This window comes from Dysosmobacter segnis (assembly GCF_014297285.1).
GTDB lineage: Bacteria > Bacillota > Clostridia > Oscillospirales > Oscillospiraceae > Oscillibacter > Oscillibacter segnis.
This window is the reverse complement of sequence record NZ_JACOQI010000004.1, coordinates 114,833-171,576: the sequence shown is the minus strand read 5'-3', so window position 1 is coordinate 171,576 and position 56,744 is coordinate 114,833. Positions and strand designations below refer to the sequence as shown.

55 protein-coding genes, 1 riboswitch and 1 other annotated feature (2 of these 57 running past the window's edge) are annotated in these 56,744 nt (G+C 57.7%); of the genes, 18 read left to right on the top strand and 37 right to left on the bottom strand.

The genetic code is table 11. The features are described from left to right. From lepA to H8Z83_RS06395, 12 genes are all read right to left on the bottom strand, one after another. On the bottom strand, positions 1-58 hold the beginning of the coding sequence (gene lepA / locus H8Z83_RS06450) for a translation elongation factor 4 (protein ID WP_187014312.1). The gene continues 1,748 nt to the left of window position 1, outside the view; the window shows 58 of its 1,806 coding nt (coding positions 1-58); the start codon lies at positions 56-58; the stop codon falls past the left edge of the window. A gap of 62 nt (positions 59-120) precedes the next feature. After that, positions 121-1,209, bottom strand: a complete 1,089-nt coding sequence (locus tag H8Z83_RS06445; protein WP_187014311.1) for a hypothetical protein — start codon at positions 1,207-1,209, stop codon at positions 121-123. A gap of 17 nt (positions 1,210-1,226) precedes the next feature. Continuing rightward, the gene (locus tag H8Z83_RS06440) at positions 1,227-2,633 is read right to left on the bottom strand and encodes an MBOAT family O-acyltransferase (RefSeq protein ID WP_187014310.1); all 1,407 of its coding nucleotides are present in this window, start codon (positions 2,631-2,633) and stop codon (positions 1,227-1,229) included. Then, positions 2,630-3,316, bottom strand: coding sequence for a helix-turn-helix domain-containing protein (locus tag H8Z83_RS06435; protein WP_187014309.1), 687 nt, complete (start codon positions 3,314-3,316; stop codon positions 2,630-2,632). Before H8Z83_RS06435 ends, H8Z83_RS06440 begins: the two co-directional genes overlap by 4 nt. Positions 3,317-3,483: 167 nt before the next feature. Then, a complete protein-coding gene (locus tag H8Z83_RS06430) occupies positions 3,484-4,365 on the bottom strand; it encodes an HAD family hydrolase (RefSeq protein WP_187014308.1) in 882 nt (293 codons plus the stop codon). A gap of 49 nt (positions 4,366-4,414) precedes the next feature. After that, positions 4,415-5,125 carry a DivIVA domain-containing protein gene (locus H8Z83_RS06425; protein WP_187014307.1) on the bottom strand — a complete coding sequence of 237 codons (711 nt, stop codon included), beginning with the start codon at positions 5,123-5,125 and terminating at the stop codon, positions 4,415-4,417. Between the two features lie 18 nt (positions 5,126-5,143). Then, the gene (locus H8Z83_RS06420; protein WP_187014306.1) at positions 5,144-5,575 is read right to left on the bottom strand and encodes a cell division protein SepF; all 432 of its coding nucleotides are present in this window, start codon (positions 5,573-5,575) and stop codon (positions 5,144-5,146) included. A 19-nt stretch (positions 5,576-5,594) separates the two neighbouring features. After that, entirely contained in the window at positions 5,595-6,290 is a 696-nt protein-coding gene (locus H8Z83_RS06415) for a YggS family pyridoxal phosphate-dependent enzyme (RefSeq protein WP_187014305.1), read from the bottom strand. A 19-nt stretch (positions 6,291-6,309) separates the two neighbouring features. After that, positions 6,310-7,596 (bottom strand): biotin/lipoyl attachment domain-containing protein, encoded by a 1,287-nt coding sequence (locus tag H8Z83_RS06410; RefSeq protein WP_187014304.1) that lies wholly within the window; start codon positions 7,594-7,596, stop codon positions 6,310-6,312. 15 nt (positions 7,597-7,611) lie between these two features. Next, positions 7,612-7,854: an RNA chaperone Hfq gene (gene hfq, locus H8Z83_RS06405; protein ID WP_187014303.1), complete on the bottom strand. Its 243-nt coding sequence runs from the start codon at positions 7,852-7,854 to the stop codon at positions 7,612-7,614. 82 nt (positions 7,855-7,936) lie between these two features. Further along, a complete protein-coding gene (miaA, locus tag H8Z83_RS06400) occupies positions 7,937-8,881 on the bottom strand; it encodes a tRNA (adenosine(37)-N6)-dimethylallyltransferase MiaA (protein ID WP_187014302.1) in 945 nt (314 codons plus the stop codon). A gap of 44 nt (positions 8,882-8,925) precedes the next feature. Further along, positions 8,926-10,410: a DUF1846 domain-containing protein gene (locus H8Z83_RS06395; protein ID WP_187014301.1), complete on the bottom strand. Its 1,485-nt coding sequence runs from the start codon at positions 10,408-10,410 to the stop codon at positions 8,926-8,928. A 280-nt stretch (positions 10,411-10,690) separates the two neighbouring features. On the opposite strand from H8Z83_RS06395, the gene H8Z83_RS06390 reads away from it, so the two are divergent. Continuing rightward, complete coding sequence (locus H8Z83_RS06390; RefSeq protein WP_187014300.1) at positions 10,691-12,775, top strand: glutamine synthetase III family protein; 2,085 nt, start codon at positions 10,691-10,693, stop codon at positions 12,773-12,775. 87 nt (positions 12,776-12,862) lie between these two features. Here H8Z83_RS06390 and H8Z83_RS06385 read toward each other — a convergent pair whose 3' ends face one another. The 7 genes from H8Z83_RS06385 to glgB form a co-directional block, all read right to left on the bottom strand. Further along, the gene (locus tag H8Z83_RS06385) at positions 12,863-13,495 is read right to left on the bottom strand and encodes an SdpI family protein (RefSeq protein ID WP_187014299.1); all 633 of its coding nucleotides are present in this window, start codon (positions 13,493-13,495) and stop codon (positions 12,863-12,865) included. After that, positions 13,492-13,764 carry an autorepressor SdpR family transcription factor gene (locus H8Z83_RS06380; RefSeq protein WP_187014298.1) on the bottom strand — a complete coding sequence of 91 codons (273 nt, stop codon included), beginning with the start codon at positions 13,762-13,764 and terminating at the stop codon, positions 13,492-13,494. The genes H8Z83_RS06385 and H8Z83_RS06380 overlap by 4 nt, the downstream gene beginning before the upstream one ends. Positions 13,765-13,953: 189 nt before the next feature. Beyond that, entirely contained in the window at positions 13,954-16,365 is a 2,412-nt protein-coding gene (locus H8Z83_RS06375) for a glycogen/starch/alpha-glucan phosphorylase (protein WP_187014297.1), read from the bottom strand. A 6-nt stretch (positions 16,366-16,371) separates the two neighbouring features. Continuing rightward, a complete protein-coding gene (gene glgA / locus H8Z83_RS06370) occupies positions 16,372-18,216 on the bottom strand; it encodes a glycogen synthase GlgA (protein ID WP_187014296.1) in 1,845 nt (614 codons plus the stop codon). A gap of 66 nt (positions 18,217-18,282) precedes the next feature. Beyond that, positions 18,283-19,395 carry a glucose-1-phosphate adenylyltransferase subunit GlgD gene (gene glgD / locus H8Z83_RS06365; protein WP_187014295.1) on the bottom strand — a complete coding sequence of 371 codons (1,113 nt, stop codon included), beginning with the start codon at positions 19,393-19,395 and terminating at the stop codon, positions 18,283-18,285. Further along, the gene (locus H8Z83_RS06360) at positions 19,392-20,600 is read right to left on the bottom strand and encodes a glucose-1-phosphate adenylyltransferase (RefSeq protein WP_187014294.1); all 1,209 of its coding nucleotides are present in this window, start codon (positions 20,598-20,600) and stop codon (positions 19,392-19,394) included. Before H8Z83_RS06360 ends, glgD begins: the two co-directional genes overlap by 4 nt. 7 nt (positions 20,601-20,607) lie before the next feature. After that, positions 20,608-22,527, bottom strand: coding sequence for a 1,4-alpha-glucan branching protein GlgB (gene glgB, locus H8Z83_RS06355; RefSeq protein ID WP_187014293.1), 1,920 nt, complete (start codon positions 22,525-22,527; stop codon positions 20,608-20,610). Between the two features lie 339 nt (positions 22,528-22,866). Here glgB and H8Z83_RS06350 point away from each other — a divergent pair, with 339 nt between their 5' ends. The 3 genes from H8Z83_RS06350 to H8Z83_RS06340 all read left to right on the top strand — a co-directional run bounded on the left by H8Z83_RS06350 (position 22,867) and on the right by H8Z83_RS06340 (position 25,830). Continuing rightward, positions 22,867-23,679, top strand: coding sequence for a sulfite exporter TauE/SafE family protein (locus tag H8Z83_RS06350; RefSeq protein WP_187014292.1), 813 nt, complete (start codon positions 22,867-22,869; stop codon positions 23,677-23,679). A gap of 10 nt (positions 23,680-23,689) precedes the next feature. Then, entirely contained in the window at positions 23,690-24,403 is a 714-nt protein-coding gene (cuyB, locus tag H8Z83_RS06345) for a cysteate racemase (protein ID WP_187014291.1), read from the top strand. A 200-nt stretch (positions 24,404-24,603) separates the two neighbouring features. Next, positions 24,604-25,830 carry a dicarboxylate/amino acid:cation symporter gene (locus H8Z83_RS06340; RefSeq protein WP_187014290.1) on the top strand — a complete coding sequence of 409 codons (1,227 nt, stop codon included), beginning with the start codon at positions 24,604-24,606 and terminating at the stop codon, positions 25,828-25,830. A gap of 60 nt (positions 25,831-25,890) precedes the next feature. On the opposite strand, the gene H8Z83_RS06335 is transcribed toward H8Z83_RS06340, so the two are convergent. Together H8Z83_RS06335 and H8Z83_RS06330 are read right to left on the bottom strand one after the other, a co-directional pair. Next, the gene (locus H8Z83_RS06335) at positions 25,891-26,661 is read right to left on the bottom strand and encodes a DUF3169 family protein (protein WP_187014289.1); all 771 of its coding nucleotides are present in this window, start codon (positions 26,659-26,661) and stop codon (positions 25,891-25,893) included. Then, entirely contained in the window at positions 26,645-26,869 is a 225-nt protein-coding gene (locus H8Z83_RS06330; RefSeq protein WP_187014288.1) for a helix-turn-helix transcriptional regulator, read from the bottom strand. The genes H8Z83_RS06335 and H8Z83_RS06330 overlap by 17 nt, the downstream gene beginning before the upstream one ends. A 210-nt stretch (positions 26,870-27,079) precedes the next feature. Between H8Z83_RS06330 and H8Z83_RS06325 the strand changes: the two genes are divergently transcribed. From H8Z83_RS06325 to H8Z83_RS06300, 6 genes are all read left to right on the top strand, one after another. Then, a complete protein-coding gene (locus H8Z83_RS06325) occupies positions 27,080-27,928 on the top strand; it encodes a DNA polymerase III delta subunit-related protein (RefSeq protein WP_187014287.1) in 849 nt (282 codons plus the stop codon). 5 nt (positions 27,929-27,933) lie between these two features. Next, positions 27,934-29,250: a PSP1 domain-containing protein gene (locus tag H8Z83_RS20500; protein WP_494546115.1), complete on the top strand. Its 1,317-nt coding sequence runs from the start codon at positions 27,934-27,936 to the stop codon at positions 29,248-29,250. A 59-nt stretch (positions 29,251-29,309) separates the two neighbouring features. Next, positions 29,310-30,152, top strand: a complete 843-nt coding sequence (locus H8Z83_RS06315) for an HAD-IIB family hydrolase (protein ID WP_187014285.1) — start codon at positions 29,310-29,312, stop codon at positions 30,150-30,152. A 61-nt stretch (positions 30,153-30,213) separates the two neighbouring features. Further along, positions 30,214-30,329, top strand: a riboswitch (TPP riboswitch). Positions 30,330-30,385: 56 nt separating this feature from the next. Then, a complete protein-coding gene (thiT, locus tag H8Z83_RS06310) occupies positions 30,386-30,958 on the top strand; it encodes an energy-coupled thiamine transporter ThiT (protein WP_243184778.1) in 573 nt (190 codons plus the stop codon). A 687-nt stretch (positions 30,959-31,645) separates the two neighbouring features. Continuing rightward, the gene (ppdK, locus tag H8Z83_RS06305; RefSeq protein ID WP_187014284.1) at positions 31,646-34,273 is read left to right on the top strand and encodes a pyruvate, phosphate dikinase; all 2,628 of its coding nucleotides are present in this window, start codon (positions 31,646-31,648) and stop codon (positions 34,271-34,273) included. A gap of 138 nt (positions 34,274-34,411) precedes the next feature. Further along, the gene (locus H8Z83_RS06300; RefSeq protein ID WP_187014283.1) at positions 34,412-34,759 is read left to right on the top strand and encodes a DUF2651 family protein; all 348 of its coding nucleotides are present in this window, start codon (positions 34,412-34,414) and stop codon (positions 34,757-34,759) included. A gap of 178 nt (positions 34,760-34,937) precedes the next feature. On the opposite strand, the gene H8Z83_RS06295 is transcribed toward H8Z83_RS06300, so the two are convergent. The 10 genes from H8Z83_RS06295 to dnaA form a co-directional block, all read right to left on the bottom strand. Further along, a complete protein-coding gene (locus H8Z83_RS06295) occupies positions 34,938-35,105 on the bottom strand; it encodes a hypothetical protein (RefSeq protein WP_187014282.1) in 168 nt (55 codons plus the stop codon). Between the two features lie 200 nt (positions 35,106-35,305). After that, complete coding sequence (gene gyrA, locus H8Z83_RS06290) at positions 35,306-37,849, bottom strand: DNA gyrase subunit A (RefSeq protein WP_187014281.1); 2,544 nt, start codon at positions 37,847-37,849, stop codon at positions 35,306-35,308. 20 nt (positions 37,850-37,869) lie between these two features. Continuing rightward, positions 37,870-39,837, bottom strand: coding sequence for a DNA topoisomerase (ATP-hydrolyzing) subunit B (gene gyrB, locus H8Z83_RS06285; protein WP_187014280.1), 1,968 nt, complete (start codon positions 39,835-39,837; stop codon positions 37,870-37,872). Between the two features lie 128 nt (positions 39,838-39,965). Then, positions 39,966-40,232, bottom strand: coding sequence for an extracellular matrix regulator RemB (remB, locus tag H8Z83_RS06280; RefSeq protein WP_187014279.1), 267 nt, complete (start codon positions 40,230-40,232; stop codon positions 39,966-39,968). A gap of 48 nt (positions 40,233-40,280) precedes the next feature. Then, complete coding sequence (locus tag H8Z83_RS06275; RefSeq protein WP_187014278.1) at positions 40,281-40,523, bottom strand: hypothetical protein; 243 nt, start codon at positions 40,521-40,523, stop codon at positions 40,281-40,283. A 234-nt stretch (positions 40,524-40,757) separates the two neighbouring features. Further along, a complete protein-coding gene (recF, locus tag H8Z83_RS06270) occupies positions 40,758-41,858 on the bottom strand; it encodes a DNA replication/repair protein RecF (protein WP_187014277.1) in 1,101 nt (366 codons plus the stop codon). After that, complete coding sequence (locus H8Z83_RS06265; RefSeq protein WP_187014276.1) at positions 41,848-42,063, bottom strand: RNA-binding S4 domain-containing protein; 216 nt, start codon at positions 42,061-42,063, stop codon at positions 41,848-41,850. Before H8Z83_RS06265 ends, recF begins: the two co-directional genes overlap by 11 nt. Beyond that, on the bottom strand, positions 42,060-42,254 hold the full coding sequence (locus tag H8Z83_RS06260; RefSeq protein ID WP_187014275.1) for a hypothetical protein: 195 nt from the start codon (positions 42,252-42,254) through the stop codon (positions 42,060-42,062). The genes H8Z83_RS06265 and H8Z83_RS06260 overlap by 4 nt, the downstream gene beginning before the upstream one ends. 12 nt (positions 42,255-42,266) lie before the next feature. Then, the gene (gene dnaN / locus H8Z83_RS06255; RefSeq protein ID WP_207732006.1) at positions 42,267-43,382 is read right to left on the bottom strand and encodes a DNA polymerase III subunit beta; all 1,116 of its coding nucleotides are present in this window, start codon (positions 43,380-43,382) and stop codon (positions 42,267-42,269) included. Positions 43,383-43,630: 248 nt separating this feature from the next. After that, positions 43,631-44,947 carry a chromosomal replication initiator protein DnaA gene (dnaA, locus tag H8Z83_RS06250; protein ID WP_187014274.1) on the bottom strand — a complete coding sequence of 439 codons (1,317 nt, stop codon included), beginning with the start codon at positions 44,945-44,947 and terminating at the stop codon, positions 43,631-43,633. 373 nt (positions 44,948-45,320) lie between these two features. Between dnaA and rpmH the strand changes: the two genes are divergently transcribed. The 8 genes from rpmH (at position 45,321) to H8Z83_RS06210 (ending at position 52,489) form a co-directional block, all read left to right on the top strand. Beyond that, the gene (rpmH, locus tag H8Z83_RS06245; RefSeq protein ID WP_021751147.1) at positions 45,321-45,461 is read left to right on the top strand and encodes a 50S ribosomal protein L34; all 141 of its coding nucleotides are present in this window, start codon (positions 45,321-45,323) and stop codon (positions 45,459-45,461) included. Positions 45,462-45,587: 126 nt separating this feature from the next. Continuing rightward, positions 45,588-45,932: a ribonuclease P protein component gene (gene rnpA / locus H8Z83_RS06240; RefSeq protein WP_187014273.1), complete on the top strand. Its 345-nt coding sequence runs from the start codon at positions 45,588-45,590 to the stop codon at positions 45,930-45,932. Further along, entirely contained in the window at positions 45,929-46,138 is a 210-nt protein-coding gene (gene yidD, locus H8Z83_RS06235) for a membrane protein insertion efficiency factor YidD (protein ID WP_187014272.1), read from the top strand. Before rnpA ends, yidD begins: the two co-directional genes overlap by 4 nt. Before the next feature lie 29 nt (positions 46,139-46,167). Next, complete coding sequence (locus tag H8Z83_RS06230; RefSeq protein ID WP_187014271.1) at positions 46,168-47,322, top strand: YidC/Oxa1 family membrane protein insertase; 1,155 nt, start codon at positions 46,168-46,170, stop codon at positions 47,320-47,322. Between the two features lie 12 nt (positions 47,323-47,334). After that, on the top strand, positions 47,335-48,168 hold the full coding sequence (jag, locus tag H8Z83_RS06225) for an RNA-binding cell elongation regulator Jag/EloR (RefSeq protein ID WP_187014270.1): 834 nt from the start codon (positions 47,335-47,337) through the stop codon (positions 48,166-48,168). 165 nt (positions 48,169-48,333) lie between these two features. Continuing rightward, positions 48,334-48,536 (top strand) — a binding site (T-box leader). A 159-nt stretch (positions 48,537-48,695) separates the two neighbouring features. Next, a complete protein-coding gene (locus H8Z83_RS06220) occupies positions 48,696-50,138 on the top strand; it encodes a glycine--tRNA ligase (protein WP_187014269.1) in 1,443 nt (480 codons plus the stop codon). A gap of 69 nt (positions 50,139-50,207) precedes the next feature. Continuing rightward, positions 50,208-50,897 (top strand): YoaK family protein, encoded by a 690-nt coding sequence (locus H8Z83_RS06215; protein WP_187014268.1) that lies wholly within the window; start codon positions 50,208-50,210, stop codon positions 50,895-50,897. A gap of 170 nt (positions 50,898-51,067) precedes the next feature. Beyond that, on the top strand, positions 51,068-52,489 hold the full coding sequence (locus H8Z83_RS06210) for an NCS2 family permease (protein ID WP_187014267.1): 1,422 nt from the start codon (positions 51,068-51,070) through the stop codon (positions 52,487-52,489). 127 nt (positions 52,490-52,616) lie between these two features. Here the strand turns inward: H8Z83_RS06210 and H8Z83_RS06205 are convergent, their stop codons facing one another. From H8Z83_RS06205 to H8Z83_RS06180, 6 genes are all read right to left on the bottom strand, one after another. Continuing rightward, positions 52,617-52,925 carry a DUF6881 domain-containing protein gene (locus H8Z83_RS06205; protein ID WP_187014266.1) on the bottom strand — a complete coding sequence of 103 codons (309 nt, stop codon included), beginning with the start codon at positions 52,923-52,925 and terminating at the stop codon, positions 52,617-52,619. After that, entirely contained in the window at positions 52,909-54,078 is a 1,170-nt protein-coding gene (locus H8Z83_RS06200) for an alanyl-tRNA editing protein (protein WP_187014265.1), read from the bottom strand. The genes H8Z83_RS06205 and H8Z83_RS06200 overlap by 17 nt, the downstream gene beginning before the upstream one ends. A 20-nt stretch (positions 54,079-54,098) precedes the next feature. After that, positions 54,099-55,013, bottom strand: a complete 915-nt coding sequence (locus H8Z83_RS06195; RefSeq protein ID WP_187014264.1) for a hypothetical protein — start codon at positions 55,011-55,013, stop codon at positions 54,099-54,101. Between the two features lie 128 nt (positions 55,014-55,141). Continuing rightward, the gene (locus tag H8Z83_RS06190) at positions 55,142-56,359 is read right to left on the bottom strand and encodes a glycoside hydrolase family 3 N-terminal domain-containing protein (RefSeq protein WP_187014263.1); all 1,218 of its coding nucleotides are present in this window, start codon (positions 56,357-56,359) and stop codon (positions 55,142-55,144) included. A gap of 78 nt (positions 56,360-56,437) precedes the next feature. Beyond that, positions 56,438-56,677, bottom strand: a complete 240-nt coding sequence (locus H8Z83_RS06185; protein WP_243184776.1) for a helix-turn-helix domain-containing protein — start codon at positions 56,675-56,677, stop codon at positions 56,438-56,440. Between the two features lie 56 nt (positions 56,678-56,733). Next, positions 56,734-56,744, bottom strand: partial view of a helix-turn-helix domain-containing protein gene (locus H8Z83_RS06180; RefSeq protein ID WP_187014262.1) — the 3' portion only. It continues 250 nt past the right edge of the window; 11 of the gene's 261 nt are visible here — the last part of the coding sequence; its start codon lies beyond the right edge, outside the window; it ends in the stop codon at positions 56,734-56,736.

The following is a 56,744-nucleotide window of genomic DNA, read 5'->3' as shown; positions in this document are numbered from 1 at the left end:
TGCCGTGGTCGATGTGAGCAATGATGGAGAAATTTCGGATATTGGATTGCTTGGTCATAGAAAAAACCTCCGTAGGCAAACGTCCCAAGGGACGGAATTCTCAGGTTTCATGTGAAACGGTCAGGTCTTTGCGCCTGCCGGTGTATGGAACTGATACCAGTAGTAATCGTCCCAGAATTTATCGTAGTCGTAGTTTACCACAAAGTCATGCCAGTTGGCGAGAGTTTCCCGATAATTTTTCTCGGTCAGCCGATCGGTACCGGAATGGATCTTTTCCAGCGCCAGCGCGCCCGCCTCGTCGGAGTGGTGAACGTAGTCACAGTAGTAGTCCAGGTGCTCGATGATATCCCGGTCAAACAGCAGTCCGTGAAGGGTGACGTTCTCGTAGGGCAGCAGCGTTTCACAGGCCAGCTCCAGCGCCGCAAACACGGCGTCCGTCTCTCCCATGCGGCCGATCTTGTCCCAATAGAGGATGCTGTAAGGGGAAAAGTAAAAATCAAATTCCACCTCCGGGTACCGCTCCGCCCAGCTTGCCGCCACCGCCAGATTTTTGGCGGCGTCCGCCAGCAGGCCGTCCCGGGGCATCGGCTCCGGTGCGATGTCCGGCCGGGTATATTCCTCCAAGGCGGTCATGTGGTTCCACCAGACGGTATCCATCCACGAAAATCCCTTGTCCAGCGTTTCGCCCTCGTCCCAGCGCTGGGCCATCAGGGCGTAGAGGCTGTAATAGAGCACGTCCTTATTCAACAGGTATTTCACGTCATTGATGGTACTGGCGTCATAGAGATAATCGGGCATTGCACCGGTAACACCGTCAGGAGACCGGGTGAAAATATTGGTATCCATGGCGAACAGCACCCGCTTGGGCGGGTGGGTCCGCATCAGCAGGCCCATCACCTGATCGAATTCACTGAAATAGCCGTCAGGAATGGTGAGCCGCAGGCCCGTGCCGCCGAAAACGGTCTCAAGCTGACTGCCGTAGCAGTTGGCGGTCATGGAGGAGCCAAGCAGCACCACGTCCGCCGGGTTGTTGCGGACGATACCCGCCGTCTGGTAGCGTTCACTGAAAAAAACAGGCTCCCGGTCCGTGGGCATCCGGTAGTAAAAGCAAGGGTCCACCCTGTATACAATGGCGGCGCAGGCCGTCAGCACAAGCACAAGCCCCAAAAGTAGGCCCCGGGTCCATTTTTGATAGGCGCGCTGTTCCATGGCGGGGCCTCCTTTCTTTAGAAGTTGGAATAGATGAATGTCACCACGCCGGTGAAGGACAAAATGGCCCATACCGTCCACGCCAGCACATACAGGCCGCTGCGCCAGTTGGGACGGAACGTATCCATCTGACGGATGACGTTCCGGGGCCACAAAGCCGCCAGCAGCCCGATCCCCAAGATCAGCGCCACCCGCAGGTAGGCTGTATAGGGGCCGATGACCGGGAGCAGCAGCTCCAGCGCGCTGATCTCCCGGCGGAACAAGCCGTTCACCAGCCACAGGCGGATCCCGCCCATCCCGCCGGTAACGGCGGTTTTCAGCAAAAGCAGGGCAGAGGACACATCCGGCGCCCGGAAAAAGACCCACGCAAGGTTGATAAAGAGGAAGGTCATGGCCCACCGAACCCAGCGGGGCAGAGCGTCCCGCCGTTTTCCCCACAGGCGTTCCAGAACCTGCGCCAGCCCGTGAAGCAGGCCCCATAGGATGAAGGTCCACCCCGCGCCGTGCCAGATGCCGCTGACGAGGTACACCACCAGAATGTTCAGGTATGTACGCCCCCGGCCCTTTCGGCTGCCGCCCAGGGGAAAGTAGACGTTCTCCCGAAGGAAGGCCGTCAGGGTCATGTGCCAGCGTTTCCAGAACTCCGTAACAGATAGGCTCCGGTAAGGAGAGTCGAAGTTGATGGGCAGCCGCAGTCCCAGCAGCCGGGCGCAGCCGGCAGCAAGGTCGCAATATCCGGAAAAGTCGAAGTAAAGCTGAAGCGTGTAGCCAAGGATCACGCACCACGCAGTCAGAGCCGTCAGCTCAGAGAGGCTGCTCCAGCCGTTGTTCACCAGCACGCCCAGATTGTCCGCCAGCAGCACCTTTTTGGCAAGGCCGAGACCGATGGCGTACAGACCGGCTGCGGTATCCTGGGGCAGGGGAGAGGTCTCCCGCAGCTGGGGGAAGAAATTCCCCGGCTTCAAGATGGGACCGGAGGACACCGTGGGGAAAAAGAAGCTGTAGGTCAGGTATTCTGCCGGAGTGGGGACCTGTGAAAAGGTCCCGGCATAGACCTCCCGAAGATACCAGATCTGCTGGAAGGTGAAAAAGCTGATACCCAAGGGCACGAAGGGCATCCGTACCGCGCCGCCGGTGAAAAAGCCAGTGTACTTGAACACACCCAGCACGGCGATGTGATAGCAGACGACGGCAAGAAGGACGCTTTTTCGGCGGTGCTTTCGCAGCGTGTTGGCTGCAAGATAGCTGACAAAAGAGGACACCGCCAGCAGTCCGCAGCCCCACAGGGCCGATGGAGCACCGCCCCAGAGGTAAAACACCAGACTGGCCGCCAAAAGCACCCAGGTTCGCTCCTTGGGCAGCAGACGGCAGACGCAGACGGTGACGGTCAAAAAGGCCAGAAAGGCCAGAGACTGCACACTCATTTCAGGCCGGACTGATTCAGGCGGTTGAGCTGGCCGTCCGCCGTGCTGAGGACTTGGATCATACCCTGGCTCCGGCCGGGAAAGGCACTGTTAAGCGTCTCATGAGACATATCCGGGAAGGCGGCCTTTTCACGGGACAGTTTCGCCAGCGCACGGGCGTAGTCCGTCCGGGCCAGAGAGGCCCCGGCGGAGGCAGCGCCTGCGGCGCAGTCCTCCTCGGGCAGAGCAAAATAGGCAGTGCTGCCTCCGGCAGCCCGGTGGAGCAGCCGGTAAAGCAGATAGATGTGGCAGCCCAGACTGTCCGCCGCGGCGTTGATGGCATCCTTGTCTCCCAGCTTGCCCAGCAGGCCGAACAGCACGCCGCTGGCGCTGGTGATGAGCTTGCCCCGCAGGGTGGCCAGCACGCTGCCCTGGAGCACATTGCCCGGCTCAGCGGCATTGAGGATCTCTTCGGCAGTCAGCATACTGCCGTCCCGGGCCAGCGTCCGGCCCAGCATATAGTCTGCGGAGACATGATAGTAGTCGCAGACCTTGGACACAAAGGCAAGGCCCGGCTCCCGGATACCGTTTTCATAATGGCTCAAAAGGGCCTGAGACACCCCCAAATCCGCAGCGGCCACCCGCTGAGAAACCCCCCGCTCTTTCCGCAGCAGAGACAGCGTTCTGGAAAATTCTGTTGCCATGGATACCCTCCGTGAAACAGCCGGGGCGCTGCCCCGGCTGAATTGATTCAATACACAGCGTATAGTTTAACAGAAACGATACTGTAAGTAAAGAGATTTTCCTGGAAAAACAGAAAAAACCGGCGCATTTTCTGCGCCGGTTTTCCGATCATTCAGATATTCCGTGTTCAAAACAGTCCCACCTGATTGGGAAGTACATCGCCGCCGATGCTGCGGAGCTGGCGGTTGTTGACCTCCAGCAGCCGGTCGGTGATGGTCATTTTCCGGAGGATGTCCCGGACGGTGCGGTCCAGCTCCATGCCCTCCCGGTAGTCTGCCGGGAAAATGAAATCCACCCGTCCGTCCGCCAGCAGCTTTTCCACACCCTGCCGGTTGCTGGCCTGATAGACGGCGATGGCCTGTCCGCCGTAGGCCCGCATCATTTTCATACAAGGCACGTCGGAAAGACCGTCTCCCATATAGATCATGTTGGTAAAGGGGACCCGCTTGGAATCGTCCGGCATGGAGTCGTTCAGTTCCTTATCCCGGGACACATCCAGAATCCCCTTATTGATCCTGTAGACAAACTGGGTCTTATTGGTAAAGTTGACGTCCAGCTTGGGCCAGCAGGCGTCGCCATTTTCGTTGTAGTAGAACTCGCAGGCATAGATCTCCCGGAATTCCTGAGCGATTCCGCTGCCCTCGATGATCTCCCGGAGGCCGGAGGAAATGACATAGTGCTCCACCTGAACGCCCAGACTCTCCCCAAAGGCGTTGATCCGGGCAAACCACTCCCGGACGCCGGGGAACAGTTGGATGGACTCACCGCAGTGGTTCAGGAAGGCCCGGTCCAGCTTGATATTCTGCGCGGCGCACTCCTGGATCATGGTGTACATATAGGCCAGCAGGCCGTCCATCCGGTTTTCCCAGCCAAAGGCGTTGGCCCTGCCCCAGAATTCTGCCGGGGTATACCCAAGGGAGGGGATGAAGGCGTAGTCCTCCATGTCCGTGGTGCACAGAGTCTTGTCGAAGTCGTACAGGAAGGCGATGATCGGCGCTTGCGTTTCCATATAGCTACCTCCTGAAAGAGCAAAAAGCGGCCTTGCAGGCCGCTTTTTGTCAAGTATTGTAATTACGGCCGAATTTCAGTTCGTCCAGATTGATCTGGCGTGTGCTGGAAAGGTCGGGAAAATCCCCAAAGGGATCGCTGGTGTCAGCGGCGGGATCCGTCGCTTCGGCAACAGGCTCAGACGCTTCCGTCTGGGTCTCCGCCGTGTCGCCGTCCTCCTCCGGCGCTGCTTCGCTGAACGCGGCCATGACGCTGTCCTCGATCTCCTGAACGGAGTCCTCCGGTTTGGCTTCCTCCTGAGGCAACTCCACCGGGGCCTGAGGCAGCTCATTCAAAAGCTGGATCTCCTTATCGCACACAGCCCGGACGGCAACAGAAAACTTCTCCAGTTCCTCCTTGCCTTTCCGCAGACGTTCCTCTGCGGCGGCAGCCTCGTTTTTCAGGCAGTTGATCTTCAGCTTGGCGTCAATCTCCGCCTGCGTCATCATCTGATCCCGCTTCTGCTCGGCTTCCTTCACGATGGAATCCGCCATCCGCTGAGCGGTGAGCAGGGTGGCCCGCATGGAATCCTCGGTGGCACGGTATTCCTCCACCTTCTCCACCAGAACCTTCAATTTGGCTTTCAGCGCCGCGTTTTCTTTGTAGAGAGCGGTATAATCGTCAGTCAGCTCATCCAGAAATTCGTCCACCATGGCCATGTTGTAGCCGCCAAAGGACGCCTTGGCAAAGGAATGGGTCGAAACCTCCTGAGGTGTCAGCATATCCAATATCCTCCCTGCTTAGAAATATAAGCCGTTGCTTTCCAGCTCGTCGATGAGATCGCCCTCCAGTTCCACGTGGTAAGGCGTGATGATATAGGTGTTTGCGGCAACCTTTTTGATCTTGCCCTCGCCGGCATAGGCCACGCCGGAAAGGAAGTCGATGAGCCGCCGGGCCACATCCTTGTTGGTGGATTCCAGATTCAGCACCACCGTCCGCTTGTCCTTCAATTGATCGGCGATCTCCGAGGCGTTCTCAAAGCGGTCCGGCTTCACCAACACCACCTTCAGCTGCGTGGTGGCATGGATGTTTACCACCTTATTCCGGCGATCCTCCGCTTTGTTGCGGCGGTCATCGAAGGAGCGCTCACGGGGTTCCTCAAAATCCTCATATTCCTCATCCTCGTCATCATAGGGATGGGTCAGCTTCTTCAGCTCGTCCAAAATACCCATAAGCCAAAACCTCCTGCAATCAAGTGGGATAATACCGGGCACCGAAAATCGCGGTGCCCACACGGACCATGGTGGCGCCATTTCGGATAGCATCCTCAAAATCGCCGCTCATGCCCATAGAAAGGCACTTTAATTCATTATGGAACAATTTCTCGTTGATGTCAACATAAAGTGCCCGGACTTCCTGAAAATAGCGAATATTGGTGTCCCGGTCGCTGTCTGCGGGGGGAATCGTCATCAATCCCCGGACCCGGACATGGGACATGGCCTGAGCTGCTCTGGCGGCGTCCTCCAACTGAGCAGGGGCAAAGCCGCTCTTGGCCTCCTCGCCGCCGATGTTCACCTCCAGAAGAATGTCCTGAACGATGTCCTGCTTTTCCGCCTCTTTTTCAACGGCTTCCAGCAGGGGGAGAGACCCCACGGATTGGATCAGGGCTACCTTGCCCACCACCTGCTTGACCTTGTTCCGCTGGAGATGACCGATGAAGTGGAGCGGCGCGCCGTCATAGGCGTTCTGGCTCAGCTTCTCCGTCATCTCCTGGACCCGGTTTTCGCCCAGCACGTCGATCCCAGCGGCGATGGCCTCCCGGCAGGCGGCGGCGTCATTCATCTTGCTGGCGCCTACCAGCGTGATCTCCTTGGGGTCCCGGCCGCATTCTCCGCAGGCGGCGGCGATCCGCTGACGGACCTCCTGAATATTTGTCTGAATGGACATAGAACATCCCTCTCTTTCTTTATGAAACAACTTTTCCGTCATACAGATCCCGTGCGGCAACGATGATCTCGTCACCGGGCCGCAGCCGCAGCTTCTCCGTGGAGCCAGCAGACCGGACCACAGCGTAATCGTCACCGGTGAGCAGCACCTCTACCGGCTTGAACCGGGCCTTTGCGCCGGAGACGCAGTAAACACCGGTGACATTGACCTCCTTGCTGGCAGTCTCCTCGGTTTCCGGGTCCTTTTCCGTAACGGTCTGGGTGGCCACACGCAGCGCAGCCAGAGGGACCCGCAGTCCATCGGTGGTATCCAGAATGATCTCGGCGCTCTGGCGGCGCAGGAGCGTCAGTTCCTGCAAATATGTATTCCCCTGGAAAGTCACCACACAGCGGCCGTTTTCCTCCGCGCCCACGGACAACAGCGTGACCGACAGGTCCCGGTCTACATTCTTGGTAAACCGGAGGGACAGGCTCTCTCCGGTTCCCAGACGGTTCTGGCGGGTCTGAAGGGTCTGGGCCTCCTGCGCGGAGACCACGCCCACATAATACCAGCTGTCCCCCAGGATCAGCTTTCCGGTGTTGGCGGGGATCTCGGCAGGGGACAGCTTATTCAGAGCACTGGGAGTCAGCGCGGACAAACTGTCCGGCGTCAGAACGGATTCGTAGCCGTCCACCACGGCGGAAAACAAACCGGACCGGGGAGACCGGATGGTCTTTACAGAGTTAGCAGCCTGAGACCGCAGGGTTTTCAACTGATTTTTCAGTTCCTGCAGCTGTCCGCTGAGATCCTCGGTGCCGGAATAGGTATAATCCCGCTTGAGGACCAAAGACCGCAGTTCCTGCCCCCGGCTCTCCGCTGCGTCCAGCCGTCCCGCCGCCACGACGGTCCGGTAATCCAGCAGGGACCGGGCGATCTGGCTGTCCAGCTTCAGCGTGACCTCCGCGCCCAGCATGGATTCCTGAGCGTATTCCAGCTGCTCGATGCGGTTATTCAGGGTTTCGATCTCGTTCTGCCGGTCCAAAGACGCCTGATCGGCGTAGACGGTGGCCACGGCCCCGCCGGTGCCGACCCGCTCGCCCTCGTTTTTCCGCAGCCGCATAAGGCCGCCGGTATCGCCGGTGAGCACCTGCTCCTGCCGGACCACATAGCCGCTGATGTCCACCGTATCCTCCACCTGATAGGTGTAGGCCAGAGTGGTGGAAAAGGGGTCGCTTACATAGCCGTAGATCTGATAGCCGAAATAGGCCAGAACCAGAAGGGTGATGACCGGCGTGAACAGCTTGCTTACAAAGGATGATCGATTCATGTACGCCTCGTATCGTTACAGGGCGGCTTCCTCCTCACTTTCCCGCAGGGCCACCGGACGAAGGGGGACCACTGTGGAAATGGCGTGTTTGTAAATCACCTGCTGCCTGCCGTCGCTTTCCAGCACCACCACGAAGGGATCGTAGCCGGTAACGGTGCCCCGCATCTGGAACCCGTTCATCAAAAACACGGTGACGGGCAGCCGCTCCTGCCGAAGACGCAGGAGGAAGAGATCCTGTAAATTGATTTTTTTCTGCATAGTATTCCGCTCCTTCTTTATTTGGGAGCGGCTGTGCCAGCGGTACGCTGTCTCTGTCGGTCGATGACCGCCGCCCCTGGTCTTATCCTAAGCCAGAAGCGGTCAAAATTTCTGTCGAAATCTGGAGGGCACGGGCAAAATCACGGTCTTTTTCCCAATAGATCCAGTGAATAGCCGGATTCCGCCGCAGCCAGGTGAGCTGGCGCTTGGCATACTGCCGGGAGCGGAGCTTGACCAACTCCAGTGCCTCCTGCTCCGTAAGGGTCCCGTCCAGTACGCCCAAAAACTCCTTATAGCCGATGGCCTGCATGGCGGTGGCATTCCGGGGCAGTCCCATGGCCAGCAGAGCTTGGACTTCCTCTAAAAGCCCCTCCTCCGCCATCTTGTCCACACGGCGGTCGATGAGCGCCTTCATGTCGGCCCGGTCTGCGAATTGCAGGCCGATCCATACTGCGTCATACCGGGGAGGCAGTTGGCGGGTGGCAGCATTGTGGGCGGAGATGGTCTCGCCCGTTTCCAGATAGACCTCCAGCGCTCGGAGAATGCGCTTGGTGTCGGCGGGATGGAGCCGTGCGGCGCTTTCCGGGTCCACCTGCCGCAGCTCTGCCAGCAGCGGCTCAATGCCGTCCCGGTCAAACCGGGTCTCCAATTCCCGGCGCACCTCTCCGCCGGCGTGTCCGCCGGCGAAGCCGTGTCCCCGGATCAGGGCGTCCATCCACAATCCGGTGCCGCCCACCAGAATGGGCAGCTTTCCCCGGAAAAGGATGTCATCCACGATGGGCGTGGCCTTCGCCACGTATTCTGCGGCGCTCCACTGTTCGCTGGGCTCCGCCACGGCGATCATGTGGTGGGGAACCCCCTGCATTTCCGCCTCCGTAGGGGCGGCGGTGCCGACGGTCATGCCCCGGTAGATCTGCATGGAGTCGGCAGAGACCACCTCTCCGTGAAAGCGCCGGGCCAGCAGAACGCCCAGTGTGGTTTTGCCGCAGGCGGTGGGGCCTGCGACGCAGACGATCTTCGGTGTCACACGCCGTCTCCTTTCTGATGTGTCAAGCGCAGGGGCAAATGTTCTCAGCGGTGATAGAGCCGCTTGGTCTCATACTTCGGTTCACAGCTCACCCGGACACCCAGACGCTTGAAGATTTTCAGATCCTCCTCGCTGATGATGACGGAAAAGTGGGCCTCACTGTCCCGGAGACCGGGCAGCTGCCGCTTGGCAAGGTCCGCCAGCGGGTTGGTCAGGGCGGAGATCGCCAGGGTCAGCAGTACCTCGTCGGTGTGGAGTCGGGGGTTACGGTGATCCAAATAGGTGGTTTTCAGATGGCAGACAGGCTCTAAGACCTGCTTGGAGATCAGTTCAAACTGATCGTCGATATTTCCCAAAGCCTTCAGAGCATTCAGCAGCAGCGCCGCCGCAGCCCCCAATGTCCCGGAGGTCTTGCCGGTGATGATCCGGCCATCCGGCAGCACCATGGCGCCGGCGGGAGCGCCGGTGGCTTCCGCCTTGTCCAGCGCCGCTGCTACGGCGGGGCAGATCTCCGGCGTCACGCCGGCCTGCTGCATCACCAGTTCCAGCTTGCGGACAGTCTCCTCCGCCCCCTTGCCCTGGACCAGCTCGGTTTTCGCGGTGTAATACCGCCGCAGGATCTCCATACGGGAGGCGGCGCGGCATACCTCGTCGTCTACAATGCAGTTCCCCGCCATGTTCACGCCCATGTCCGTGGGGGATTTGTAGGGGGATTTGCCCTGAATCTTCTCGAAAATGGCGTTGAGCACCGGGAAAATCTCTACATCCCGGTTATAATTGACGGTAGTGATGCCGTAGGCCTCCAGATGGAAGGGGTCGATCATGTTCACATCATCCAGATCGGCGGTAGCGGCCTCATAGGCAAGGTTGACCGGATGCTTCAAGGGCAGGTTCCAGATGGGGAAGGTCTCAAACTTGGCATAGCCGGCATCGACGCCCCGCTTGTGATCGTGATACAGCTGACTCAGGCAGGTAGCCATTTTGCCGCTGCCGGGGCCGGGAGCCGTTACCACGATCAGGGAATGGCTGGTCTCAATGTAGTCATTTTTGCCCAGGCCCTCATCGCTGACGATATGGGCCACATCGGAGGGATATCCGGCGATGGGATAGTGCCGGTAGCAGCGGATCCCCAGCTTTTCCAGCCGGTGAAGGAAAGCGTTCGCCGCATCCTGTCCGCTGTAACGGGTCAGCACCACGCTGCCCACATACAGCCCCATGTCCCGGAAAATATCAATCAGGCGGAGGACGTCCTCATCATAGGTGATACCCAGATCCCCCCGCATTTTATTCTTCTCAATGTCCCCGGCGTTGATGGCGATGACGATCTCCACATCATCCTTCAACTGCTGAAGCATCCGGATCTTGCTGTCCGGTTCAAAGCCCGGCAGTACCCGGGAGGCATGATAGTCGTCAAACAGCTTCCCGCCGAATTCCAGATACAGCTTCCCGCCGAACTGGTGGATCCGCTTTTTGATTTGTTCAGACTGCGTAGTGAGATATTTTTGATTGTCAAACCCAATGGCTCCCATGATGAACGCCCCTTATCTTTTGTTTTTAAACACATAAATAAAAGTATAGCACAGGCCGTCGGTTTTGGAAAGATGCCGGGGAAGAAAAGGTAAAAAAAACCGCAGACAGACCCAAGCCGCCGGACGGAGCCGTATTTGTGCAGTTTACCGTTTGACAGGGGGACGGCCCCGTGATACACTCAGTTTCATATTGTGAGATTTTTCAATGTTTTTCTTGCGTTTACATGAATTTATGGTAGGATAAACTTGATATTTTATCGTCTTGAACGGAGGGACCGCCATGAGCGAACTGAAACTGCCCGAACTGTTCGGCAGCAGAGTATTCAATGAGGAAACCATGAAGGAGCGGCTGTCCGGCGCCTGCTATCAGGCGTGGAAGCGCTGCGTCACCGATGGAGCATCTCTGGAATTGGCTGCCGCCAATGAGATTGCCGGGGCCATGAAGACCTGGGCGGTGGAGCGGGGCTGCACCCACTATACCCACTGGTTCCAGCCGATGACTGGCTTCACGGCGGAAAAGCATGACAGCTTCATCGCCCCTGCCGAGGGCGGCCGGGTGATCTTGGAATTTTCCGGCAAGAACCTGGTGCGGGGTGAGGCGGACGCCTCCTCCTTCCCCTCCGGCGGCCTGCGGGCCACCTTTGAGGCCCGGGGCTACACCGCTTGGGACCCCTCCTCCTTTGCCTTTATCAAGGAGGGCACCCTCTGCATCCCCACCATCCTGTGCTCCTACGGCGGTCACGCGCTGGACAAAAAGACGCCGTTGCTGCGGTCCATGGAGGACGTGAGCCGTCAGGCCATCCGTATCCTGCGGCTGTTCGGAGACACGGAGACCCGCAAGGTCACGCCCTGTGTCGGCCCGGAGCAGGAGTACTTCCTGGTGGATAAGAAGATGTACAACCAGCGGGAGGACCTGCGGATGACCGGCCGCACCCTCTTCGGCGCCAAGCCTCCCCGCGGTCAGGAGCTGGATGACCACTATTACGGCGCCATCCGTCCCCGGGTAGCAGCCTTCATGAAGGACCTGGACGAAAACCTCTGGGCTTTGGGTATTTACAGCAAGACCAAGCACAATGAGGCGGCCCCCGCTCAGCACGAGATGGCCCCCGTCTATACAGACGCCAACACAGCCTGCGACCACAATCAGCTCACCATGGAGGTCATGAAAAAAATCGCAGAAAAGCACGATCTGGTATGCCTTCTGGATGAAAAGCCCTTTGCCGGCGTCAACGGCTCCGGCAAGCACGATAACTGGTCCCTGAACACCGACACAGGCAAGAACCTCTTCAAGCCCGGCAAGACTCCCAGCCAGAATGCCCAGTTCCTGCTGTTCCTGGCGGCCTTTGTCAAGGGCGTGGACGAGTATCAGGACTTCCTGCGGGCTACGGTGGCATTTCCCGGCAACGATCACCGTCTGGGCGCTTCCGAAGCACCTCCCGCAGTCCTCTCCATCTTCCTGGGTGACGAACTGGATGCCATCGTGCAGTCCATCATCCGCGGTACGGAGTTCAAGGAGGCCGGCAAACGCACCCTCCAGATCGGCGTGGACGCCATGCCCCCCATTCCCCAGGACAACACGGACCGGAACCGCACCTCTCCCATGGCCTTCACCGGCAATAAGTTTGAGTTCCGGATGCTTGGCTCCAGCCAGTCTATCTCCGGTCCCAACATTGCTTTGAACACCATCATGGCGGAGGAATTGCAGCAGTTTGCCGACCAACTGGAAAAGTCCAAGAATTTCCAGTCGGATCTGGAAAAGCTCATCAAAAAGGTCTATACCGACCATCAGCGGATCATTTTCAACGGCAACGGATATGATGACGCCTGGATCGCCGAGGCGGAAAAGCGTGGCCTCAGCAACCTGAAATCCGCAGCGGACGCTCTGCCGGTCTACACCGCCAAGAAAAACGTGGACCTCTTCGTCAAGCATGGGATTTACACGAAAGAGGAGATCAACGCCCGTGCGGAGATCCACATCGAGAACTACACCACGGTCCTGACCATCGAGGCCCGGACCATGGCGGATATGCTGCGGCGGCAGATCCTGCCCGCCGTATCCGCGGTGACGGCGGAGCTGTGCGAGCGAGGCTGGAAGAAGGAGCAGATGGGCGTCAGCCATAAGGCAGATGACGCCGTGGCCCGTGAAATGGGCCAACTGACGGATAAGCTCTATGCTGCCACGGAAAAAATGGAGCGGGACCTCAGCAAGATCCCGGCAGACGCTAAGAAGGCCATGGCTTACAGCCATGATCACCTAATCCCGGATATGGAAAAGGCCCGTGAACTGGCGGACCGGCTGGAGGAGCTGACCCCCGCCGAGCGGTGGCCCTTCCCGGTATACAGCGACCTGCTGTTCTCTGTGTAACATCAGGATCGACGCAAAAACAACAAGAAACGCCCCCTGCGAAATGGACGCATCCATTTCGCAGGGGGTTCTCGCTTTTATTCTGTGTCAGATGCCTTTTCTGTGAAGCGCGTAGGAATAGACGGCAGGGATCAGAACCATCACCGCCAGCAGCACCCCAAACAGCCAACCGCTCCACAGCCGCAGCAGGGAGAGGGGGATCATCACAAGACCGCACAGCACCCACAAAAAGCCGCTCAATCGGTGGGTCCGGGTCCAATTTTCCTCGCTTTGCAGCGTCCACGGCAGCTTGATGCCCATGGTGCGGTTCTGCCGGATCTTCGGCAGGTAGTTACCAAGGATCAGGAACAGCAGTCCCACGAACACCGGTACCACTGTGCTGATGTGCATCTCATAGCCCAGCCCTGTGCCGAGGGTGACCGCCCCGCCGAGCAGCGATACGGCCGGGCAGAACCACAGCAGCACCGTCCGCAATACAGGATTCCTATTTTTCTTCGTCTCACGGCTCTCGGCGTAAAAGCAGACGAGATGCAGTGCCAAAATAAACAGCGGCAGGCCGAACACAGTGGCGGCACGCGACGACCAGCCGTTTGCGTTGCCAGAAAAGTCCCAATGTGTCACCATGGTCTCCGGCAAACGCGGGTAGAGCGCCGCGCCCGCGAACAGCGGCAGCAGGCAGACCAGCGAAGTCAGCAGCATTTCCCTCTTGTTGTTCTTCATTTTTTTCTTTCCCCCTTCAAGTCCTGTAACCACAGCAGGACTTCCTCCAGCACAGAGGCATTGAGGCTGTAATAGATAAAATTCTTCTCCCGGCTCTCGAAAATCAAACCGGCTTTTTTCAGCTGGGATAAATGATAGGACACGGTGGCCGCCGTCATGTCAAACTGCCCGGCAATCTCGCCCGCCGTCAGACGCCCGCCCTTCAGCAGGTTCAGAATTTCTCGCCGCACCGGGTCCGACAGCGCCTTAAAGGTCTCTGCAAAGGCCATCCGCAGTTCTCCTTTACATGGTATTTAGAAAATTTTCTAAATATAAAATAGCACATGTCCCGCAGGCTGTCAACAGGTATTTAGAAATTTATCTAAATACTTTCTCCTTCGCGGACACTCCAAAGGCAGAAGGAGTGAAAAATATCAGCGCCGCCCTTTTGGGCGGCGCTGATAGTGGATCAAATCTGATTATCTGTGGGGAACGTCCCAGATGTTGTCGGCATATTCCGCCACAGCCCGGTCGGCGGCGAAAATGCCGCTGCGGGCGATGTTGTGGAGACTCATGCGGTTCCAGGTCTCCCGGTTTTCATAGGTCTCTGCCATGCGGCGCTCGGCGTCGCAATAGGCCCGGTAGTCCGCCAGCAGGAGGTACTCGTCCTGACTGATGAGCCGCTGGTAGAGGTCCTCGTAGCTGACGCCGTCCCGGAAACCCTTCCGCAGGGCGTTCAGGCACCGCTCCATCTGAGGATCGTGGCTGATATAGCGCTGGGGCACATAGCCCTCCCGCTTCAGTGTAGCAGCCTGATCGGCATGGAGGCCGAAGAGGAACATGTTCTCATCGCCCAGCACATCGTGCATCTCCACGTTGGCGCCGTCCAAAGTACCCACGGTGAGGGCACCGTTCATCATGAACTTCATGTTGCCGGTGCCGCTGGCCTCCTTGCCGGCGGTGGAGATCTGCTGAGAGACCTCGCTGGCGGGCATCAGATGCTCGGCCAGAGACACCCGGTAGTTCTCCAGGAACACCACCTGCAGCTTGCCCCGGCAGCGGGGATCATGGGAAATATCATCCGCCAGAGAGTTGATGAGGTGGATGATCCGCTTGGCCACAGCGTAACCCGGCGCAGCCTTGGCGCCGAACAGGAAGGTGTGGGGCCGGGTGATGCAGTTGGGATCGTCCTGCAACTGCTGATACAGGGTGATGATATGCAATACGTTCAGCAGCTGACGCTTATATTCGTGAAGCCGCTTCACCTGCACGTCGAAAATGGCGTTGGGGTCCAGGGTCACACCCTGAGCTTTCCGGGCGTAGTCGGCAAACTTCACCTTATTCTGCCACTTGATCTCGTCCAGACGCTTGAGGACAGCCGAATCGTCCGCATAGGCATCCAGCTTTTTCAGCGCCTGAGGATGGAGCAGGTAGTCGTCTCCACCGGCCAGATCCCGCACCAGACCGTCCAGACCCGGATTGATCTCACTGAGCCAGCGGCGGTGGTCGATGCCGTTGGTGACGTTGGTGAATTTCCAGGGCTCCATGGCATAGGAATTTTTGAATACGTCCTTTTTCAGGATCTCGGAATGGAGGCCGGACACGCCGTTGACGGACAGGCCGCCTGCAACGCACAGGTTGGCCATCCGTACCTCGCCGCCCCAGACAATAGCCATCTTTTCAGTAACAGAGGGATCGTGGAAGAAATTCTCCACCTTTTCCTGCCAGCGGCGGGCGATCTCCTGAATGATCTGCCACACGCGGGGCAGCAGGGTCTCCACCAGCTGCTGAGGCCAGCGCTCCAGCGCCTCGGAAAGGACCGTGTGGTTGGTATAGGCCACGGAGCGAGAGGTGATGTCCCACGCCTCGTCCCAGTTCATGCCCGCCTCGTCCATGAAGATCCGCATCAGCTCCGGAATCACCAGAGCCGGATGGGTGTCATTGATCTGAATGATGTTTTTCTCATGGAAGTTCTTCAGGGTGCCATAGGTCTCCAGATGCTTGGTGACAATGGACTGCACCGTGGCAGAAACGAAGAAATACTGCTGCTTCAGCCGCAGGGACTTTCCCTCGTAGTGGTTATCCTCAGGGTAGAGGACCTTGGCGATGGTCTCCGCCATGGCCTCGTCCTCGGAGGCTTTCAGATATTCGCCGCGGGAAAACAGGGCCATGTCCACAGGGCGGGTGGACCGGGCATCCCACAGCCGGAGCGTGTTGACGTGGTCGGTATCATAGCCCGCCACCACCATGTCGCAGGGAACGGCCAGCACGGTGGTGGAGTTCTCGTTGACAATGTGGAGATGGCCGTCATGCCAGAATTCCCGAAGGGTACCGCCAAAGTGGACGGCCTGCGCCTCGTCGGGCTTGGGCAGCAGCCAAGCGGAGCCAACACCCTTCCAGTCATCAGGCAGCTCCACCTGCTGACCTTCCACGATCTTCTGCTTGAAAATACCCAGCTCATAGCAGATGGAGTAGCCGGTAGCTGGGATGTCCAGCGTGGTCATGGAGTCCAGATAGCAGGCGGCCAGGCGGCCCAGACCGCCGTTGCCCAGACCTGCGTCCGGTTCCAGCTCAAACAGGTCGCCGGACTTGAAGCCCAGGTTGCCCAGAGCCTCCTTCAATTCGGGCAGCACGCCCAGATTGTAAGCGTTTTTCATCAGGCTCCGGCCCATGAGAAATTCCAGAGAGAGATAGTGGACCTGCTTTTTCTGCTCCTTTTTTGTTTCCTTGGCGGTCTGTACGCCCCGGAGGGCCATCACATCCCGCAGCACCAGAGCGCAGGCTTTCAGCATCTCCTGATCCGTGGCTTCCCCCGGCTCGGTGCCGAAGTTCAAGGCCAGCTTGGCGGTCAGGGCGTCTTGTAACGATTGCGTGGTAAATGGTACGGTCATACGGGTTTACTTTGCCGCTTTTTTAGCGGCTCCTTTCTTTTTGGGTTGAACAGGCTGCGTGGTTTCCACGGTGTCCGCAGGCGCCGTGGTCTTCGCGGCAGTTTTCTTAACAGGTTCTTCGGCCGGCTTCTCAACGGGCTTCTCAGCTGCTTTTTCAGTCGGTTTTTCCACCGCTTTTTCGGCCGCCTTTTTAGTCGTGGCCTTGGCTGCGGTCTTTCTCGTTGTTGTCTTTTTGGCCGCAGGCTTCTTTACAGCCGTTTTCCGCGCCGCCTTTTTTGCAGCAGGCTTTGCAGCGGTCTCACTGACCGGCTCCGCAGCGGAAACAACAGCTTCCTCGGCAGGAACCTCGATCACCGGCTCCTCAGTGGGGGCGGCAGCCTCCGCGGCAGGCGCTTCCGGGGCAGACTTTTCCCAGGAAAGGCCAGTGACAGCGCCGTAGATCCGCAGGTAGTCCCCGGCGCTGCGGTTCCAGCTGAAATCCTGTGCCATGGCCCGGTCTCTCAAACGGGCAAAGGCGTCGGGATAATCCTTGTAGAGATACACCGCCTCCCGGATCACATGGAGCATATCTGCGCTGGAGTAGTTGGCAAAGGTGAAGCCGGTACCGGCGTCACGCCAGGCCTCATAGGGCTGAACAGTGTCCTTCAGGCCGCCGGTCTCCCGGACGATGGGCACCGTGCCGTAGCGCATGGAGATCATCTGGGAAAGGCCGCAGGGCTCGCTGCGGGAGGGCATCAGGAACAGATCCGCACCTGCGTAGATAGCCATGGACAGTGCCTCATTATACCCCAGACGCACAGCCATACGGCCGGGATACCGCTCCGCCGTCCGGCGGAAGAACTCCTCATATCCGGCGTCGCCGCTGCCCAGCACCACAAATTGAGCAGGCAGCTCCATGATGTCGCCCATGACCTCCCGCAGAAGATCCAATCCCTTATGGGATACCAGACGGCTCACCATGGCGATAATGGGGGTGTTTGGCTCCTCGTTCAGACCCATCAGGTTCTGGAGGGCGGTTTTATCCGCAGCCTTGCCGGACAGATCCTCCGCCGTATAGTTGGCGGTGATGCGTCCGTCAGCAGCAGGATCGTAGAGTTTCATGTCGATGCCGTTGAGTACGCCGGACAGCTTATAGCCGCACTGGGTCAAAATGCCCTCCATCCGGTGAGCAAAGTAGGGATTCTTCAGCTCCTGCGCATAGGTGGGGGACACGGCGTTCACCGCGTCAGCGGTGAGAATAGCGCCCTTCAGCAAATTCAGATCGCCGTCCAGCAGCAGGGTGCCGTCATCCACCCAGCCCCGGTCCAGGCCGAACAGGTCGCCCAGGCAATAGGGGTCATAGCGGCCCTGATACTCGATGTTGTGGATAGTCAGCACCGTCCGGATAGAGCGATACCGGTCCTCCCGGACGCCGTCATCCTTCAGATAAATGGGAATCAGGGCCGTCTGCCAGTCATTGCAGTGGATCACATCCGGCCAGAACTCCAGATGGTCCAGCATCTTCACCACGGCCCGGGAGAAGAAGCCGAAGCGCTCTCCGTCATCTACATAACCGTAGAGCTCGGGCCGGTCAAAATACTGCTCGTTATCCAGGAAATACCAGGTCACGCCGTCCTTTTTCATGGAAAACAGACCGCAGTAGGTGTGCCGCCAGGCCAGATCCACATAATCGTAGCACAGGAACGTCAGCTGGTCAGCAAATTTTTCTCTGACCCGCCGGTACAGAGGCAGGATCACAGCGGTTTCGGCTCCCTGCTCCGCCAGAGCGGGAGGCAGGGAACCGGCTACGTCTGCCAGTCCGCCGGTTTTACAGAAGGGAACGGCCTCGCTGGCCGCATACAGAATCTTCATATATTGTTACTCCTTTCCCGAGAAGAAAGACCAGAGCTTTTGCGAAACCCCCTCAGGCCGTCTTGCTCAGATCACACTGCCCTTGGCAATGACAATGGGATATGCGGTATGGCCCACCATGGTGCGGCCCGGCAGCAACTCCACATGCTTATCCGTGATCACATGGGACAGCCGCGCCTCTTCCCGGACAGTGGTGCCCCGGAAGAGGATGCAGTCCTCTACCTTTGCGCCCTTTTCCACAGTGACGCCGGGGAAGAGGATGGAATTCACCACAGTGCCCTCGATGCGGCAGCCCTCAGCCACCAGGGAGTTCAGGCACACGCCGTCAGGTCCGATGTATGTGGACGCCTTATCGGCACCCTTGGCCCGGATAGGCCGGTCCGACGTAAAGAGGTCCTCCCGGATCTGCTTATCCAAAAGCTGCATAGAGCGGTCGTAGTACTCCTGCACGGAGCGGATCTGCGCGGCGAAGCCACTGAAGGTATAGCTCTGCAAATGCAGCAGATCCTGCTTAGCCTGCAGAACATCCCGGCGGAAGCTGTACTGGTCTCTTGCCTGGCACTCGTCCACCAGAGAACGCAGCAGGTCCGTGGACATCACAAACACGTCCAGGCTCCGGTAGCCTCTGGGCTGGTGCATATTGAACAGCACCTCCCGGATGCGTCCGTCCGGGTCCTTTTCAAAATAGGTGCCGTTTTCCGTGGCGAAGCTGTCATCTCCGCAGACGGCGGTGATGTCGGCATGGGTGCGGATATGCTGCTCCAGAATATCCGCCAGCGGGAGGTTGGACACCAGGTCGCCCTCCATCAGCACCACATAATCCTGCCGGATCTCGTTCAGGTAGTCCCGGACGCCGGCCAGGGCTTCCATTTTGCCCCGGAAGGGCGTGACGCCCCACTCGTGAAGGTAGTTGAAGGGAGGCAGCAGATGCAGGCCGCCCCGCTTCCGGGACATATCCCACACCTTGCCGCTGCCCACATGATCCAGCATACTCTGATACCGGCCGTGGAGTACCATACCCACATCGGTAACGCCTGCGTTCAGCAGATTGGACAGGGCAAAGTCCACCGCCCGGTACCGGCCTCCAAAGGGCATCGACGCGGCGGTACGGCGCTCTGTCAGCTCCCGCAGTTCTCCGCGCTGTTCATAGGCGAAAATAATGCCATGCATCCGGTTCATTTCAGCACCTCCTTACCATGGTGGTCCAGCATGATGCCGGGGGCCACCTCTCGGCCGTCCTCCAACTGGCAATCCGGGGCCAGCACCGTCAGATCCCATTTCCCATCGAGAGCGGAATCCGGTGCGCCGCCCACCCGGCAGTCCTTACCGATGTGGCAGCCCTCGCCGATAATGGCGTATTCGATCACAGCGCCTGTCTCCACCGTAACGCCGGGGAGGAGCACGGAATAGCTGACCTTGGCGCCTTTTTCCACGGTGACTCTGGGGGAGAGCACAGAATTTTCCACGGTGCCTTCAATGTCACAGCCCCGGTTGATGGCGCTGTGGCTCACACGGCTGTCGCCGCCCATGTAAATGGGGGGCGCGTCCACGCTGCGGGCGAAGATGGGCCAGGACTCGTCAGACAGGTCCAGGCCGGATTCCGGAGAGAGCATATCCATGTTGGCATCCCAGAGGGAGGTGAGGGTACCTACGTCCTTCCAGTAGCCCTGGAAGCGGAAGGCCGCCATCCGCTGGCCGTCCGCCAGCATCTTGGGGATGATATTCTTGCCAAAGTCATTTTCGGAACCCGGATCCGCCTCATCCTCCGTGAGGTAGCGCCGCAGCGCTTTCCAGGAGAACACATAGATGCCCATGGATGCCAGATTGCTCTTGGGCTGACGGGGTTTTTCGGCAAACTCGGTGATCATATCCTCCCCATCCACCGACATGATGCCGAAGCGGCTGGCCTCCTCCCAGGGGACCTCCATAACGGAAATGGTGCAGGCGGCGTCCGATTCCTTGTGGCGGCGGAGCATCTCTGAGTAGTCCATTTTATAGATGTGGTCACCGGAGAGGATCACCACATACTCCGGCTGATACTGGTCGATGAAGCCGATGTTCTGATAGATGGCGTTGGCGGTGCCCTTGTACCAGGTGCCGCCCTTGCTGCCCATATAGGGCGGCAGGATGTGAACACCGCCGCTGCTGCTGTCCAGATCCCATGGCTGGCCGGAGCCGATGTAGCTGTTCAGCTCCATGGGCCGATACTGAGTCAGGACGCCGACGGTGTCAATGCCGGAGTTGGTGCAGTTGGACAGGGGAAAGTCGATGATGCGGAATTTACCGCCGAAGGGGACGGCGGGCTTGGCCATGGCGCCGGTGAGGACATACAGGCGGCTGCCCTGTCCGCCAGCCAGCAGCATAGCGATACACTCTTTTTTCATGGGTGGATCAGCTCCTTTTCCTATTTTTCACTTTTTTCACCTTGGTTGCCGAACCGCGCTTTGTAAAGCTGCCCTCTCCCCGGAGGAATACCGCCCCGAACGCGGGGAGCCGGAGAGCGACAGACTGTTCTTTTCCGTGGGAGGGCGTGTCCTTTACCGTCAGCGGCTTCGTATCCGCAAACCCGCTGCCGCCGAATTCCGGCGCGTCGGTGGTAAAGGCGGGGACATACCGCTTGCGGGGCGGTACGCCTACCCGGTAGTTTTCATAATCGTTGGGGGAGAAGTTCACCGCGCACAGCAGCTCGTTCCCTGCCTGATCCCGCCGGAGGAACACCACCACGTTGTTGTGATTGTCATCCGACACCAGCCACTCAAAGCCCTGCCAGTCAAAATCAATGTCCCACAGGGCGCTCTCCGCCTTGTAGAAGGCGTTGGCGGCCTTGAAGAACGCATGGAGCTGCTGATTTTCCTCATGCTCCAATAAGTACCAGTCCAACTGACCGTTGGAGTCCCATTCGTGCCACTGGCCGATCTCCGGTCCCATGAACAGCAGCTTCTTGCCGGGATGGGCCAGCAGGTACGCATAAAAGCCCCGGGTGCAGCGAAGCTGGTTTTCGTAGTCTCCGGGCATTTTCCCCACCACACTGCCCTTCATGTGGACCACCTCGTCATGGGAGATGGGAAGGACATAGTTCTCGGAAAACGCGTACATCATGGAGAAGGTCAGATCCCGGTGGTGGTCCTGCCGGAACCAGGGGTCCAGCTTCAGATAGTGGCACATGTCATTCATCCAGCCCATGTTCCACTTCAGATTGAATCCAAGTCCGCCGACGTCGGCAGGCTTGGTCACCAGAGGCCAGGCGGTAGATTCCTCAGCAATCATCAGCACGTTGGGATCCACCTCAAAGGCCATGGTGTTCAGCTTCCGGAGAAATTCCACCGCTTCCAGGTTTTCCCGTCCGCCGTGGATATTGGGAGTCCACTGGCCGTCCTGCCGCCCGTAATCCAGATACAGCATGGAGGCCACAGCGTCCACCCGGATGCCGTCGATGTGGTACATTTCCAGCCAGAACCGGGCAGAGGAGAGGAGGAAGCTCACCACCTCCGGCCGCCCGTAGTCAAAGACCCGGGTACCCCAGCCGGCGTGTTCCCGTTTCCGGGGATCGGCATATTCATAACAGCAGGTACCGTCAAACTCGTAAAGGCCCTGCTCATCCTTGCAGAAGTGCGCGGGGACCCAGTCCAAAATCACCGGAATGTTGCTTTCGTGAAGGTGGTTTACAAACCACATGAAATCCTCCGGCGTACCGAACCGGGAGGTAGGCGCAAAGTATCCGGTGCACTGGTAACCCCAGGAATCATCCAGAGGATGCTCCGTCACCGGCAGCAGTTCCACGGCGGTGTAGCCCATCTCCTTCACATAAGCCGCCAGCTGCCGGGCCATATCCCGGTAATCCAGGAACTCGCCGTTTTCATGCTTCCGCCACGAGCCGAGATGGACCTCGTAAATATTCAGCGGCTGATGGTACACCGGCTGCTTATTACGGCGGAAATCCTCATCCGTCCAGGAAAAATGCTCAATGTCATAGAGCTTGCTGGCGGTGCCGGGGCGGGTCTCCGTATGGAACCCGTAGGGGTCCGCCTTGTAGTGAACTCTGCCGTCCTCGCCGGTAATGGCATACTTATAGCTGGTATAGACGGGCAGGTCCGGGAGAAAGCCCTGCCAGAATTCGCCCTTTTGGGTAAGTGGATCAACGGTCAGGTCCCAGCCGTTAAAATCTCCGACTACGGAAACAGCCTTTGCATGAGGCGCCCAAACGTTGAACCACCAGCCGTGGACGTCTCCCTCTGTGGCAGGGTGTGCGCCGAAGAGCCGCCAGCCGTCCGTCAAGCTGCCGCTGTGATACAGTTGAGTCTGATCTGCCATGGGTCTCCCCTTTCTGCTGCCATATTATTTTTTCTCATATTGAGGGTAGCATTTTAAAACGATTACGTCAAGGCAGCCGCAATTCATTTTACAGATGATACACTTTGATTTTATATTATACCGCCGGATAGCCGAAAGCGTCAAGGTAAGAGGGTGTCGAAAAGGAAAGACACTCTTTGTCCGATTTGTCTTACTTTTCCAGTTTTTGTTCCCGCTTCTTGTAGAATATGCCGGTGCACAAGGCGTTTAAGGTCTGTTAAGATGAGTACATTCCATCTGTCGGACCCACTGGCCTGACAGCAAAATTCAGGCCCCGCGGGCCGTAAACAAGGAGTTTTCATGATTTCCTTCCTGACTGACATCACGGTGGACGGCGTAGCCCTCTGGGTGGTACTGCTGATCTGCGTCGGCGTTTTCTTAGGCGCGTTTATGGACGCCATCGCCGGAGGCGGCGGGATCATCACCGTCCCTACCTACCTCATGGGCCTCTCAAACCTTCCCATTTATAACGCTTTGGGGACGAATAAACTCTCCTCCGGCATCGGCACGATTTTTTCCACAGCCCGGTTCATCCATCAGGGACTGGTGGACTGGAGGCTCTTTGCCCCGGCGGTAATCTTATCCCTGACCGGCTCCGTCTGCGGCACCTGGCTCCAGCACCACACCCCTGCGGTAGTGCTGAAATACCTGCTGCTGGTGGTGCTGCCGGTGGTAGCGTTCATCACCCTGCGGACCCGGAAGTGGCCGGATGAAACAGCGCCGCTGGACCCTTGGCTGCGGCGGCTCATCATCTGGGGCTCGGCCTTTGTCATCGGCGGATATGACGGGTATTACGGCCCCGGCACCGGCACCTTCATGATGATCGCGCTGGTGCGTTTCGCCAAGCTGGATACCCGTCACGCGGCCGGCGGCGTAAAGGTGGTCAATCTGGCCTCCAATCTTGGCAGCCTGTTCACCGCCCTGCGGGCCGGGTATGTGCTGGTGGGCGTTGGCCTGATCTCTTCCGTGGCATCCATTCTGGGACACTATATCGGTGCGGGTCTGGCTATCAAAAACGGCAGCAAGATCGTCCGGCCCACGGTGATCGCAGTCCTGCTCCTGCTGACCGTAAAGGTAGGCAGCGAGCTTTTATTTCCGGAATTCTGGAGTTGAGGTGCGTAATATGTGTGAGAAAAAGACCATCGGTATTTTAGGCGGCATGGGCCCTCTTGCCACCGCCGACCTGTTTCAGAAGATCACCCTGCTGACGGAGGCGGAAACAGACCGGGACCATATCCGGGTGTACATCGACAGCAATGCCAACATTCCCGACCGCACCGCCGCCATCCTCAGCAACGGCCCGGACCCGGTACCGGAAATGGCAAGTGCCCTCCGGAATCTGGAAGCCTGCGGTGCAGACTGTGTCATCATGCCCTGCAACACCGCCCATTACTTCCTGCCCCGGCTCCAGGCTATGACAGAGATCCCCTTCCTCAGCATCCTCACCGCCGCTGCGGAAGCCTGCAAAGCCCAGTTCCCCGGAAAAACCGTGGGAATTCTGGCCACAAAGGGGACGCTTTCCGCTCAACTGTATCAAAACGCCCTTGGGGAAGCCGGTGTGCCGTACCTGATCCCGGAGACAGAAGAGCAGGATGCCCTCATGCGGGTCATCTATGATGGCGTCAAAGCCGGAAAAGGCCCAGACGCTTACCGGGCGGATCTTTTGACCGTGGTGGAGCATATGATGACCCGTGGGGCCGGTGTGTTCCTGCTGGGCTGCACGGAACTCCCCTTGGCTGCGGAGGCCGTGGGCCTGACGGTCCCCGTGGTGGATCCCACTGCGGAGCTTGCAAAAGCCGCCATCCGTTTCTGCGGCTTCCGTGTACGGGCAAAATAAGCAAAAAACGCCCATAGAATCTCTATTTTGACGAATGATCCAGTGAAACAGATGGGATTTTGCACAAAATAAACAACTTTATTAGTGCGGACTTTACAAGTTCCCGGCATACCGCTATAATATCTCCAATCATATTTGCGTAAATTTCTGCGAATTTTACGCACAGCGTATTAAAAAGTGTGAAAGAGGGAGCGTATTCTATGGAAAAAAAGAAAAAACTGTCCCTGCCGGTACAGATCTTTATTGCTCTGGTACTGGGTATCGTTGTCGGTCTGGTGTTCTACTTCACCGGCGCGGCCGGCTTCACCACCAGCTACATCAAGCCCTTCGGTGATATCTTCGTCAACCTGCTGAAGTTCATCGTGGTGCCTGTGGTGCTGCTGTCTATGATCGACGGCATCATCTCCATGGGCGACATGAAAAAGGTGGGCGCCGTGGGTTGGAAGACCATTCTCTACTTCATGGTCACCACTGCCGTGGCCTGCGTCATCGGTCTGGTTCTGGCAACGGTGTTCAACAACGCGGGCCTGTTCCCCAACCTCAGCGAGGCCGCCCAGGCTGCCGAGTACGAAGCCAAGGAATATGCCGGCTTCATGGCGACTCTGGTCGCCATTTTCCCCACCAACATGTGGAAGGCATTTACCGAAGCCAACATGCTTCAGGTCATTGTCATCGCCCTGCTGTTCGGCGGCTCCATTCTGGCTGCCGGTGAGAAGTCCAAACTGGTCCGGGACATGGTGACCTCCGCTTATACCGTGGTAGAGCGGCTGATGGAATTCATCATCTCCCTGAGTCCCATCGGTGTGTTCACCTACATGACCTGGGTGGTTGCCACCCAGGGTGCTGAGATCCTTGGCTCTCTGGCGCTGGTCATTCTGTGCGCCTATATCGGCTACATTCTCCACGCCCTGCTGGTCTATTCTGTTTCCGCCAAGGCGTTTGCCGGCATCAGCCCCGTCAAGTTCTTCAAGAACGCTTCCGCGGCTATGATCTTCGCCTTTACCTCCACCTCCTCCGCCGCGACCCTGCCGGTCTCCAAGGAGTGCGCCGATGCTCTGGGCGCTGAGGACGATATTTCCTCCTTCGTGCTGCCTCTGGGCGCCACCATCAACATGGACGGCACCGCCATCTACCAGTGTGTTGCCACTGTGTTCCTGGCCACCTGCGCCGGTATGCAGCTGACCCTGAGCCAGATGATCCTCATTGTGGTCACCGCTACGCTGGCCTCCATCGGCACCGCCGGTACTCCCGGCGCCGGTATGATCATGCTGGCCATGGTGCTGGAAGCCATCGGCATCCCCGTGGCTTACATTGGCCTGATCGTGGCTGTGGACCGTCTGTTCGACATGGGCCGTACCTGCCTGAACGTCACCGGCGACATTGCCTGTTCCCTGTGCGTCACCAAGTGGGAGAGCAAGAAGAAGTAAATCAAAGTACACGATACGCAAAAGAAAAGGCCGCATAAGCGGCCTTTCCTTTTTTTCCTCTTATTCCGTTTTCTGGCCCCGGCGGCCCAGGCGGATGGCCTCCCGGGTATAACTCACCGACAGCACCGCCCAGATCACCAGCACCACGGCACTGGGCAGGATGCCGTAGTGAAAGACCATGTTCCCCAGAAGCAGCACGCCCCAGCAGTAAGGACAAAAGCGGCTCACCGTAACGTAGGCCTTGTAGCTGGCCTGGCCGATCTGGCGGCGCTCCGCCTCGTCGCAGCTTTCCCACCAGCGCTCCTGGAACTTCATGTCATATACGCTGCCCCGCTTTTCCGGATTCATCTTCTTGGTGAGGTCCACCGTCTTCTGTTGGAGCAGAGTGGCCAGTGCGATGACTACCAGAAAGATCACCAGCAGCGTGATCGTATTACCATCGGAGCTCTGTGGCAGCTTCGCGGTGCCGGCATTGAAAAAGAAGAAGCTGACGATCACCGTCAGGCTGTCCAGCAGCAACGCCCAGCTCAGGCGCTCCTCCGCCCGCTGCATCACGTCCTCATCCTCGCCGTCCCAGCCATGGAAGGCAGTGTCGGACTTGCGGTACTGGTACAGTCCAAGACCCAGCAGCACGGCGGCACAGGCAGCCATAGCCCAGGGGGATGCGGCGCCCAGCAGGTGGGCAAACGCCGCACCGAAAGCAGTATGGTCCTCCCAGAAATACCCGGCCACACCGGACAGGCCACCCAGCACACCGCCGATAAGGCTAGCCACCACTAAGATCCCCAAAAATCTGGGAAATGCCTTTTGATTCTCACTTTTCTGCTTCATTGCGCACATCCTCCTCATAGCTGAAAATATCCTCCACAGAGACCTGGCACAGCTTTGCCAGCTTCAGCGCCAGGGTCACAGAGGGGGAGTAGTCCCCCCGCTCGATCTGGCTGATGGTCTGGCGGGAGACCCCCGCCAGACGGCCCATTTCCTGCTGGTTGACTCCCAGCCGGGCCCGGTATTCCTTCAATCGGTTATACAGGGGCATAGGCCCCTCCTTTCTGTTAGGTTCGCTTGTCAATTTGACAACTATCTTTGTCATTTATGGATGATACCATTGACAAGGAAAGTTGTCAATATGGAATTGAAAATTTTTCGCACTCCGTTGATAGGAAAAACGGTTCTTCCCTTTTTGCGTGAAATATGCTATACTTATTCCGCATTTTTGCGGGAAACGGGAAAGAAGGGAGGCGGTCCAATGGAATTTGCCAATGACCCCATTGCCCGGCGGATCCGGGAAGCCGCCGGACGGGGAACACTTTCCCACGCGCTGCTGTTTTCCGGCAGCGGGGACCGGATCGCCGTCGCGCAGTACGCTGCTGCGGCCATGGAGTGTCAGGGCGGCGGACAAAAGCCCTGCGGGACATGTCCCGCCTGCCGCAAGGTGTTCTCCGGCATTCACCCGGACGTTATCACCGTCCGGGACGAGGCCCATAAGAACCTCTCCGTGGACACCGTCCGCCAGATCCGCGCCGATGCCTATATCCGGCCCAACGAGGGTGCCCGGAAGGTCTATATCTTTCCGGACTGCACCATTCTGACAGAGCAGGACCAGAACGTACTGCTGAAGATCGTAGAGGAAGGCCCGCCCTACGCGGCATTCCTCTTCTGTGCGGAAAATTCTTCCGTGGTCTTGCAGACGCTCCGTTCCCGGTGCGTGGAGCTGAAGCTCCATCCCGCCGTCACCGTGGAAAAGGAAAGCTCGGAGGCGGGCGTGGAGCTGTGCCGTCTGCTGGCGGCAGGGAAGAGGGGGACTGTCACAGAGCTGATGGTCCGTCTTGAGAAAAAACGGCTGGACCGGGACGGCCTTGCGGCCATGCTGGATCAGGCCCGGACCCTTCTGGCGGCAGCCCTGCTGGCCCAGTACGGCCAAGCCCCGGAGGGACCGGACGCCGCCCTCATTGTCCAACTTGGGAAACGCTTGACAAAACAGCGGATCATGGGCACAATAGAATTGTTACAAACGTACCGCGGAGCCTGCTCCTACAATGTGGGCGCCAGCCATGTGCTGGGGGCTTTGGCGGTGGAATTGGAGGAAATCCTTTGACTGAAGTGATCAGCGTCCGCTTTCGGGGCGGATGCAAGAATTATTATTTTGACCCCAAGGGACATGCGGTGAAAATGGGCGATCAGGTCATCGTGGAGACCGCTCAGGGCCCTGAATTCGGCACCTGCACCCAAGGGAACCACGAGGTGGCAGACGAAGCTGTTGTCCAGCCCCTGTGCGCCATGCTGCGGCTGGCCACTGACGCCGACCGCCGCACCGTAGATTACAACCGAAAAAAAGAGAGCGAGGCCTTCGACATCTGCGAGAAGAAGATCGCGGATCACGGTCTGGAAATGAAGCTGGTGAACGTATCTGCCAGCTTTGACGGCAGTAAGATTATTTTCTTCTTTACCGCCGATGGCCGGGTGGACTTCCGGGAGCTGGTGCGGGATCTGGCCGGCGTGTTCCGGGCCCGGATCGAGCTGCGTCAGATCGGCGTCCGGGACGAGGCCAAAATGGTGGGCGGTCTCGGCATCTGCGGGCGGCCCTTCTGCTGCTCCCAGTTTTTGGACGGGTTCCTGCCCGTCTCCATCAAGATGGCCAAGACCCAGAATCTCAGCTTGAATCCCACCAAGATCTCCGGCACCTGCGGACGGCTGATGTGCTGCCTGAAATATGAGCAGAACGCCTATGAGGATGCTCAGAAGCGGATGCCCAAGCAGGAATCCTTCGTTCAGACCCCCGACGGCCCCGGCAATGTAAAAGCCGTGGACCTGCTGCGGGAAACTGTAAAGGTCAGTCTGGACAGTGCTCCGGAGACCCAGAAGTGCTACCACAACTGCGAGATCTGCGTCCTGCGCAACGGCAAGGGCAGCCGTGAGGGCATTGAGATCCCCACAGAGCGGCCCGAGCGGTATGTGGAGGAAAAGGAAGATGAGTTCATCGCGCCGGTGATCTCCCGGCACTTTGAAGCGGAGGAACCGGCGGAGACGCCGGTCCCTGTCCGGGAACGTCCCCGCGAGGAGGGCGGCGAGAGCAAGAACCGCCGCCGTCACCGGGGCGGACGCCGCAGAAGCGGCGGCAGCGGCGAGGGGACACCCAACACTTCCGCACCGGCGAAGAAGGAAGCTCCCAAGGCCCCCGAAGGCCAGAGCCGTCAGGGCGGCAAGCCCGCAAACCGGTCTCAGCGGCCTAAGCAGGACCGCCCCCGGACCGAGCGGCCCAAGCAGGACCAACGTCCCAGACAGGATGCGGCTCCCGTCCGGGAAAAGGTCATCAATCCGGAAAACGGTGAAGCTGTTAAGCGCCGCCGTCACCGGGGCGGACGCCGCCATCGCGGCGGTGGCGGCGGAAACGCCGGCGGAACACCCTCCGCAGAATAAGCGGCTATCTCAGGCGGAGCGGGAATCTTTCCGCTCCGCCGTTTTTTAGGAGAATAACTATGGGAAAATTTGACGGCGTTCTGCTAGCCAGTGACTTTGACAATACCATCCTGAATACAGAGCGGCCCCGCCGCACCGGCTGTCCCATTCCACCTATTTCACAGCGGAATGTGGAAGCCCTCCGCTATTTCATGGACAACGGCGGCCGCTTTGCCGTAGCCACAGGCCGGGCGCTGCCCGCCTTCCGGATATTCGCGGAGCAGGTGCCCATGAACGCACCGGCCGTTGTGTGCAACGGCGGCGCGCTGTACGATTTCAAAACGGAGCGCTATCTGGAAACCATGGAGCTGCCGGAGACCATCCGTCCGCAGGGTCAGGATGTGCTGGACCGGTTTCCCACAGCGGCAGTGGAAGCCTATCACATGGACAATGTGATCCATTCCGTGCGGCCAAACGAGTACACCCGGCAGCATGAGCACGTGACCCATGCCGGGGTGCAGCCTGTCCCAACCCTGCTGGAGGTGCCAATGCCCCTCATCAAGATCATGTTTGAGGATGACCACGAGCACCTGCTGGCTCTGCGGGACTATGTGAGCAGGCAGCCTTGGTCAGCGGACTACGAGGTGTTTTTCTCTGACAGGACTCTGCTGGAGGTCACCCGGAAGGGCGCCAGCAAGGGAGCTATGGTAGCTCGTCTGGCAAAGCGCCTGGGGATCTCCATGGATCATATCTACTGCGCTGGAGACGAAAACAACGATCTCTCCATGCTGACGATGGCGGCAGAGGGGTTTGCCCCGGCTAACTGCGTAGAAACCGTGCGAAGCTGCGGCGCTACCATTGTGGCGGACTGCGACCACGATACCCTTGCGGAGATCGTCTCCATTCTGGACAAACGGTACTGAGATTCGGCAATTGTATTGACAAAACCGCCGTTTTTCTCTATAATTTTAACTGGCCGTAGAAAACTGAACACAGGGGTGCTGGAGAGAACTCCGGCTGAGATGCGGGGCTGTGACTGCCCTCTTTCCCTTAAACCTGATCCGGGTAATGCCGGCGTAGGAAGTGAACGATCTGTCTTTCCGTACCGCAAGCCCGTTCATGTGGCCTGCGGTACTTTTTTTCAGGAGGGACGTTTATGTCCGCAAAGAATACCAACTCCCATTTCCGAGTCCGGATGCTGTGCGAGGGTGCCATGATGGTGGCCCTGGCCCAGGTACTCAGCTACATCAAGCTGATGGAACTGCCCAACGGCGGCTCCCTGACCCCCGCCATGTTCCCCATCATCCTGTTTGCCGTCCGCTGGGGACTGACTCCGGGCCTCATGGCCGGCTTCACCTTCGGCCTCTTGCAGCTCATTTTTGACGGCGCTTACGCCTGGGGCTGGCAGTCCATGCTGCTGGACTATCTGGTGGCCTTTACTCCCTTGGGTCTGGCTGGCCTGTTCAAGGGCAAGAAGTGGGGCATCTTTGTCGGTACCGTGGTAGGCTGCCTCGGCCGCTTTGTCATTCACTACATCAGCGGTGTGACCATCTACAAAATTCTGGCTCCCACGGAGTTCATGAAGTGGACCTTCACCAGTCCTTCCGCCTACTCTCTGGTCTATAACGGCTCCTATATGCTGCCCAATACCATCATCGCGCTGGTCATCGCGGCGGTGTTGTATAAGCCCCTGAAAAAGTACATTCTGGGTCAGGATCTCGGTAACTGAAGAAGAACCTCACAACGGCGGTCTGCGTACGCAGACCGCCGTTCAGCTTGTCGAAAAAGTCTTTTCGCCCCGCTGAGCAAGTTTTCAGAACTTTATAAAAGTTCTGAAAGCTTAGAATTTCAATGGCACAGGGAAACAGGCGAAGCGCCGCCAGTGGCGGATGAAGCAAGCCTGTTTCGAGGAAGGCTCCCAAACAGCGGATACTTTGTATCCGCTGTTTGGCTTGAGCCAACGGTGTATCCCCTCTTGGGTTTCCCGCGCACACCCTTCACTCGCAAGGGGTATGCAGCATCCGCAGCGCGGCAGAGCCGCTGGCGGCTGCCCTACCTTACCGTTGCGGAGAATTTACCATTTTATCGACAGTCTTAATGGCGGTCTGCGTACGCAGACCGCCGTTCGATCTTCCTCAGAATACCTTCGTTTCGCATAAACGATTCATCTAAAAGCGGCCCTCTGCGCTCACTTTAGCAGCATACGTTTGAAAAACCGCCTTTTTCTTTATCGAAAACGTTTAATTTCAAAAGAAAATCTTGTAAAATATATTGATTGTATTTTCTTTCCCAATCTACTATAATACAAAATGGTTATATCCGGAGCCGCAGGCCGCCGGTTTTCCGCATTGGGCGTCCACCGGCTCCATGTTGTTCTATTCTGCCTGTTCCGGGCAAAAATCGAAGGAGAGTTTCTATGAGCAAGAAGTATTGTTACCTGTTCACGGAAGGCAACGCCAACATGCGTGAACTTCTGGGCGGCAAGGGCGCCAACCTGGCTGAAATGACCAACATCGGTCTGCCCGTGCCTCAGGGCTTCACCATCACCACCGAGGCCTGCACCCAGTATTATGAGGACGGCCAGAAGATCAATGACGGCATCTTTGCCGAGATCATGGAATACATCGAGAAGATGGAGAGCATCACCGGCAAGAAGTTCGGCGACCACGAGAATCCTCTGCTGGTCTCCGTCCGTTCCGGTGCCCGCGCCTCCATGCCCGGCATGATGGATACCATCCTGAACCTGGGCCTGAACGAGGACGTTGTTGATGTCATCGCCAAGAAGTCCAACAACCCCCGCTGGGCTTGGGACTGCTATCGCCGCTTTATCCAGATGTACTCCGACGTGGTCATGGAAGTGGGCAAGAAGTACTTCGAGCAGCTCATCGACGAGATGAAGGAGAAGAAGGGCGTCACGCAGGACGTGGATCTCACCGCTGAGGACCTGAAGGAACTGGCCATGCAGTTCAAGGCCGAATACAAGTCCAAGATTGGCCAGGAGTTCCCCGCCGACCCCAAGGAGCAGCTGATGGGCGCCATCAAGGCCGTGTTCCGTTCCTGGGATAACCCCCGTGCCAACGTCTATCGCCGTGACAATGATATCCCCTATTCCTGGGGTACTGCCGTCAACGTGCAGTCCATGGCCTTCGGCAACATGGGTGATGACTGCGGCACCGGCGTTGCTTTCACCCGTAACCCCGCCACCGGCGAGAAGAAGCTCTTCGGCGAGTTCCTGACCAACGCCCAGGGCGAGGACGTCGTCGCCGGCGTCCGTACTCCCATGCCCATCGCTGAGATGGCTGAGAAGTTCCCCGAGGCCTTCCAGCAGTTTGAGGGCGTCTGCAAGACTCTGGAGGATCATTATCACGATATGCAGGACATGGAGTTCACCGTGGAGCACGGCAAGCTCTATATGCTCCAGACCCGTAACGGCAAGCGCACTCCCGCTGCCGCTCTGAAGATCGCCTGCGATCTGGTGGACGAGGGCATGATCGACGAGAAGCAGGCCGTGGCCATGATCGAGCCCCGCTCTCTGGACACCCTGCTGCATCCCCAGTTTGACGCTGAGGCCCTGAAGAAGGCCGCCATCATCGGCAAGGCTCTGGGTGCCTCTCCCGGCGCTGCCTCCGGTAAGATCGTTTTCTCCGCTGAGGACGCCAAGGAATGGGCTGAGCGCGGCGAGAAGGTGGTCCTGGTCCGTCTGGAGACCTCTCCCGAGGACATCGAGGGCATGAAGGCTGCTCAGGGCATCCTGACCGTCCGCGGCGGTATGACCTCTCACGCTGCCGTTGTGGCCCGCGGCATGGGCAAGTGCTGCGTCTCCGGCTGCGGCGACATCAAGATGGACGAGGAGAACAAGAAGTTCGAGCTGTCCGGCAAGACTTACCGCGAGGGTGACTGGATCTCCCTGAACGGCTCCACCGGCAACATCTATGACGGCGCTGTGCCCACCACCGATGCTGTCATCGGCGGCGAGTTCGGCCGTGTCATGGGCTGGGCTGACCAGTTCCGCCGTCTGAAGGTCCGCACCAATGCCGACACTCCCCACGATGCCGCTCAGGCCCGTAAGTTCGGCGCGCAGGGTATCGGCCTGTGCCGTACCGAGCACATGTTCTTCAACGAGGACCGTATCCCCGCTATCCGCCGCATGATCTGCTCCGACACTGTGGAAGAGCGCGAAGCCGCTCTGGCCGTTCTGGAGCCCATGCAGCAGAGTGACTTCGAGGGCATCTATGAGGCCATGGAGGGCTGCCCCGTCACCATCCGTTTCCTGGATCCCCCTCTGCACGAGTTTGTTCCCACCGAGGAGGCCGACATTGAGAAGCTGGCCAGCGACATGGGTAAGACCGTTGCCGAGATCAAGAACATCATCGCCGGCCTCCACGAGTTCAACCCCATGATGGGTCACCGCGGCTGCCGTCTGGCTGTCACCTATCCGGAGATCGCCGCCATGCAGACCCGCGCCGTCATCAAGGCTGCTCTGGCCGTTCAGGCCCATCATCCCGAGTGGACCATGGTTCCCGAGATCATGATCCCCCTGGTGGGCGAGGCCAAGGAGCTGAAGTATGTCAAGGACATTGTTGTCAAGACTGCTGACGAGCTGATCAAGGCTGCCGGTTCCGACATGAAGTACCTGGTTGGTACCATGATCGAGATCCCCCGCGCCGCTCTGACTGCCGATGAGATCGCCAAGGAAGCTGCCTTCTTCTCCTTCGGAACCAACGACCTGACTCAGATGACCTTCGGCTTCAGCCGTGACGACGCCGGCAAGTTCCTGGGCGCTTACTATGATAAGAAGATCTACGAGAACGATCCCTTCGCCAAGCTGGATCAGAAGGGTGTCGGCAAGCTGGTGGATATGGCCTGCAAGCTGGGCCGCGGCGTGAACCCCGACCTGCATCTGGGTATCTGCGGCGAGCACGGCGGCGATCCCTCCTCCGTGGAGTTCTGCCACCGCACCGGTCTGGACTATGTGTCCTGCTCTCCCTTCCGTGTGCCCATCGCCCGTCTGGCCGCCGCTCAGGCTGCGATCAAGGAGATGTAATTCTCCCGCAAGGGCATCAAACAGTCGCATAACCGCAAGCCTCCGGTCATTGACCGGAGGCTTGTTCTTTCCTCCGTGGCATGTTAAACTGAAAGGGAAGCAGAGGTAACTAACCGTTTGACAAAGGTGTGTGATGGTATGAAAAAAATGATACCGTGGATCATTGCATCGGCCGTGATCATGCTGGTCTTTCCTTGGCTTGCGGTCACCTTCGTAAAAGGCGACGGCGGAATGGCGGTTTGCTTCATTCTGTTTTTTGCGCTGAACCCTATTTATGCCATATTTGCCGGAGTGCAGGCCAGTAGAGACGTCAAACGCTTCTGGGCCTTGCCGATGATCACCGCGGTCTTGTTTTTAGCCGGTACATGGCTGCATTTCGATATGGGTGAACCGGCGTTTCTTCTCTATGCGCTGATCTACTTGCTTTTAGGGGCCGCGGCCATGCTGCTCTCCGCGTTTATAAGGAAAATACTTGAAAAGCACTGAGACAACTCCAATTTCTCTTGCAGCCGCCTCAGCCGTCCTCTTTTGGCACTCTTGAAAATTTCTGTCAATCGATCTGCGGATACCTGCCGGGATCTGTTTTGCCCCCTCACTGAAAAAAGTCCGTCTGGAATACTCCAGACGGACTTTTTATCGCATTTTCAAGTTTTCGGTGCTTTTTTCATTCCTCAAAACCGTGGGTACAGGTCTGAATATCAGGATCATTCAAGATTCGGGCTTTCTTGTCGGCGCTGCTCTCTTCTCTCCAAGTCCCGGCAATGCCCTTTCCAATGATCAGTCCCAAAGATCCCCAAGCCGCAAGGGCGAACAGAATAACGAAATATTTCATGGTGTCTCCTTTCCCGCAGTCCAAGCTTCCATTTCTATTATTAACATAACAGCCGCCACAGGAAAAATCAATTCACTTTCCGCACAGAATTTTTTCTATAATTCTGTATTTTTTCACAGGAAACTAATTTGATTTCTCTCGAAAAGTGCAAAAAAAGCAAGGAATCAGTTTTCTGCCGATTCCTTGCTTTTTTGATTCAATTAGGTCTCTGTGGTGGAATTTTCCTCATTTGCGGAGATCTCTGTGGAAATCTCTGCTTCCGCGGACACGTCCTCCGTGTCCTCATGCTCCGCCAGCGCCATGGAGATCACCTGGTCGCCCTCTTCCTTGAAGCGCATGACGATCACGCCCTGAGTGGCCCGGTTTGCGGTCTCCTTGATGTTCTCCACCGGCGTCCGGATCAGGATACCGGACTGGGTCATCAGCAGCAGGTCCTCGGTGCCGTCCACCACCTTGACACCCACAATCTTGCCGGTCTTATCGGTGATCTGGTAGTTCTTGATGCCCAGACCGCCCCGGTTGGTGATGCGGTACTCCTCCACAGGCGTCCGCTTGCCATAGCCCTTCTCCGTAATGGTCAGCACGCTCTTGCCCTCTCTGGCCCGGGCAGCACCTACCACATAGTCGCCCTCCCGGAGACGGATGCCCCGGACGCCCATAGCGGAGCGTCCCATTGGCCGGACGTCATTCTCGTCGAACACCACGGCCATGCCGTCATGGGTGGCAATGAGGATCTTCTGGCTGCCGTCGGTCTCCCGGACGGACACCAGCTGGTCGCCATCGTCCATGGTCAGCGCCCGGATGCCGTTATTGCGGAGGTTCTTCAGAGCCTCCACCGGCAGACGCTTCACCGTACCGTTCCGGGTCACCATCATCAAATAGAGCTGGTCCTCGCCGGTCTCCCGGTAGTGAAGCATGGCCTGCACCCGCTCACCCTGCTCGATCTGCAAAATGTTGATGAGGTTTGTGCCCTTGGCGGTCTTGCCGGATTCGGGGATCTGATACCCCTTCTTCCGGTAGACTTTACCGGTATCGGTAAAGAACAGGATATGATCGTGAGTAGAAGCGGTAAACACATCCACCACCGTATCCTCTTCCCGGGTGGTGATGCCCTTCTTGCCCATGCCGCCCTTGGACTGAGCGGTATACTCGCTGACGGGAGTCCGCTTGATGTAGCCCGCCTCCGTCAGAGTAAAGACGCACTGCTCCTCCTCAATGAGGTCCTCAATGTCGATCTCGTCCTCCACGTCCTGAATCTCGGTCTTGCGGTCATCGCCGAACTTCTCGGCAATGGCGGTGAGTTCTTCCTTCAGGATCTGACGCACCAGACTTTCGTCGGACAGTACCCGGTTGAAGTAAGCGATCCGCTCTTCCAGCTCCTTGTACTCGCCCTCCAGCTTCTCCCGGTCCAGGCCCTGCAGCGCCTTCAAGCGCATATCCAGAATGGCCTGTGCCTGAATATCGTCCAGACCGAAGCGTTCCATCAGCTTCTGTTTGGCGTCATCATAGGCACTGCGGATGATCTTGATGACCTCATCGATGTTGTCCTGGGCGATCAGCAGACCCTCCAGCAGATGCGCCCGCTCCTGAGCCTTTTTCAGATCGTAGCGGGTCCGGCGGATGATGATTTCCTCCTGGAACGCCAGGTATTCGTCAATGATGTGCCGCAGGGACAGGATCTTGGGCTGGTGCTGGTTATCCACCAGAGCCAGCATATTGATGGAAAACGTAGTCTGTAACTGTGACTGGCTGAACAGGCGGTTCAGAACCACCTGAGGATTGGCATCCCGCTTCAGCTCAATGACCATCCGCATACCGTTCCGGTCGGACTCGTCCCGGATGTCGGAAATGCCCTCCAGCCGCTTATCCTCCACCTGATCCGCCAGGCTCTTGATGAGCATCCGCTTGTTCACCTGGTAAGGAAGCTCGGTGATAACGATGCGGGTGCGGTCATGGCCGAACTCCTCAAATTCATGCCGGGCCCGGACCACGATGCGGCCCCGGCCGGTGGCATAGGCCGCCCGGATGCCGGACCGGCCCATGATGATGCCCTTGGTGGGGAAGTCCGGTCCCTTGATGTGCTCCATCAAGTCGGACAGGGAGGCGTTGGGATCATCCAGCACGCAGATGCAGGCGCCGATGACCTCCCGCAGGTTGTGGGGCGGGATGTTGGTGGCCATGCCCACGGCGATGCCACTGGAGCCGTTGACCAGCAGGTTGGGGAATCGGGCGGGAAGGACCCGGGGCTCCTTCCGGCTCTCGTCGAAGTTGGGGTCCCAGTCCACAGTATCCTTTTCGATGTCCCGGAGCATTTCGTCGGAGATCTTGCTCAGACGGGCCTCGGTGTAACGGTAGGCTGCCGGGGGGTCGCCATCCACGGAGCCGAAGTTGCCGTGGCCGTCCACCAGCATGTAGCGCATGGAGAAATCCTGGGCCAGGCGGACCAGGGCGTCGTAAACAGAGGCGTCGCCGTGGGGATGGTACCGGCCCAGCACGTCGCCCACGCAGGTAGCAGACTTCTTAAAAGGCTTGTCAGAGGTTAGATTGTCCTCGTACATGGCGTACAAAATGCGCCGGTGCACCGGCTTCAGGCCGTCCCGCACATCCGGCAGGGCACGGCCCACAATGACGCTCATGGCATATTCGATATAGGATTGTTCCATCTCCGGCACCAGAGGAGATTCCACGATTCTTTGTTCCGGATACCGGATCTCCTCGGGGTCATATTGGGGTTTTTTACTCATTTTTTCTCCTCCTTGAGGGATCAATAATCCAGATTGACCGCATACTGGGCCCGCTTCTCAATGAACTCCTTCCGGGGTTCCACCTTCTCGCCCATCAAAATCGTGAAGGTCTCGTCCGCCTGTACGGCGTCATCCAAAGTGATCCGCCGCAGGGTCCGCTTCTCCGGGTCCATGGTGGTCTCCCACAGCTCATGGGGGTTCATCTCGCCCAGGCCCTTGAACCGGGAAATGTCGATCTTCGTGTTGGGATTGCCGCCACGCAGCTCAGCGGACACCGCGTCCCGCTCCTCATCGGAGAAGGCCACCCGTGTGGTCTTGCCGCGGGTCAGCTTGTAAAGCGGCGGCACGGCGGAATACACATAGCCCTGCTCGATCAGGGGCCGCATGAAACGGAAGAAGAAGGTCAGCAGCAGCGTCCGGATATGGGCGCCGTCCACATCGGCATCCGCCATGATGATGATCTTATGATAGCGCAGCTTGGCGGCGTCAAATTCATCGCCGATGCCCGCGCCCAGCGCCGTGATCACCGGCTGGAGCTTATCGTTGCCATACACCTTGTCCGCCCGGGCCTTTTCCACGTTCAGCATCTTGCCCCACAGGGGGAGGATTGCCTGAAACCGGGAATCACGGCCCTGGGTAGCGGAGCCGCCTGCGGAGTCACCCTCGACGATATAAAGCTCAGTGAGCTCCGGGTTGTTCTCGTTGCAGTCCCGCAGCTTATCCGGCATGGCCGCGCCGCCCAGCGCCGTCTTGCGGCGGATGGACTCTCTGGCCTTCTTGGCTGCCTCTCTGGCCCGGTTGGCTGTGAGGGCCTTGTCCAAGATCATCCGGCCCACTTGGGGATTTTCCTCCAGGAAGGTATCCAGCTTTTCAGAGACGATGTTGTTCACCAGCGTCCGGATCTCGCTGTTGCCCAGCTTGGCCTTGGTCTGGCCCTCAAACTGTGCGTCCGTCAGCTTCACGGAAATGACGCAGGTGAGGCCCTCCCGGCAGTCCTCGCCGGAGACCTTCTCATCGTCCTTCAGCATCTTGATCTTCCGGCCGTAGTTATTCAGCACGGTGGTCAGCGCCCGGCGGAAGCCTTCCTCGTGCATACCGCCCTCCGGGGTATGAACGTTGTTGGCGAAGGAGAGGGTGGTCTCGTTGTAGCCATCGTTATACTGCATGGCGATCTCCGCCATGGAGTCGCCCTTCTGCCCGCTGACGTAGATCACCTGCTCGTGCAGCGGTGTTTTCGTGCGGTTCAGATAGGCCACAAACTCTCGGATACCGCCCTCGTAGCACATGGAGTGGCGGCGCTCCTCCTCCGGCTTCTCGGCGGAGGCCAAACGCTCATCGGCAATGGTGATCCGCAGGCCGGCATTCAGGAATGCCTCCTCCCGCATCCGGGTATGGAGGATATCGTAGCTGTAAACCGTTTCCTCAAACATCTCCGGATCCGGCTTGAAGGTCACGGTGGTACCGGTGTGATCCGTGGTGCCCACGATCGTCATCGGCTCCGTCACATGGCCCCGGGCGAACTTCATCTCGTGGATCTTGCCGTCACGATGGACCTGAACCACCAGCCACTCAGACAATGCGTTCACTACGGATGCGCCTACGCCATGCAGACCGCCGGACACCTTGTAGCCGCCGCCGCCGAACTTGCCGCCGGCGTGGAGCACGGTGTACACCACCTCCAGAGCGGGTTTTCCCGTCTGGGCCTGAATGTCCACGGGGATACCGCGGCCGTTATCCACCACGGTGATGGTGTTGCCTTCGTTGATGGTCACGGAAATTTCCGAGCAGTAGCCCGCCAGCGCTTCGTCGATGGCGTTGTCCACGATCTCGTAAACCAGATGGTGCAGGCCGGAGGAGGAGGTGGAGCCGATATACATACCGGGCCGCTTCCGCACAGCCTCCAAGCCTTCCAGAACCTGGATTTCCGATGCGTCGTAATCATTGGCGGCATCCACCGCCGTGGATTGCAGGATCTCGTTTTCTGCCATGTAGGTTCTCCTTTCATCGCGGGACCAGAAGAATCAAGCCGGAGCCATTTCCGGCTCGGTTCTTCTTGCCCCGAAGAAATTTTTACTTCTATTCAACGGCAAGCCGTTTCCGGCCCGCCCCATTTGTCTCACAGTACCAGCTTTTCGCTCTCCGCCCGGTTTTTCAGGGTGGAGGTATTCAACTGGCTCAGATACACGATCTGCGGGTGATAGGGGTGGTCGCACACCACAAAGGACTTCGGCAGGTCGCCGGACACATCCAGCACCACGCCATCCTTTTCCGCCCGGGTCAGATACTCCCGGGTGCGCTTTTCATAGCTGCATTTATCCAGATCAAAAATACCGATGATCCGATGGTCCGGCACGATCTCATTTTGTCCCAAATGCAAATACACGGTATCCCTCCGTTCCAAAAGCAGCGTCAATGCGCACAAAGCCCGTCCTTACATCAGCCGTATCGCAACATCTATCACACGGGTAATGAGAAAGATCCAATATACATTCTTGCTCCTTCTGTCCTCCTCCGGATCTGAGATCCCAAGCAGGCAGCAAAGCAGAATGGTAAAGTCCATTGTGTACAGCATCCACTCTCTTTTCAGAAAGAGATACGCAATGAACAGACCCAGCGTGACGGCCCACGCCGCTATGCTGACAAGGCTCTTTCCCTTTATTTTTCGGTTCTCCATTGCACCGCTCCCTTTCCCCGGCCATCCGGCCCTCTTTATACATGAAAGATGCTGCTTCCTATAACGGTGCGGCATCCATCACCGCACAGTGCCATTTTTGACATGGAAGATTCTTCCCCCCAACAGTTGCGGCAGCCGGTCGTCCTCGCAGCAGGTGATGCGCCGCGTAACGGCGCGGTATTTCAAAACGCGCTGACGCGCGGCTCCGTTCGCTGCGCTCCGTCGCGGTATTCATCACCGCACAGTGCCATTTTTGACATGGAAGATCCTTCCTCCCAACAGCTGCGGCAGCCGGTCGTCCTCGCAGCAGGTGATAAACACCTGCCCGCCCCGGATGCGGTTGAGAACAAATTCCTGCCGCCGGGGGTCCAGTTCCGAGAGCACATCGTCCAGCAGCAGCACCGGATACTCCCCGGTGTCCTGCTGAAAGATCTCCCGGGCCGCCAGCTTCAATGAGAGAGCCGCCGTCCGGGTCTGGCCCTGTGAGGCGTAGCTTTTTGCGGCCTTTTCGTCGATCTCCACCAGCAGGTCATCCTTATGAGGGCCGGACAGACATTGCCGGCTGGCGATCTCCGCCGCCCGGTGCTCCTCCTGATGCTGTAAAAGCTGCTGGAAGATCACCTGCGGTCCCGCCTCCGGGTCCGTCACCGTAGATACCGTTTCATAACGTAAGGTAAGCCGTTCCCGGCCGCCGGAAAAATCTCCGTGAATGGCCGGGGCCGCCTGACACAGCCGCTTGATAAAGTGCGCCCGGTAATGGATCAGCAGCGCTCCTGCCTTGGCCATGCTCATGGAAAACTCATCCAGTGCGTCCAGCAGGGAGGGCTTTTCCTCGCTGTCCCGCAAAATGCGGATCTTGTGCTCGTGAAGCCGCTTATACTCCGCAAGTGCTTGCGCGTACCGGGGCCGAAGCTGGCAGATGCAGTCATCCAGAAAGCCCCGCCGGGCGGCGGCTCCTTCCCGGATCAGATACAGGTCCTCCGGGCAGAACAGCACACTTTGAAAAATACCAGACAGCTCGCCGCCGTTTTTCAGCTTGACGCCGTTAGACCGCAGCACCCGCCGCGCCCCCCGGTGCAGCTCCGCCTCCAGCAGAAAATCCCTCTCCCGTGCAAACACATGCCCCTTCAAAAAGGCGTGATCCACGCCGAATTGGATCAGCTCCCGGTCATATCTGGCCCGATGGCTGACGCCGGAGAGATAGGCCACCGCCTCCAGCAGATTCGTCTTTCCCTGGGCGTTGTCACCGTAGATCACATTGATATTCGGGTCAAACGCAGCGTCTAAATGAACGTAATTACGGAAAAAATCCAGGCTTAACCCGTCAATCCGCATAGGCCGCTGCGTATTCCTGTCCCCGGAAGGTTACCACGTCTCCGGGGCGGATCTTCTTGCCCCGCATGGTGCACACCTCGCCGTTGACCTGTACTTCGCCGCTCTGGACGCACTCCTTGGCCTCGCCCCCGGTCTCCACGGCGTTGGCCAGCTTCAGAAGGTCCTGAAGCTTGATGTATTCCGTTGTAATGGTCATTGTTTTCATGACGGTTTCTTCTTTCCCATGATTTTCCATGCTATATAGAAAATAACTGCAGCATAAATAAGCACATCAGAGATGATCGCTATGGTATCGCCTGCCGGATTGTAATTCTTTTGCATGACCCAGCCAACAATACCAAGAGCAACAGAAAAAAGTACAAGAATCGTCCATACGTAATAGATGATTCTTTTCATTTCTGAACCTCCTTACTCCGCGCTCTTCAGCCGTACAGGCAATACCATATAAAGGAAGTTCTCCTCGCCCTCCACAGGGACGATAATGGCAGGGGAGACCCCTGTGTTCAGCTCGATCTTCACCTTGTCCGCCGGGGCATACCGCAGCGCCTCCATCAGATACCGGTTATTGAAGCCGATCTCCAACTTGTCGCCGTCGCCGCTGACACGGCACACGTCCTTGGCCTCACCGTTGCCGGTCTTGGCGGACAGCATCACCTTATCGTGGTCAAACAGGCAGCGCACCGGGCTTTTCAGCTTGTCGGAGATTACCACGGACACGCGGTCGATGCTCTCGATGAGTGCCTTGGTCTCTGCCACGATCTGAATGGGATTCTTCCGGGGGATGGCGTTCTTATAATCCAGGAACTCACCCTCCAAACGGCGGCAGATCAGCTGAGTATCACCAATTTCAAATAGGATATGCCGCTTGCCCAGCGTCACCGTCACCAGATCCTCCGTATCTCCGCAAATACTCTTGACCTCACTGAGGGCGGAGCCGGGACAGACGAAGGAAAACGCGCCGCCCTCCAGCTTTTCCAGCTTCTCCCGGCGGAAAGCCAGACGGAAGCCGTCCACGGCCACCATGCTGAGGCTCATATCCGCGATCTCAAAGAGCGCGCCGGTATGGACCGGGCGGCTTTCATTGGTAGAGACGGCAAAGGCCACCTCCTCGATCATGCTCCGCAGCACCTTCTGCTGCATGGAAACGGCATATTCATCCTCAACCTCCGGCAGATCCGGGTAATCCGCAGCGGACAAGCCCAGAATGTCAAAATCCGCATCACCGCAGGAGACATGGACCATCATTTTTTCATCAGCGGTAAAGGTGATCATATCATCGGGCATCCGGCGGATGATGTCACCAAACAGCCGGGCGTTCAGCACGATGTTGCCGCCTTCCACAACGTTGGCGAAAACGTTGGTGCGAATACCGGTCTGCATGTTGTAGCCGGAGATGGTCAACTGCTGGTCCGCGTGGATCAACAGACCTTCCAGCGCCGGAATGGAGCTCTTCTGGGCAACGGCCCGGCTGGTGACGGCAATCGCGTTTTGGAGGAAAACTTTTTCACAGGAAAATTTAATCATGAGAGCCGCTTCCTTTCTGTATCAAATAGGGATAAAAGCGCTTTTTAAAAAGAAAAAATAAATTTTTTAGAAGAAAGTAACAGTAGTGCAAAAAAATGTGGAAAAGTAGGAAAACCCTTGCAACCCCAATATTTACAGCCTCCACGCCCTTGTGGAAAAAAGATGTGGAAAAAAATCGGTTTTAAACGGACTTTCTTTTTCCACATTACAGTTTTTCTTTTTCCCTTGTGAATGTGGAAAAAATACGGTCAATGGCGGTTGTTGATATTGGTCTTGATCTCCTTCACCGTCTCGGCGAAAGCGGGGTCTTTTTTCATCTGCTTTTCTACCTGCTTGAGAGAGTAGAGCACCGTGGAGTGATCCCGGTTGTCAAAGACCTTGCCGATCTCCACCACAGGCAGATTGGTCATGCCGCGAATGAGGTACATGGCGATCTGGCGGGCAGCCACGGCATCCTTGACCCGCTGCTGACCGCAGATGATCTCTTTTTCGATCCCGTAATACTTGCTGATGTAGTCCAGGATGTTGTCCGGCGTGGGAATATACTCGTTGCTCTTTTTCAGAATGTCCTGCATGGCACGGGTGACCGTGGCCTCGTCGGCTTCGCTGCCCAGCAGATCCTTGTAAGCCAGGATTTTATTGACGGTGCCCTCCAGCTGTCGGACGTTGGCAGTGACATTTTCAGCAATGTAGCTGGCGATCTTATCGGGAAGCTCCATACCCAGCGCCGCCGCCTTATTTTTTACGATGGCAAGACGGGTCTCAAAGTCTGGCGGCGTCACGTCCGCCAGCAGGCCCCATTCAAACCGGGTCCGCAGCCGGTCATCCAGCAGCGTCATCTCAGAGGGGGGACGGTCCGAGGTCAGAACGATCTGCTTACCGGATTCGTACAGGTTATTGAAGGTATGGAAGAATTCATTCTGGACCTGTTCCTTGCCGGCCACGAACTGCACGTCGTCCACCAGCAGAAGGTCTGCCTCCCGGTACTTGGCCCGGAAGTCGCTGCCACGGCCTGCCCGAATCAGCTCAATGAACTCATTGATGAAGTCATCGCCCTTGATGTAGACGATTTTAGCAGCCGGATCATTCTGCCGGATCACGTTGGCGATGGCGTACAGCAAGTGGGTCTTGCCCAGACCGGAATCGCCGTAGATCAGCAAGGGGTTGTAGTTCTGGGCGGGATGCTCCGCCACCGCCATAGAGGCGGCGTAGGCCAGCTTATTGCTGGGACCTACCACGAAGGTCTCAAACGTGAAATCCTCGTAGGTGAAGCGATCGCTGTTTTTCTTGGGCGCGCCGCCCTGAAATTCCAGAAGTCCCGCTTCGTCCAGGATCTTCACTTCAAACTCCATGGAGAAGAGATCCTGAAGGGCGGCTTTGATGTTTTTGATAAACAGGGATTCGATGTATCGTTTTTTAAAGTCGTTGGGACAGTGCAGATAGAAGGTATTTTCCCGGATGTCCACCGCCGTCAGTTCATCGAACCAGGTGGTGATGGTCGTCTCCGAGAGATCCTTCTTGAGCTGCTGGAGGACGTTGGTCCACACATCAGCGACAGAATTCAAATCAGAACACCTCTCTTGTTATAAAAGACAAAATCATACCGAGTTACATTATATCAAAAACAGAACGTTCAGGCAACAGAAATTACACATATACTAAATAATAAAGTTCAAAAATTTAGGGGCTGTCGGGAAACAAAATGTGGTTATCTCCGACAAAAAAAGCACCATATCTGCCAAAACGTACAGGAAACAGAAAAAACCGGATGTTTTTCACGGAATCTGCAACTTTTTCTTGACAGAATTTGAAAAAGTATGTATACTAATCCGTGCGTCATAAGTACGCACTGATATGCTTACTGCGCCGCCGGTCTCCGGGGGTGTCGAGTAAATGCCGCCGCAAGGCGGACGGAAATCTGACAGGAGGTGTCTCAACATGGCAACGAAACGTACCTATCAGCCCAAGAAGCTCCACGGCCAGAAGGTCCATGGCTTCCGCAAGAGAATGGCTACCGCCAACGGCCGCAAGGTCCTGGCTCGCCGCCGCGCCAAGGGCCGTGCCCGCCTGAGCTACTAAGAAGGACTCATGCGCGGGAGACACCTGAACAATGTCCTTTAGGGACGGTGGGACTGCAAGCGTCCTCCGTCCCTGGAATTGTATCCAAGGAAACTTTGTTCAGGGTGAAAGGACAGGGAACGAGTCATGAAAGCAGCGGTCACGCTGAAAGAGAATTATGAATTTCGGAGAACCTATCAGAAGGGCGTTTCGGCTGTCAGTCCCGTCATGGTGCTGTACTGCCGGAAAAACCGTCTGGGCCGGAACCGTCTGGGGCTGGTGTCCTCTACAAAGCTGGGACATGCCGTGGTGCGCAACCGCTGCCGCCGCCGTCTCCGGGAGGTCTACCGTCTGGAAAAGCCCCAGCTGAAAACGGGATATGATATTATTCTGGTTGCCCGGAGCAGAACTGCCACGGCCCCTTGGCCGGAGCTGCAAAAACAGTTCCGCCGTCTGTGCCGGAAGGTAGATCTGATGAAGGAGCCCGTATGAAGCGGGTTCTTTTGGCTTTGGTACGGTTTTACCGTCGGGCTATTTCTCCGTTTCGGCCGCCCTGCTGCCGCTATACCCCTACCTGTTCTCAATACGCGCTGGAAGCCATTGAAAAATACGGCGCCCTAAAGGGCGGCTGGATGGCTTTCCGCCGGATCCTGCGCTGTAATCCCTTCCACAAAGGCGGTTACGACCCCGTTCCCTGATTCAAAAGAATATCGGAGGAAAGACAAGAATGTCCACCATTGGCTACTACATTTGCGTACCCTTTGCCTGGCTGGTTCGTCTGTTCTATAACCTGACGAACTCCTACGGTGTGGCTCTGATCCTGTTTACTCTGGTCATCAAGCTCATCATGCTGCCCTTCCAGATGAAGTCCAAGAAGAGCATGATGCGCATGAGCCGCGTCAGCGGTCAGATGCAGGAGTTACAGAAGCGCTATGCCAAAAACCAGGCCAAGCTCCAAGAGGAAATGCAGAAGCTCTACGAAGAGGAAGGCGTCAATCCCATGAGCGGCTGCCTCTGGAGCTTTTTGCCCTTTCCCATCCTGATTGCTCTGTACTCCATCATCCGCCAGCCTATCACCCATTTCATGATGCTGCCGGAATCCGCGGTGGAGACTTTGATCCAAACTGCTACCAACGCCGGCGTCAACATGGCTAATATCGTCCAGTTGGATAAGGCCGGTGCCGCCATCGTGAAAAACGGTATTACCCAGCTTTCCGCCTACGGCCAGATCAACCTGGTCAAAGCTGTGCAGGAAATGGGCCTTTCCACGCCGGATGGCTGGTTCAACGTGAACTATAAGTTCCTGGGTCTGGACCTGACCGCTACTCCCTGGGAGTATGTCAAGAGCTTCACCTTCACCTGGGCCGTGATCGGCGTGATCCTGATCCCCATTCTGGCCGGTCTTTCTCAGTTTGTGTTCAGCAAGCTCACCATGAAGACCCAGCCTCAGGCGGACGCTGCCGGCGGCGCATCCATGAAGTCCATGATGTATATGATGCCTCTGTTCAGCGTCTACATCGCCTTCGTCATGCCTGCCGCACTGGGCGTGTACTGGATCGCCCAGAGTGTGTTCTCTCTGATTCAGGAGGCCGTTCTGAATAAGACTCTCTCCGCCAAGATGGAGGCGGAAGAGGAAGCCCGTTTCCAGGCCCGCCAGGCTGACCGCCAGAAGCGTATGGAAGAGGCTCGCATCCAGGAGCGGCAGAGACAGCAGGAGGAGCAGAAGAAGCAGACTCTGCGTGAAAAGCAGCAGGCTGCTCAGGCTGCCAAGGCCGCCAAAGCCGCCAAGGCCGCTACCAGCACCACCGAGGCTGGCCGGGTGGGTGACCGCCCCTATGCCCGTGGCCGTGCTTATAAGGCGGACCGCTATGACGAAACATAATGAGGAGCCGTTATGAGACAGTTTATTGATGTAACGGGCAAAACGGAAGAAGAAGCTATTAACCGTGCTCTGGAGCAGCTGAAGCTGGACCGGGACGATGTATCTGTAGAGATCCTGGAGCGGGCAAAGGCCGGTTTCCTAGGTCTTGGCAGCTGCCCTGCCAAAGTCCGGGTCAGCTACGGTGAGGACGAGGAGCCTGCCGCTCCCGCCCAGCCCAAGGCGGAAAAGGTCCGGGAGGACAAGCCCAAGGCCGAGAAGCCCCGGACGGAAAAGAAGCCCGCCGAAAAGCCTCAGCGCCGGGAAGAGCCGGTCAAAAAGGAGTCCGCTCCCAAGACCGAGGAAGCACAGACCGTCAAGGTCCCGGAGGATCTGGGCGAGGAAGTGAACGACGAGCGGGCTCAGGAGATCCGCAAGTTCCTTTCCGGCCTCCTTCAGCAGATGGAGGTTCAGGCAGAGGTCAAGGTGTATCTCCCTGAAAAGGGCCGCTACAAGGTGTTCCTGGAAGGTCAGGGCCTTGGCGCCATCATCGGCCGCCGGGGCGAGACTCTGGACGCCATCCAACAGCTCACCAGCTACTCCGTCAACCGCACCGGCAGCCGGGTCCGTGTCCAACTGGACGCCGAGAATTACCGGGCCAAGCGGGAACAGAGCCTGGAGCGTCTGGCCAACAAGGTGGCGGGCAAGGTGGTCAAGTATCGCCGCAGCGTTACCCTGGAGCCTATGAACGCCTACGAGCGCCATGTGATCCACACGGCTTTGCAGGAGGTTCCCGGTGTCACCACCTATTCCACGGGTGTGGACCCCAATCGTCGGGTCATCGTGGCCTACGATCGGGAGAAAAAGTAAACCGAACCAACGCTCCGTCTTTCAGGCGGAGCGTTGTCCTATTTTTCCGGATTTCTTTCAACATTGTGAAAAAGTCGGTGAGTTTTTTCAGAAACTCAATGAAAAAACGGCCGTTTTCCGCTGTTTGCCTTGACAATGTTCAAAAACCGTGATACAGTGACCGGGTGAAAGGCTGTGACAGGGAAGTCCTGCTGGATCCGGTTTCAGAGAAGGAGCGGTTGGTGCAAGCTCCTCCGGAAAGCATCGGATGGCGCCCTGGAGCCGCGGAGCGGAAATGCTTCGCCGGACCCCGCCGTTACCGGGAACGAAGTGCCCCGCTTCCAACGGGGAATTCAGGTGGAACCACGGACATTATGTTCGCCCTGAGCCTACTAAAATAGGCTCAGGGCGTTTTTTGCTGCGCAAAAACGCATGAGTTGAGCCGCGCCCCTCGCCGCAGACACGGCAGCCGGGACGCGTGGCATCAGAATTGCGTGCATGCAATTTTGAAATTGCTCTGAGCCACCAAACAAAAAGGAGAGGAAACCATGAAAAACACTGAAAAGACCATGGACAAAATCGTTGCCCTGTGCAAAAACCGGGGCTTCGTGTTCCCCGGCAGCGAGATCTATGGCGGCCTTGCAAACACTTGGGACTACGGCCCTCTTGGCGCAGAGCTGAAGAAGAACATCAAGAACGCCTGGTGGAAGAAATTCGTTCAGGAGAACCCCTATAACGTGGGTCTGGACGCCGCCATCCTCATGAACCCCCAGACCTGGGTGGCCAGCGGTCACCTCAGCGGCTTCTCCGATCCCCTGATGGACTGCCGCGAGTGTCACGAGCGCTTCCGCGCCGATAAGCTGATCGAGGACTGGTGCGCCGAGACCGGCTTTGAACTGCCCAAGCCAGTGGACGCTTTCTCTCAGGCCGAGATGAAGGACTTCATTGAAGAGCACAACATTCCCTGCCCCACCTGCGGCAAGCACAACTTCACCGACATCCGTCAGTTCAACCTGATGTTCAAGACCTTTCAGGGCGTCACTGAGGACGCCAAGAATACTGTCTACCTCCGTCCCGAGACCGCTCAGGGCATTTTCGTGAACTTCAACAACGTCCAGCGCACTACCCGGAAGAAGCTGCCCTTCGGCATCGGCCAGATCGGCAAGTCCTTCCGCAACGAGATCACCCCGGGCAACTTCATTTTCCGCGTCCGGGAATTTGAGCAGATGGAGCTGGAGTTCTTCTGCAAGCCCGGCACCGACCTGGAATGGTTCAACTACTGGCGGACCTTCTGCCACAACTGGCTGCTGTCCATCGGTCTGAAGGATGAGAACCTGCGTCTCCGTGACCATGATCCCGAGGAGCTGTGCTTCTACTCCAAGGCTACCACGGACTTCGAGTTCCTGTTCCCCTTCGGCTGGGGCGAGCTGTGGGGCGTAGCCGACCGTACTGACTATGACCTGACCCAGCATCAGAATACCAGCGGTCAGAAGATGGTCTACCGCGAGGGCGAGGGCAAGGACATGGTGGAATATATCCCCTATGTCATCGAGCCCTCTCTGGGCGTGGAGCGCAGTGTTCTGGCCGTTTTGTGCGACGCTTATGACGAGGAAGTTGTGGGTCAGGACAAGAACGGCAAGGACGATGTCCGCGTGGTCATGCACTTCCATCCCGCCCTGGCGCCTTTCAAGGCGGCCATCCTGCCTCTGAGCAAGAAGGAGGTCCTCTCCGGCCCCGCTATGGAGCTGTACAACGAGCTGTCCAAGGAGTTCATGGTGGACTATGACGAGACCGGCTCCATCGGCAAGCGCTATCGCCGTCAGGATGAGATCGGCACTCCCTTCTGCATTACCTTGGACTTTGAGACCGTGGGCGATGAGAACACCCCCGCTGACCACTGTGTCACCATCCGTGAGCGTGATACCATGAATCAGGTGCGTATCCCCATTGATCAGGTGAAGAGCTATCTGGAAGAGAAGATCAAGTTCTAAGAAAACGCAGTAACAGGGCGGAGGGTCTGATCGACTCTCCGCCTCTTTAAGGAAAAGGATCAGAGGAACATGGAAGAACAGTTGGAGCAATCAAAACGGCGCCTGCATTTCTGCATGGCACTGATCGGCGGCTGGTTCGGCGCGTATGCTATTTTGCGTTTTCATCACTTCGCCTCGGCAGTGACCGTCAATTTCATTGAGGTTTTCACAAGCGCGGTTCAGAACAACTGGATCAAAGCACTGCTGCGTCTGGGAATCGTTATTCTGTACGTTTTTACGATTTTTCTGGCAGCCTGCCTGTCGAAACGCTGTAAGGGCGATCTGCGGATGTGGGCCATTCTCTCAGATGCAGCTGCGGCCTGTGTGCTGAGTGTTCTGCCGGAGCACTTATCGGAGCTGGGCGTTTACATCTGCATTTTTGCCATGGGCTTCCAGTGGTGCGTGTTTGCCGGAAAATATGGGTATCCCTGTTCTACCATCTTCTCTACCAACAACCTCCGCCAGTTTGTGGATGCCTGGGTCCAGGCCCATTTATTCCGGGATTCGGACCATATCCCCCGGATGAATCTCTATGGAGGAACGCTGTTGGCCTTCCATGCCGGCGTTATTGCAGAATGTGTGCTGTGGGCGATGGGGTGGGGAAGCTGTACGATCCTGCCTGTTCTGCTTCCTGTGGCTCTGGCTTTTGTGTGGCAGCGCCGGGATTTCCGGATGCGGGAAAGGATCGAAGAAGCCTTTGAACCCCATCATACTGCCTGAACGAAGCGGCCCTGTCGAAATGACAGGGCTGTTTTTGTGCAATATGCTAAAGAGACACCTATTTTTTCAGTAAATCTCAGAACTATTCATGAGCGGAAATTTGTGTTAAAATTTCGTTATAACAGAGGTTGACCTTTACGGGGCCCTGTGATAAGAGAAAGGGGAAAACTATGGAAAAAATCTTTAAACTGAAAGAGAACGGCACTACCGTCCGGACGGAGATCCTGGCGGGCCTGACCACGTTCATGACGATGGCCTACATCATCGCCCTGAACCCCAATCTGCTCACCGGCTTCGCGGTCGGCACGCCGCTGTGGAACGGCGTGTTCCTTGCAACCTGCATCGCCTCCGCCATCGGCACCGCCTGCATGGCCTTCCTGGCCAACAAGCCCTTTGCCATGGCGCCCGGCATGGGTCTCAACAGCTTCTTCGCCGTGGTGGTGGCCAACATCGCCGTGATCAATGACTGCGACTACACCAGCGCTTTTCAGGCTGCCCTCGTCATCATCCTCATCGAAGGCATCGTGTTCCTCGTGCTCACCGTGCTGAAGGTGCGCGAGAAGATCGTGGAGGCCATCCCGCTCGGTGTGCGCTACGGCATTGCCCCTGCCATCGGCCTGATGCTGATGAACGTGGGTCTCGGCTCCAACATTGGCATCTATTCCGAAAACGGCGGTCCGTTTTACATGATGCGCGACTTCTTCGGCGCCCTGACCCCCAGTATCATCAAGGGCAACATGGGCTCTGGCTATGACACGATGGTCCTGACCGTCGTGACCGCGTTCCTCGGTGTGTTCGTCATGGTCGTGCTGGCCAAGAAGGGCATCAAGGCCGCCGTGCTGCTTGGTATGCTCTTCTCCTCCGTCCTTTATTGGATCGGCAGCTTCGCATTCCTCGGCGTGAATCCCTTTGCAAGCCTTGAGACCGCAAGCTTCGTGCCGCCCTTCGCCGATATGGTCTCTACCACGCTCTTCAAGTTTGACTTTGCGGGCTTTATGAACATCGGCTGGTTCACCGCCATCACGCTGATCATCACCTTCTGCATGATCGATATGTTCGACACCATCGGCACTCTGGTGGGCACCGCCTCCCGCGCCGGCATGGTGAATGAGAAGGGCGAGATGCCCAACATGAAGGAGGCCCTGCTCTCCGACGCCATCGGTACGGTCGCGGGCGCTGCCACCGGCACCTCCACCGTTACCACCTTTATCGAATCCGCCTCCGGCGTGGAGGCTGGCGGCCGCACCGGTCTGACCGCGCTGACCTCTGCCGTGCTGTTCCTCGCCTGCATCTTCCTCGCCCCCGTCGCCGCCATCATTCCCGGTGCCGCGACCTCTGCTGCGCTGATCTATGTCGGTGTGCTGATGCTTCAGGGCCTCAAAAATGTCAACTTTGACGATATGGACCAGATGCTGCCGGTGTCCATTATGCTCATCGGTATGCCGATCTCCGGCTCTATCGGCCACGCCATCGGCCTCGGCCTGATCTCCTACACGGTGGTCAAGCTCCTCTCCGGCAAGGCCAAGGACGTCAGCGTGCTGACCTATGTGATCTCTGCCCTGTTCCTCATTAAGTTCTTCGCGGTGGTTTGATCCGCCACCCCGCAGACAACAGGCAACCGCAAATTGTAAAATAGCAGAATAGCAACCCCGGCCCCGGACTTTTGTCCGGGGCCGGGGTTTTACTATGAAAAACAAATTTTCCGCAGCGGTAAAGAAGTCAATAGAACATCCCCATGAAGCCGTCGGGCCGCTCCTGTGCCTGATTCCACACCTCAATGAACAACTGCCGGGGGATGGCCCGGACCTCCACCTCACCGGGGCGGTTCAGTGTCCGCAGGTCCTCCGGGAAAGGCGCGGGGTTCAGGACCTCGTCCTGTCCCATATCCCCGCCGTAGGCAAAGCACATACCGGAGGGATAAAACTCTACCCGCCGGGTCTCCCGGCGTTGGCTGTCCAGCTCCGAGTAGATGAAATTGGCCTCGTCATCCTCCTCCGGGTGAAGCAATTCCTTAATTACATATTCCATATCCATTCTCCTTGAAAAACGATTCGATGGCGCTCCGCTCCGCCTCCACGCTGCCTTGAGCGAACCCGTTCCGTCCGCCGCCCCGCCCGTGGAGGGCCGTATTCATGGCCTTGACCAGAGGGCTGATGTCCTGTCCGTCCGCCCGGCCCAGGGCGTAGGCGTAATGGCCCTCCTCTCCGGCGAAAACTGCCGCCAGACCGCCGCAGGTCTTGGACACAGCGTCCATCAGCCGCCGGACGCTGTCCGGCCGCATGGCAGGCTGGAACAGCAGCACATTGCCCTTTCCTGCCTGCTCCTTTGCCATGGACTCAAATACGGATTCCTCCAATTGAGCGCAGCGGAGCTTCAGATTGGCTAACTCGCCCTCCAGCCGCTCCACAGCCGCCTCGCTGTCCACCGGTTTTACACTGAGCCGCTGACCAATGGCCTTGGCCTGTTCCCATGTTTTGGACAGATATTCCAGTGCTCGCTTGCCGCACAGCAGCTCAATCCGCACGCCCTCCCGGAATTTCTGCACCGACAGGAACTTCACCAGTCCCACCTGCCCGCTCCGCAGCACATGGGTGCCGCAGCAGGCGCAGCAGTCCGCTCCGGGAAAGGTCACAATGCGGACATCCCCCTCCAGGGGCTTTTTGCTGCGGTAGTCGATGGCGTCCAGTTCTGCACCCCGGTGGAATTGGATGTCAATGGGGTGGTCTTCGTAGATATATTGATTGGCCTGGGCTTCGATTTCCAGCAGTTCCTCCCAGGGGATGTCGGCGTTGAAGTCGATGGTCACGATGTCCGCACCCATGTGGAACCCCACATTGTCGCAGTGAAACCGCTCACAGATCAGCCCGGAACAGATGTGCTCTCCAGAGTGCTGCTGCATGTGGTCGAACCGCCGACCCCAGTCGATGACGCCGGTGACAGTTTTCCCAATTTCCACGGATCTGTCCACATTGTGGAGAATCACGCCGTTTTTTTCATGGACGTCCGTCACAGCCGCTCCGTCCAGAACGCCGTGATCGGCAGGCTGTCCGCCCCCCTCCGGGTAGAAGGCTGTGCGGTCTAATGTGATTAAATAGCCGTTTTTACCCGGCTGACAGTCCAGAACCGTAGCGGTAAAGTCCGTCAAAAACGGGTCCGCGTAGTATAGCTTTTCAGTTTCCATGGGGAAAATTCCTTTCATTTTTAAGAGATCGACACGATAAAATGCCACAGCGGATCAATGAGCCAGAGACCCAACACAGCCGAGCAGAGATTGGCGGCCATGGCGTACACGGCGGCTCGCGCCTTGTTTTTTTCCGTCAGCAGACGGCGGTACAGCAGCAATTCGACCAGTGTGATGATGACCTCAATGGGAATATAGAAGATCAAAGACCAGCCGCTTACACCGTGATTCAACACCGTTACGGCGAGATAGACGGCGAAGCCGCCCTGTGTCACCAGATTCACCAGCAGAAATACCAGCCAGCTTCTCTTGCTCCGGTAGCCGAAGGCAAACAGCAGCAGCCCCTCAATCAGCAGGGTAGGGAGGAGGGTGCACAGGAATTGCAGCGCATAGGCCATGGCCGGACTGGGCGCGTTGGCGATCCTTGCCGCCCAATCCACCGTTGCGCTGGATTGCAGCGTTGCCCGGTGCAGGACTCCGGATACCCAGCTTTCGCCGCTTTTTGTTACGAGAATGATCCGATACGTATCCGGTACGCCATGGTAACGGAAGGAATGGAGCCGCACCCCGCCTGCGTCGCTGCCGATCAGGTCGCCCCACATGGGCGCACCGTTGGTGCCCTGCGCGGTGCAGGCGTGCCAGCCCTCCGGCACCGCCGCCCGCAGCGCGTCCAGCAGCTCGCTGTCCAGTGCAGCGATCTCCTCCTCGGAGTAGCTCCAATCCAGCCCGCTGTATGTGTCATCCCCGTCTCCGGAGCCATAGGTGTGCCCCTGATAATCCCCCTTTTCCAAAAGATCGAGGTAATATGGCTCCTCCGGGGCATTTTTCACCAGCACCTTTAACTGCGCCTTCGGCCCCGTGTCCGCAAAGGCAGAGACCGTCAGCAATGCGGCGGCCAAAGCCAGCAAAACGCAAAAACGCAGAGACTTTTTCATAGAAATGCTCCTTTCCCATAGACCGGTCTTTCCAATAGCTGTTCACAAGGAAAGACGAAAAAAGGGACGTTTTGGTTGCATATTTTCAAAAAATGCAGCAAATCAGGCTGTTTTCATGGAATATCCAATCAGGGATTGTTTTCGGGGATCCTCAAAAAGGTGTCCTTGCACCGCAGTACCCGGAGACAGGCGTCATCGATGACGCTTTCATCTAATGTGCCCTCCTGCACCGCCGCAATGACGGCGGGGATCTGGGTCCGGTAGTCCGTGGTAACAACCATATCGTTCCCCGCCTGCAAGGCCAGCACAGCCACAGCGCCGTCCTTGGCGTAGGCCTTCACGGCGTCCATCGCCAGATCGTCGGTGATGGCGATGCCGTCAAAGCCGCATTCTTTCCGCAGAATTTTGTGAACGGCAGGGGAGAGGGACGCCGGCAGCTCCGGGTCCATGCAGTTCACGATGTTGTGGCTCACCAGCACAAAAGGAGCCCCGGCTTCGATCCCCGCCTTGAAGGGCAGCAGGTCGGCAGTCTCAAAGGTCTCCATCGGCCGCTGATCCACGGCGATGCCGGTGTGGGTGTCTGCGTTGCTGCCATAGCCGGGGAAGTGCTTCAGCACAGGCAGCGTGCCGCCCTCCGTCATGGCCGGCACCATCAGCCTCACATAATCCGCCGTCATGTTCGCGTCCTGCCCCAGCGTCCGGTCATAGATGAAATCCTTAGGGTCAGTGGACACGTCGCACACCGGTGCGAAATTCACATTGATGCCCAGCGCCCGCAGTTCCCGGCTCCGGGTGTCTGTATCCCGGAGAATTTCCTCAATGCCGCCGATGTAGTTCAGCTTCTGTGGAGATTTGAAGGGTTCAGAGAAGAGGTTAGGGTTCCGGCTGGCCCGGGTGACGGTGCCGCCCTCCTCATCGCTTCCAATAAACAGGGGGATAGCGGCCGCATCCTGGTAGCTCTCGATTTTCTGGATGAATTGCTCCCACGTCAGCCAACTGTCGCCGTCCTTGTAGTCTCGTCCGAACAGCAGATAGCCTCCTAAATGGTAGGTGGAAATATCCTCCACGGCGTTGGTCTCCGGGCACCGGACGAAGAAAAGCTGTCCCACCTTTTCCTCTAAGGTCATGGAGTCCAGCAGTCCCTGCAGCCGTTCCTCACGGGCCTTTTCCGCCGCCAGACGCTCCTGCTCCGCGATTTCCTCCGGCGTCAGCTCCGGTTCCGTGGGCGCGGCGGGTTCCTCCCCCTGTCCCGGCGTCACCGGTTCAGCGGGATTCTCTGTTTTTCCGCAGCCTGTAAGGGTAAATACAGTCAATGCCGCCAAAAGCGCGGCCAAAAAGCGTTTCATAGGCGCCTCCTCTCAAAGTAGCTTCAGTCTATCATAAACCGGGAAAAAAAGAAAGAAAAAAGGAGGGCCTCGCCCTCCTTAAGCTTCTTCATAGGTGATCAGATCCCCAACACCGCACTCCAATACATAGCATAAACGGGCCAGTACATCCGCGTCGATTCGCTCCGGACCGTCAGAACACCATTTGTCCACAACCTCAAAGCGGCTTCCGATGGCCTGTGCAATCTGGTTGCGGTTCAATCCCTGTTCAACCATACGCTCTGACAAATGAAACCGAAGCTTTCCATATTCCTTTGTCGCGTGAACAGACCTTGGCATCAGACCACCACCTCTTGTTCTATACTATCTGCAAAGTAACTATTAACGATTCTGATTTATTGATCCG

Bases quoted from the DNA above. Each gene is read 5' to 3' on its own strand.
- H8Z83_RS06390 (WP_187014300.1), top strand. From the start codon at position 10,691: ATGAGCGAACTGAAACTGCCCGAACTGTTCGGCAGCAGAGTATTCAAT.
- H8Z83_RS06215 (WP_187014268.1), top strand. From the start codon at position 50,208: ATGGAAGAACAGTTGGAGCAATCAAAACGGCGCCTGCATTTCTGCATG.
- jag (WP_187014270.1), top strand. From the start codon at position 47,335: ATGAGACAGTTTATTGATGTAACGGGCAAAACGGAAGAAGAAGCTATT.
- hfq (WP_187014303.1), bottom strand. From the start codon at position 7,854: ATGCAGAAAAAAATCAATTTACAGGATCTCTTCCTCCTGCGTCTTCGG.
- recF (WP_187014277.1), bottom strand. From the start codon at position 41,858: ATGCGGATTGACGGGTTAAGCCTGGATTTTTTCCGTAATTACGTTCAT.
- H8Z83_RS06295 (WP_187014282.1), bottom strand. From the start codon at position 35,105: ATGAAATATTTCGTTATTCTGTTCGCCCTTGCGGCTTGGGGATCTTTG.
- H8Z83_RS06375 (WP_187014297.1), bottom strand. From the start codon at position 16,365: ATGACCGTACCATTTACCACGCAATCGTTACAAGACGCCCTGACCGCC.
- H8Z83_RS06385 (WP_187014299.1), bottom strand. From the start codon at position 13,495: ATGAAGAACAACAAGAGGGAAATGCTGCTGACTTCGCTGGTCTGCCTG.
- H8Z83_RS06445 (WP_187014311.1), bottom strand. From the start codon at position 1,209: ATGGAACAGCGCGCCTATCAAAAATGGACCCGGGGCCTACTTTTGGGG.
- H8Z83_RS06410 (WP_187014304.1), bottom strand. From the start codon at position 7,596: ATGAATCGATCATCCTTTGTAAGCAAGCTGTTCACGCCGGTCATCACC.
- H8Z83_RS06200 (WP_187014265.1), bottom strand. From the start codon at position 54,078: ATGGAAACTGAAAAGCTATACTACGCGGACCCGTTTTTGACGGACTTT.
- H8Z83_RS06330 (WP_187014288.1), bottom strand. From the start codon at position 26,869: ATGCCCCTGTATAACCGATTGAAGGAATACCGGGCCCGGCTGGGAGTC.
- yidD (WP_187014272.1), top strand. From the start codon at position 45,929: ATGAAGCGGGTTCTTTTGGCTTTGGTACGGTTTTACCGTCGGGCTATT.
- gyrA (WP_187014281.1), bottom strand. From the start codon at position 37,849: ATGAGTAAAAAACCCCAATATGACCCCGAGGAGATCCGGTATCCGGAA.
- H8Z83_RS06315 (WP_187014285.1), top strand. From the start codon at position 29,310: ATGGGAAAATTTGACGGCGTTCTGCTAGCCAGTGACTTTGACAATACC.
- H8Z83_RS06185 (WP_243184776.1), bottom strand. From the start codon at position 56,677: ATGCCAAGGTCTGTTCACGCGACAAAGGAATATGGAAAGCTTCGGTTT.
- H8Z83_RS06190 (WP_187014263.1), bottom strand. From the start codon at position 56,359: ATGAAACGCTTTTTGGCCGCGCTTTTGGCGGCATTGACTGTATTTACC.
- H8Z83_RS06440 (WP_187014310.1), bottom strand. From the start codon at position 2,633: ATGAGTGTGCAGTCTCTGGCCTTTCTGGCCTTTTTGACCGTCACCGTC.
- H8Z83_RS06380 (WP_187014298.1), bottom strand. From the start codon at position 13,764: ATGGCCTTTGCAGAGACCTTTAAGGCGCTGTCGGACCCGGTGCGGCGA.
- cuyB (WP_187014291.1), top strand. From the start codon at position 23,690: ATGTGTGAGAAAAAGACCATCGGTATTTTAGGCGGCATGGGCCCTCTT.
- glgD (WP_187014295.1), bottom strand. From the start codon at position 19,395: ATGAACCGGATGCATGGCATTATTTTCGCCTATGAACAGCGCGGAGAA.
- H8Z83_RS06420 (WP_187014306.1), bottom strand. From the start codon at position 5,575: ATGGGTATTTTGGACGAGCTGAAGAAGCTGACCCATCCCTATGATGAC.
- H8Z83_RS06350 (WP_187014292.1), top strand. From the start codon at position 22,867: ATGATTTCCTTCCTGACTGACATCACGGTGGACGGCGTAGCCCTCTGG.
- rpmH (WP_021751147.1), top strand. From the start codon at position 45,321: ATGGCAACGAAACGTACCTATCAGCCCAAGAAGCTCCACGGCCAGAAG.
- dnaN (WP_207732006.1), bottom strand. From the start codon at position 43,382: ATGATTAAATTTTCCTGTGAAAAAGTTTTCCTCCAAAACGCGATTGCC.
- H8Z83_RS06340 (WP_187014290.1), top strand. From the start codon at position 24,604: ATGGAAAAAAAGAAAAAACTGTCCCTGCCGGTACAGATCTTTATTGCT.
- thiT (WP_243184778.1), top strand. From the start codon at position 30,386: ATGTCCGCAAAGAATACCAACTCCCATTTCCGAGTCCGGATGCTGTGC.
- H8Z83_RS06210 (WP_187014267.1), top strand. From the start codon at position 51,068: ATGGAAAAAATCTTTAAACTGAAAGAGAACGGCACTACCGTCCGGACG.
- H8Z83_RS06415 (WP_187014305.1), bottom strand. From the start codon at position 6,290: ATGTCCATTCAGACAAATATTCAGGAGGTCCGTCAGCGGATCGCCGCC.
- ppdK (WP_187014284.1), top strand. From the start codon at position 31,646: ATGAGCAAGAAGTATTGTTACCTGTTCACGGAAGGCAACGCCAACATG.
- H8Z83_RS06230 (WP_187014271.1), top strand. From the start codon at position 46,168: ATGTCCACCATTGGCTACTACATTTGCGTACCCTTTGCCTGGCTGGTT.
- H8Z83_RS06335 (WP_187014289.1), bottom strand. From the start codon at position 26,661: ATGAAGCAGAAAAGTGAGAATCAAAAGGCATTTCCCAGATTTTTGGGG.
- rnpA (WP_187014273.1), top strand. From the start codon at position 45,588: ATGAAAGCAGCGGTCACGCTGAAAGAGAATTATGAATTTCGGAGAACC.
- H8Z83_RS06275 (WP_187014278.1), bottom strand. From the start codon at position 40,523: ATGGAGAACCGAAAAATAAAGGGAAAGAGCCTTGTCAGCATAGCGGCG.
- glgB (WP_187014293.1), bottom strand. From the start codon at position 22,527: ATGGCAGATCAGACTCAACTGTATCACAGCGGCAGCTTGACGGACGGC.
- H8Z83_RS06425 (WP_187014307.1), bottom strand. From the start codon at position 5,125: ATGCTGACACCTCAGGAGGTTTCGACCCATTCCTTTGCCAAGGCGTCC.
- H8Z83_RS06220 (WP_187014269.1), top strand. From the start codon at position 48,696: ATGAAAAACACTGAAAAGACCATGGACAAAATCGTTGCCCTGTGCAAA.
- gyrB (WP_187014280.1), bottom strand. From the start codon at position 39,837: ATGGCAGAAAACGAGATCCTGCAATCCACGGCGGTGGATGCCGCCAAT.
- H8Z83_RS06265 (WP_187014276.1), bottom strand. From the start codon at position 42,063: ATGAAAACAATGACCATTACAACGGAATACATCAAGCTTCAGGACCTT.
- H8Z83_RS06260 (WP_187014275.1), bottom strand. From the start codon at position 42,254: ATGAAAAGAATCATCTATTACGTATGGACGATTCTTGTACTTTTTTCT.
- H8Z83_RS06395 (WP_187014301.1), bottom strand. From the start codon at position 10,410: ATGGGAGCCATTGGGTTTGACAATCAAAAATATCTCACTACGCAGTCT.
- H8Z83_RS06300 (WP_187014283.1), top strand. From the start codon at position 34,412: ATGAAAAAAATGATACCGTGGATCATTGCATCGGCCGTGATCATGCTG.
- H8Z83_RS06195 (WP_187014264.1), bottom strand. From the start codon at position 55,013: ATGAAAAAGTCTCTGCGTTTTTGCGTTTTGCTGGCTTTGGCCGCCGCA.
- H8Z83_RS06205 (WP_187014266.1), bottom strand. From the start codon at position 52,925: ATGGAATATGTAATTAAGGAATTGCTTCACCCGGAGGAGGATGACGAG.
- glgA (WP_187014296.1), bottom strand. From the start codon at position 18,216: ATGAAGATTCTGTATGCGGCCAGCGAGGCCGTTCCCTTCTGTAAAACC.
- H8Z83_RS06325 (WP_187014287.1), top strand. From the start codon at position 27,080: ATGGAATTTGCCAATGACCCCATTGCCCGGCGGATCCGGGAAGCCGCC.
- H8Z83_RS06430 (WP_187014308.1), bottom strand. From the start codon at position 4,365: ATGGAAACGCAAGCGCCGATCATCGCCTTCCTGTACGACTTCGACAAG.
- H8Z83_RS06360 (WP_187014294.1), bottom strand. From the start codon at position 20,600: ATGAAAAAAGAGTGTATCGCTATGCTGCTGGCTGGCGGACAGGGCAGC.
- H8Z83_RS06435 (WP_187014309.1), bottom strand. From the start codon at position 3,316: ATGGCAACAGAATTTTCCAGAACGCTGTCTCTGCTGCGGAAAGAGCGG.